We start from the raw sequence: 55513 nt of genomic DNA, 5'->3' as shown, positions 1-55513 counted from the left end.
GCGGTACTGCACGACATCGGCTATGCGCCGGACCTGGCCAAGACGGGCTTTCACCCGCTGGACGGGGCCCGCTATCTCCGAGACGTGGCCGACGCCGACGAACGGGTCACTAACCTGGTTGCTCACCACTCCTGCGCATGGTTGGAGGCAGAAGCCCGTGGCATGCGTGAGGAGTTGGAGGGTGAGTTCCCCCGCGAAAGTGCGCACCTGAACGATGCGCTCTGCTACTGCGACATGAACACCACGCCGGACGGCACCCCTACGAACCCGATCGATCGGATCAACGAGATCACCGGACGGTACGGGCCGGAGAGCTTGATCGGACAGTTCATTCGTCGGGCCGAACCCGAGATCCTGGCGTGCACATCGCGCGTGCTCGAACGGGTCGGCGCCGCCAAGCGTCAGCCGATGTAGGGAGTCGGGCGGGTCCGGTCCATGGCGTGCTCGATCCGGAGCCGCATCGTGGGGTGTACGTCCAACGTCGCCAGGTCCGCTGGATCGACCCAGCGGACCTGAGTCGTTTCGTGGCTTGTACGGAGTTCACCGCCGACCGGCCGCGCGCGAAAGCAGATGCTGAACTGCTGGCGCACCTCGCCGTCGTCGTACTGCATCACGTGACCAGGGTCGGTGTAGATCCCGGACATGTCGACGACTTCGGCCTTGAGGCCCGTCTCTTCCCAGATCTCACGCACAACGGTGTCGCTGATGGACTCGCCAACGTCGTGCCCGCCACCGGGCAGGGCCCAACGGCCGTTGTCTGACCTCTGGATCATCAGCACCTGCCCCGCATCGTTCTGCACGAATGCCACGACGGAAGGCACCACCGAGTTGGCCGGCGGGGCGTCGGGGTCGTGAAGGAAGTCGATGCGTCCCATGGCTCATGCTCCTGTGATGTCGTGGTCGGTCACTGGCCTTGCGCCTTCCCACGTCTGCTGCACGCTATTGGCGAAGGTGTCGAAGAGCCCGGCGCCGGGGAGTCGCCGTAGGTGCAGAACCGGGGCCAGGTAGGCGCCGACGCCGTACACATGTGTGTTGACGAGCATCTCGTCATCCACACGGTAGATCGAGTTGTAGAGCACGGTGTCGTGCAGACGGAACGTGATCTCAGGGTGGCTAGTGAACAGAGGGCGGTAGTTGACCAGCGCATTGCGGATCTTGCCGTCCATGATGCGGTGGCCTTCGTCGATACCGCGTCGGATGACGGCCTCGCACGCAGGGTCGCCCATCAGGACGCGAATCGGGACGCTCTTCGATTTCGCCTTGAGGACCGTGAGAAAGCGCGGGTCTTCCGCGAGGCCGATGCCTGCGTAGACAAGGATGTCGATGCGCTCCCTGGCGCGCTCGCACATCTCCCGCCACAAGTCCGTCGGTACGACGTGGCGATGCGGATAGACCGTGACGATCTCCGCTTTGCTCAGGTCGGCTGCGGACTCCTGAGTCCGGGAGTCGTCCCACAGCATCGTTACGTCGACCTGGAGCGCTGTCGCCGTCGCGTACTGGTGGCGCCGGTACGGCACCTTGCCTTGCGTGACCCAGCGCTCGATGGTCTTGGGGATCACCCCGATCTCGGCAGCCAGGTCCTGGATCGTCATGCCGCGCGCCAACAGGGCAGACCTCAGTCGTTCGTTGGACACCTTTACCCCCGCGTGGACTTCTAGGGACTTCTTGACCGTAGCCAGATGATTTCGAGCTGTCTACGTACGGGGTGACCAACTCCCCTGACCTGGGGCGATTCTGAGTGTGCGCCAAGAAGTTCCGGCGCAAAAGCCAAGCGGTTCCGTGCTCGTACTTGACGGACCACTATGCAGTACCTGTAAAACAGGTACTGCAACACGAACGGCTCCGAACGGAGCTGATCCGGCGTGCGCGGACCCGTCCGTGCACGCAGCAGAACCCCGCAGGCCCCGCTTACACGCGGTCCGAGCGGCAGGGGAGACGTAAAAGTCCGTCGTCTTCACGGAGTGATCGGTGTCATCGGCTAAGCCGTTGGTCTGACCCTCGGGCGTAGACCCAGGGACCGGATCGGCGGGGATCCCGGTGGTTGGGCTGCACCCGGTCCATGACAGGTAGCCATTCCAGGGAGATCGACTCAGCGAGTGACGTCTGAGTGACGCGGTGACCGCGCGCCGACCAAGAGGAGGCGGAGCAAGGCGCATACGGGAGCCGCGAGAAGACAGTGACGGGCTTTCCCGTCACTCGTCATGCGGGCAGGACGCCAACATCACGTCGGCGCCCTGCCCGTTCGATGAGTAAGCAGAACGGTCCCCCGGGTGGCACCCCGGAGGACCGCGAACAGGCACCTGTCGAGGAGGCACCTGTGATCACCAGTCTGACAGACCAGGAACGCGACGACCTGTCACAGAAGAACGCTGAGGCGAACAAGCGCAGCGAGGACAACGCCCGTTCCCGGGGCGGCCGTTGATGGCCGACTCCGAGCACGAGAAGACGAAGGAACCACTGCCGCCGCGTCCGCGCGGTCCGCACCCCTACTGACGTTCCAACCGCCCCGATGGTCGCAGGCCGGGTTCGACTCCCGGCCGGGGCACTCCGGCCCGCCGCCTTGCACGGCGTGGGCCGCACTTCCCGGACTGGCCGCCGCATTCTGTGCGCTCTCTCGCGGCCTCCGGCTCTACCTCTATCCCTTCAACATGGGAGCTCCCATGCGCAATTACGTCGGCGGCCACCGGGCCGACACCCCACAGGACTTCGCCGAACTCGCCCTCGGCACCCCCGCCGAACTCTGGCTCGGGGTCGACGGCGAGAGCGACGAAGAGCGCGCGGCCCGCCTGGACGCGGCCCGTGACATCCTCGCCGACCCCGAGTACCGCACCCTGCCGGACGACCTGATCCGCCTGGCCGCGCGAGTGGTCGAGGATCACCCTGACCTGTTCAACGTGGTCCCGCTGGCCCGCCCCGCCCACCGCCGTCCGGCCCACCGGGGGGCGGCGGCATGAGCGAGAGCCTGAAGCTGGACGACCTGTCCGTGCCGCTGCGGGCGTTGCGCCTGCTGGCCGTGGACTTCGGGCATCTGTCGGCACCGTGGGTGCACGTGGGCTGCGTCTACCCCGAACAGTTGGAGCTGACGTTCCACGACGACCTGGCCGGCTTCGAAGCTTGGCGCGAGGCGCTCGGCATCGCCCCGGACGCGGTGACGCACGGCACGCAGAGCAATGGCGGTACGCGCGTGCTCCAGGCCACCGCGGACTTCACGGGCGCGGTGCTGAAACTGACCGGCTTCGCCCAGATCACCGACCCGGCGCCATCCGGGGCGGCGGACTGATGTCCGCGGCGTGGGGCAAGTGCTACGACCCCAGCGGCGCCCGCTACGGAGTGCCCACCTACCCCTGGCGCCTGGCCCCCACCGGCCTGGCCACCCGACGCCAGCTCCGTGCCCGGGGCTTACGGCCCGGCGGCCAGGAGATCGCCGCACAGGTGATGCGGGTCAACCGCAGGGCCGGGGGCGTGCGGGTCAGCTACCTCTACCAGATCGACCGCGCCAAGCCGGTCCGGCCGATGACCTCGCGCAAGTGGGGCGCGCTCGCGCTGGCGATGCTCGCCCGCCGCACCTGCCCGCAGTGCCGGATCGCCTACAGCTACTGCATGCCGACCTCGCTCGGCATGTGCCTGCTGTGCGCCTACCCCGACGAGCAGAACAAGGAGTGATCACATGGACTGGAAGAAGGCCGCCCACCGGGCGGTGCACTGGAGTCTGCCGGCCGGGCTGACCGGCCTGTCCCTGGGCTGGACCGTGTACGCGGTCGGGGAGATCCTCTCCCACCAGGCCCCGGCACTCCTCGCCTACACCGTGGCCGGGATCTACGACGCGGTATGGCTGTACGCGCTGGCCATGGAGACCGCCCACCGCCGCCAGGGCTCCAAGGCCACCCTGCCCACCACGCTGGGGTGGCTGTTCCTCGTGACCTCGGTCGGGGTCCTCTTCACCCACGGCCTGCTGTACGCCACTGCGGTTGTCGCGGTGATCGGTGCGGTGGTTCCGGCCGCTGCCAAGGCCACGCTCATCATGGCCGTGGAACGGGAGGCCACCCGGATCTCCCGCGCAGCGCAGGCGCAGATCGACGCCGTGCGCAGCGCGACGCGGGACCAGGTGGCGATCGGCCGCGCGGTCACCCGTGCCAAGACCGACCGGCAGACCACCGCGGCGGTCTTGGAGCGTGAGGAGCGCAAGGCCCGCGGCCAGGCGCAGAAGGTGCGCCACGAGGCAGCCGAGGAGCTGACGAAGCTCACCGCGGAACACCCGGTGGCCGACGTCCCGCAGGAGGTGCCGGCGCTGTTCTCCGATGAGGATCTCGCCCGGGTGTTGGGGCAGTGGTCGGACGGGGGTGTGTCCCTGGGTGTGTCCCCTGTGTCCCCGCAGGTCAGCCCCGTGTCCCCGGTGCCCGAACTGACCGCTTCCCAGGGCGAGGGACACACCCCGCTCGACTGGTCGGCGCTCGTGCAGGTGGCGGCCGTGGCCGGGGTCGACACTCCCGAGCCGGGCGAGCTGCTGAGCGAGGAACAGCTCACCGTCGTGCTGCGGTGGCTGCGCCACTCCGAGAACCCCCCGCTGTCCTACCGCAAGGCCCTGGCCGCGTACCGCGCGGCGGGCTTCTCGGCGAAGGAAGAGCGGGTGCGCAAGGCGTACGCAGCGCTGATCGACGCGGAAGACGCACAGCCGTAACCGACCTCCGGCACACACCAATGACGGCCAGCCCAGGACTAGTGGGCTGGCCGTCGTTGCGACTGCCGGAAGCAGTCGAAACCCAGTGAAGCAGACCCGGTGAGCCCCGGCGAGCGGCACGTTCGCAGACCCGGCGCAGACCCAGCGAGCTTCACGGAAACCCACCAGAGCGGATGCGCGGCAGACCCGCGCCCGCTCGCGGCGAGACCGCACAGAACGGAGGGGTGTGGGAAAGAAGCCACAGCAAAGCAAGGGTGAGGACACCTACGGGCAGATGACGGGCGCGATCGGCGTCCTGGTGATCGCGTTCGGTGTCCTGGCCGCCATCAAGGACAAGTTGGGCCTGTCCTGGCCGGCCACTGTCCTGCTGACCGCTGGGACCCTGCTCGCGGCGGGCTATATGGCCTGGCGCCTCCGGACGGGCTTTGCCCAGCTCCGGAACGGGCTGAAGCAATTGCCGACGCCCGCGCAACAGCCGGTGGCGCAGCCCGCGGTGGCCTTGCGGCAGGAGGCGCCCGAATCACCCGTAGGGGCAGAGCAGGGAGCTGAGACGGCCGTTCAGGCTGACCCGGCGCATCCGGAGCTCACCGCGGCGCTGCGTACCGCCGGCGTCATCGGCCAGAACGAGGTGATCCGGGCTGATGAGGTCACCATCGGCACGGTGCAGAACGGCTCGGTCTACAACTTCCTGGTGCCCAAAGGCCGTACCTACGAGGACGTCGAAAAGCGCCTCGGGACCGTGGCGGGGATGTTCGGGGTCACGCGTCTGCACATGAAGCTGGAGCGCAGTCGTGACAACGAACGCCATGTGCAGCTGCTGAAGCTGCACGAACCTCCCTTCACCCACGCATTCCCGGCCCCCACCCGGCAGGAGATCGCCACCTTCGCGGGGGTGCCGCTCGGGCATGACGTCACCGGCCAGCTCGCCGGGGTGCCCACGTTCGACAAGGCATCCCTGCTGGTCGCGGGCATGACGCAGCGGGGCAAGACCACGCTGATCAACGGCCTGATCACGTGTCTGTTGATCGCGTACGGCGACTTCGAGCTGTATCTGCTCGACGGGAAATTCTGCGGGCTCACCAAGTTCGAGAAGATCGCTGCCCGCTACGAGTCGTCCGACGACCCGGCCGTTTTCGAGGAACTCCTCGATGAGCTGAACGCCCGCTCGGACAGCCGGTACAAAAAAATCAAGGAAGCCATTCGGAACCGGCAGCCTGCACCGGTATTCACACCGGTGATTTTCATCGTCGACGAGACTGCCGACTTCTTCTCTCATGACGAGTCGAAGGAAGGAAAGGAGCGGGCTCGAAGGATCGCAGACAAGGCACGATCGCTCGTCTCAAAGGCCCTGGAATCCGGGATATCCACGGTACTGATGACGCAGCGCCCTTCCACGAACGCGATTCCCGTCATCGTGCGGGATCAGTTCCTCTACCGGCTGTGCCTGTACGTGGCATCGTCGGGTACGGCCAAGGTTGCTCTCGGGGATACATACTTCGAAACGATCGCCCCGATCAACCCGGCTCTTCTCGACCCGGACATCAAGGGCCAGGCCGTTCTCTTCGTCAACGGACGCTCCATATTGATCCGAGGGTTCAACTTCGAGGATCAGTTCATCTGGCGCGTGGTGGACGCGATCCACACCCGGCAGCAGAAGACGCTTGACGAAGGACCCACATCCCCGCTCAAGCAGGCTATCGACCTGATGCGGAATGACCGTGTCGAGTTCATGCCTACGGCCGACCTCGCCCCGTCGCTCGGTATCACGGAAGCCGATCCGGTAGAGCGCGGAAAGCAGCTGAACCGTCTTCTCGGGGTTCCCGCCGACAAGGGCCCGAAGGGTGTGCGGGGCTACCGGCTGGCCGATCTCAAGGCCGCCGCTCTGTCCGCTGCGTGACCGCCACCCGGCACCGCCCGACGGACCGCCAGACCACCGCCACCCGGCCTGCCCGGGTGGCGGTCGTCTTGGCCCCGGTGGCGGTGGCTTGGCGGTCCCGGGTGGCGGTGCTGACCAGTGAAAACGATCAAACACCAGGAAGGAGGGAGGAACCTCGTTGCGTGCCTCTACAGCCGTCACGATCGGCGTGGGCGCGACCGCGGCCGTCGCCGTGGCCGCTTGCCTGCAGGCGGCCGGCGACGATCCCGCGGGAACGCTGCTCAGCCTGTCCGTGCCGAGCCAGTACAAATCCCTGATCCAGGCCGCGGGCAGCACCTGTCCGGCGGTCACGCCGAACCTGCTCGCCGCGCTTCTCACCCAGGAATCCAACTTCAACCCGAAAGCGCGCTCGCAGGTCGGAGCGGAAGGCATCGCACAGTTCATGCCGTCCACGTGGGAATCCCACGGCATCGACGCAAACGGCGACGGCAAACGGGACGTGATGGATCCCGAAGACGCGATCCCCTCGGCAGGCGAATACCTCTGCTCAATCGCCAAGGACGTCAAGGACGTGCCCGGCGACCAGCAGTCCAACATGCTCGCCGCCTATAACGCCGGAAGCGGTGCAGTACGCAAGTACGAGGGCATTCCCCCGTACAAGGAGACACAGAATTACGTCCAGTCCATCGAGGCACTCGCCAAACAGCCCTCCGGTGGAAAGACCGCATCGACGGATCAGGGCACGACCGCCATCAATGCGGCATCCGAGATGCTCGGCATGCCGTATTCGTGGGGCGGCGGAAACGCGAACGGTCCCAGCACCGGAATCTGTTGCTCGCCGATGGGCCGCTCCGGGGCGAACATCACCGGTTTCGACTGCTCCGGGCTCACGCTGTACGCCTACGCAAAATCCGGAATCTCCCTGCCCCGCACGGCAGCCCAGCAGTACGCGGCATCCGAGCCGGTAAAGCCCGGCGAACAGCGCCCCGGCGATCTCGTCTTCTACGGAAAGACCGCAGCAGGAATTCATCACGTCGGCATCTACATCGGCGGCGGCTACATGCTCAACGCCCCCCGCCCCGGCACCAAGGTCCGTATCGACCCCCTGGACACCATGACCGACCTGTACGCCCTCGCCCGCCCCGTCCCCCAGCAGAACCAGGAGATCTGACCCATGAGCAAGCTCTTCATCCTCGCCAAGCCCGTCGACATGTCCGGCGGCTTCAAGGACTTCTTCGCCACCATCGGCCTGACCGGCGGCGGCCTGGTCGTCAAAGGCATCGCCGCCGTCATCGCGATCATCGCGCTGCGCATGCTCCTTCAGACGTCCAGCGATCCCAAGGGCGCTCTGCGCAAGGGGTCGATGGCGATCGGCACACTGTTCGTCGCGGTCGTCCTCGCCCTGTACGGCGACACCCTGTTCTCCACCGTCACCCAGGCCAAGGGCTGACGCCCATGGCGGACAACGACTGCGACCTGATCGCCCAGCCGGCACGGGAGTACTGCGAACGAGGCAACTCGGACAGCCTCCCCGGCGGTGTCACCGGCGGCGCCTCCGACAACGTCCGGGACTTCGCAGAGAGCATCATCAAGAAGATCAATGCGCTGGTCGCGCCGAAGGACGCGTGGGCGCCGAAGAGCGCGGACAGCGCCCTGTACGAGCCGTTCCTGTGGCTCGGTCAGCACCTGGCCGTCGCCATCTTCGTGTGCGTGGTCGTCGTGTGCGGCCTGACCGCCTGGCAGGGCGCACCACGTCTGCGCCAGATGGGTGCATCCACCGGTTGGACCCTGGCGGCCGTCGCCGGCATGGCGACGGTCCCGGGGGCAGTGATGATGCTGAACAAGGCCGTCAGTGCAGCGTTCACGACCGCGTTCGACAGCAACGAGAGCACGCTGTTCAAGGTCATCCTGAACGACCTTCAGCAGGGCGCGGACAAGGACGTGCCGCTCGCGAAACTGTTGACCATCTCCGCTCTTGTGGTCGCCCTCGTTCCTGCCGCGCTGGTGTTCATCACCCGCAACCTCGGCATCCTCGCGTTCGTGTGCATGGCTCCCCTCGTGCTGGCCTCGCTGGCACGAGGGGGCGATGCGACGGCCGTGAAGACGTGGGCGATGCGCCTGATCGGGCTGATGTTCTGCCCGTTCGCCCTGCTGTTGGTCTCGCCGTTCGTCGAACTCGCTCACGGCTCGCTGGTGGTCGACACCGTCCTCCTGCTCGCCGCGGACGCCCTGATGCTGCGCATGATCTTCCACGGAATCCCGTACTTCGGACCCAAGGTCGCGCGTGGCGCCCGGACCTTCGTGGAACGCCGCACTGACAACCGGCTGGCCCATGCGGTCGTGCGGGCCGGCGCCCCGGATGTCTACGAGCAGGAGAACGCCCCGCAGCGCAGGCGCACGGTCAACACGCCCGGCCGGGCCGTGCATCAGGACCGCGGGGTCCTGCTTGCCGCGTACGGCGTCCGGCAGCAGAAGCGGTCGGGACGTCCGACCGCACAGTCCGCCGCCGCGCACGCGTCCGAACGCTCCGACCGCAGTACGCAGATCAAGGCGGCACGCAGCCAGGTGCGGGCGTCCGGCTCACCGTCAGGCCCTTCCCCGGCCGCCGCCCCGAGCAGTCCGGCCCCGGCTCCCGCGCCGGGATCCGGTCGTCCTTCCACCCCGTAGCGGGCCCGCCCCGGGCCCGGCGTTCTTCTCTCCCCCTCGATCGCGGGATGAGCGAAGTGCCGGGCCCGGGGCGGTTCGCCCCTCAGACTTCCGGAGGTTGACCCGATGTACTCCCTGACACCCGGCTACCGCATCCCTGCACTCCAGCGCGGACTGAGCCCCTGCGAGACCCTGCTGACCCGGGTGAACGCCGGTGTCGGGAGCGCCGTGCTGGCATCCGCGATGATCTCCCCGCCCCCGCTGTGGACCTTCGGCGCGGTCGGCGCCGCCGGAGCCCTGCTCAACCTCGCCCCCGGCCCGCGCTCGATGGCCCGGTGGGCCACCGTCGGATACCGGCACCTGCGCGAACGCACCGTTCCCGCCGCCATGACCAACCAGCCCGGCGCGACCGCGACATGGGCCCTGTACCCAGGCCACGGCACCATGCAGGACGACCAACGCCGCACCGTCTTTCACGAGGCGTTCTCCAAGGCGCTGACGTTCGCGGGCGGGCAGGCCCGCCAAGCAGGCGTTCAGGTGCACGTCACCCACCACGCCGCCGTCGGCGAGTTCACCCACCACACCCAGACCATCTCCGTGCATGTGCCCAAGGGCCTGGTCGGACAGCCCGATCGCATGCTCGCCACGCTGGAGGGCGAGTTCACCCGCCTCGGAGCCCTCGCACCCGTCGCCCCCGAGCAGCTGCCCGCCGTCGTCGACCGCGGCCCCGGCTGGGTGGGCCTGGAGGACGGCCGCTACGCGGCCACCGCCCGGATCACCGGCTGGCCGGATGAGACCGGTGGGGACCTTATGGGCAAGTTCCTGCTCGATGACCAGACAGAGCGCTCGTTCGCAGTGCTGTACCGGCCGCTGCCCGCGGCGCAGTCCCGCAGGTCGGCGAAGTGGCAGGAGGCGGCGAGCGAGGCGTTCACCGCCGACAAGGTCAAGCAGGACGCCCACCAGATCGCCAGCGGCACCACCCACGGCGCCCTAGTACAGGGCGCCACCCTCGTGGACATCGACGCCTATCTGACGGTGTGGGGCGACAGCCCGGAGGCCGTCACCGACGCCCGCTGGCAGGCCTCGCTCGCTGCCGACCGGCACCGGATCGTCCTCGACTGGCTGCCCGGCCAGCAGCACCGCGCACACGTGATGACCACCCCGCACGGCGCTTCCACCCGGAAAGGGGCGATCCTGTGATCCGCCTGCCCTCCAACCACGCCGCGATCACCGCACCACTCATCGCCTCCAACACGGCCTTCCCCGGCATCCCGATCGGCCGCTCCCTGCTGGACGGCCGCGCCTTCCACCTCTCGCCCGTCCTGACCGACGCCGCGATCCTGCCGGCCACGAACTCGCTCGCCCTGGGGGGACTCGGCTCCGGCAAGTCCACGACGGCCAAGACCCGGATACGGCGCGAGATCCTCGACAACGCCCACCAGGCCGTCGTCATCGACTCCTTCGGCGAGGACACCGCGAGCGGCGAGTGGGCGCCCCTGGTCCGCTCGCTGGGGGGCCGGGTCATCGAGGCCGGCTCCTTCACCCTCAACCCGTGCAGCGACCTGTTCCCGCGCGCGGTTCGCGAGCAGTTGGTGCGCTCCCTGATCACCGCTGTCGAGCCGGGCGCCCTGACCCATCAGGCCGCCCACGCCCTCCAGCACGCCCTCGCGCATCCGAAAGCGACCTCGCTGAACGGGCTCGTGGACGCTCTGGTGGCGCCGGAGGACGGGCGGTGGCCGGCCGCGAAGCTGACCGAGTGGGGCGAGGGCCCGGCGATCGCCCTGTCCCGCTACACCGAGGGATCGCTCACCGGCCTGTTCGACGGCCAGGACGCGAGCCTGCCGGAGACGGACCTGCCGATCCTGTCGTTCGACTTCAGCCGGCTGGACCGCAACAGCCCGGCGATCCCCTCGCTGATGGCCGCGATCTCCTGCTGGGCAGAGCACGTATGGCTGCGCCAGTCCACGGCAGTGCACCGCCACCTGGTCCTCGAAGAGGCCTGGCAGATCCTGCTATCCCCGGCCACCAGCGAACTCATCCAGCGTCTGCTGAAGAACAGCCGCAAGGCCGCTCTGTCGCTGGACGTGGTGATGCATACGCTGTCCGACCTCGGACAGGGCAAGGCGCAAGATCTGGCCCGGCTGTGCGAGATCGCCCACGTCGGACGCTTGGGACCGGAAGAGGCCGCGATCGTCGGCGCCCTGCTCGGACTTCCCCAGACGCTCATCGACCTCATCCCCACCCTCGAACCCGGCCAGGCGGTGTGGAAGGTCGGCCCCGACTACGTCGACGTCGTCCAGACCATCCTCGGGCAGGACGAGATAGCGCTGACGGACACCTCGTCACGGCGCCGTATGGCACAGCAGGGGACGTCCGTCGATCAGAACAGCCCGGCCACCGAAATCGTCACGGAGCCAAGTGAGGACCCGAGCGTCGTCGTCGACTCGGATGATCTGCATGCACCGTTCACCGCGGCCGACGACAGTTGGGACTGGGAGAGCCTGCCGCCGAACGTCATCGGCACGCTCACCCGGCACGAAAGCGTCCTCCAGGCCGCGTTGGACGGCCGATTCGACCAGGCCTCTCAGGTGGCCGCCCTCTACGAGCGCGAGGACATCACCGCCCACGGCCTCAACTCCCCCCAGGCGCTTGCCTGGTGGGAGACCCGGGCACAGGTGGCCGATCTGCGTGGAGAGCACGGACAGGCCGTGCAACTGCGCGCTACCGTCGCCCACATGGGCCACGACGACGCTGCATGGTTCGAGAAGACCGGCGACAGCACGTCCCCGCAATGGCACCGCGGCCCCCAGCCGCACGCGGCCGAACCCCGGACGGACTCACCGCAGCCCCGGACGCGTCGTCGGAGCTGGCCCTACGTCGCCGCGATCGCAGCCCTGGGCATCACGATCGCGGGCGTCTACCAATACGCGGCCGACGACCAGGAACAGCAGGCTCGTCAGGAAAAGGCCGCCGCCTACAAGGGCCGCTCCGGGGCAGCCCTCCAGGTCGACGGCGTCAAAGCCGATCTGGTCGCCCACTGGAACAGCGACCGGGACCGCGTCTACCTGGAACTGCGCTCATACTTCGACCGCAACGCGAAGTACCTGCGCATCGACGCCTCCGGCAAGACTGCGCACACCACGCGCGGCAATGACCGCTGGTTCCCCAAGGCGCCCGAGATCGCGCTGCCGGTCACCGACCCGCTCGCAGACATCACCGTCCGCGTCTCGGTCGGCGGAAAGACATGGAAGGACGGCGACCGGGCACAGTCCCGGACCATCCGCCTGTCCCCGACCGGCACCGCGTACGACGCAGAGACCGGAACCAAGCTCCCCTCCGATCTCTGACACGCATTCCTCCAGCACACAGGGCCCGCACCCCACCAGGTGACGGGCCCTTTCTCATTTGCCCACCCGGATGCTCCGCCTGGTCCTCGCCCTCCCGTGCTCCGACGGGGGCGAGGACCGGGCAGGCCACCCGGCCGCCCACACCGCCCCGAGAGACAAGGAGATCCCGTTTTGGCGCACATCCACGGCACCAGCGGCAGCGATTTTCCGCTGCGGCGCTTCCTGTACCCGTTCGCGATCGCCGGCGCGTTCGTCGCCGGCGGATGGGGGCTGGCCGCCGCTCTGGCCTGGCTACTCGACTACGCCGCCCACACGGCCGTCTTCATGGCCCATGCCGCCGGGCCCATAGGTGTCGGCGGCATCGCCCTCAAGATCTTCAGCACCAAGCGCTGACAGGAGACCAACACCCGTGCAGCGACTGCGCATTCACTACACAGTCTGGCCCCAGTCCGGCCTGGTCCTCACGGACACGCCCCGGCCCGACTGCCCGCAGTGCGAGGGCAACGGCGGCATCGAGCACGACTACGGCGACTACGAGACCGGCGAGTACGCGGGCACCGACTGGGAGCCGTGCACCTGTTGGAACGAGCACCGCCGCTGGCTCCTGCTCCCGCTGCCCCGGCTGCGCCGCCCTCGCCGGCTCTCGCGCCACCGCGACCCGTGGGCCGCCAACGGCCATGGCTGCAGCAACGAACCGCCCTTCTAAGCCCACCAGTTCAGGAGACAGCATGTCGTTCGGAGAGACCCCGATCACCCTCGTCGGCAACCTGACCGACGACCCCGAGCTGAAGTTCACCGACGGCGGCGCCGCGCTCGCCAAGTTCACCATCGCCGTCACCCCGCGCACCTTCGACCGCACCTCCAACGCGTGGAAGGACGGCACCACCGCCTTCTACCGCTGCGCCGCCTGGCGCACCCTCGCCGAACACGTCGCCGACAGCCTCAAGAAGGGCTCCCGCGTCGTCGCCAACGGCCGGATGCGTCAGCACGACTGGACCACGGACCAGAACGAGAAGCGCTCCATGCTCGCCGTCGAGATCGACGACATCGGCGCCTCCGTCCGCTTCACCACCGTGACCATCAACGCCAAGCCCGCCTCCCAGAACGGCCCGGCTGGCAACGACCCGTGGACCGCGGCCAACGGCTCCGCCGGAGCTTCGGCAGACACCGAACCCCCGTTCTAGCCGCCCTTCGGTGCTAGGGAGTAGCGGTGCCAGGCGGGGCTATCGGGGAGTTAGGCACTCCCAGGTCAGTACGCATGGCGGCGCGGGTCTCTTTCCAGCGCTCCCAGATCCACCCCAGGTAGTCCTGGATCACTTCGAGGGTGTCGCCGTCATCCGGGTTGCCTTCTTCAAGGCACTTGGTCCTGCGGTATCCCTCCGACAGCGCCCTGGACATGTCATCGAGCTGGGCAAGCACGGCTGGTGAGGCGACCATCTGGGCTTCGGCGAAGGCAACATGGTGCCCGTGACGGGAGGCTTCCAGCCGCTCACTGCCTGCTTCGGTGACCTCGTGGCGGTGCACGTTCCACAGGTGGTTCATCAGCTGCATGCGGTAGTGGCGAAAGGCCGCGTTCGTCTCGATGTAGCAGGACCGGCGCATAGCAACTTCCGCCTGCCGCTGCTCGCGCTCCCACTGCGCGTGGGCTGCCTGCTGCTGGCGCTCGAACTCCGCCTGCTGCGCTCTCGCCCCGGACCTCTGCGCGAGGACCGGCGCGAGCAGCGTCCCGGTAACACCTACGGCTGCTGCAACCAGCGCAAAAGCGGTACTTCCCACAGCATCCCCCCGATGTGTGACGGTTAGGAACCGGCCCGGTGCGCGTTCCAGTGCGCCGTCAGCCACACCCGGTGCTCGGGACGCAGGGCCAACACGAGCGGCTTGCCGTGCAGTTCGGCGTACATCGGATAGGCGTCGAGCCCGGGATCGACGTCCAGCAGGTCCGTTTCCGGGTCGACGGCGATGCGGCCGTTGTCGAACAGCCGGTGCACATCCCGGCGCAGCAGCAGCCCCCCGAAGTCGTGGTGCTCGCCGCTTTCGGCATAGCTGTACAGGTGGGCCGCCTCCAGTACATCGGCAGGGGCCGGGCCGGTGACGGCGCACTGCTGGCCCTGCTCTTCCAGCAGTGCGGCCCGGAACTCCGCCTGCCCCACCCGGGCCCGGACCCTGGCGAAGCGGTGCCCACCCGCGATGGGAGCCCGCCGGTGCCGCGGGCCGGCCAGAGCGGACACCGCCGCGGCATCCGCCCGCCCGGTGGCCAGCAGCGCATCGCGCAGCTTCTCCCAGCGGGCGGGGCGCATGCTCAGCTGCGAGTTCGGCGAGTCGCACAGGGCCCGTAGCTGGGGCCCGGTCAGCAGGCCGCGCCCGTCAAGCCAGCGCCGGCCGTAGCGGGACAGGTAGGTGGTGACCGGCTCCACCTTCTGTCCCGGCGTGTCGAAGGTGGCCTCGCACTGATTGCAGCGGCAGGCCGGCGTCAGCCGCGAACGCCGCTTGAAGTCAGCCTTCTTGCACTGGGGGCAGAAGTACCGTGCCTTGTCCTCGGTGTCGGTCTCGATGCTGTCGATGACCGAGACGCCGATCAGTTCCCGCTTGTCCCACAGCGCAACAACGTCCCCCTCGGCCAGACGGGCGTGGTTGGGAACCGTGCTGTCCCAGCGGTAGTACTCGCGCGGGTTGTCCTCGTAGCCGTCGTTCCCGCCGTGCTGGCGGGCGTCGCCCACGCTCAGCAGCAGCCACGCGTTCGTCATTGCGCCCCCTCCTCAACCCACAGACCGGGGCAGCCGCTCTCTCGGCAAAAGACCGCGGCTGCCCCTCACCCCAGCTCAACCACAGAACTGGAGAGGTCAAGCATGACCCAACCCACTGACATCCGGCACCGGACCGGCCAACACCCGCGCCTGCTCGATCTGTTCTGCTGCCAGGGCGGCGCAGCCAAGGGCTACTCCGACGCCGGGTTCGACGTGACCGGCGTCGACATCAACCCGCAGCCCCGCTACCCGTTCCGGTTCGTGCAGGCCGACGCGATCGCGTTCGTCCTCGAACACGGCGCCGCGTTCGACTTCATCCACGCCTCGCCGCCGTGCCAGCACGACAGCGACTGCCAGCGCATCCAGGACAACGCACACCCGGACCTGATCGCCCCCGCCCGCGCCGCCCTGGAAGCGTCCGGGCGGCCGTGGGTGATGGAGAACGTGCGGGGCGCGGTGCCCAAGCTGCACCGTCCGGTGATGCTGTGCGGGCCGATGTTCGCCGTCGACACGTACCGGCACCGGTTCTTTGAGACTGGCGGCGGCTTCACCCTCGACCAGCCCTGCCATCCCACGCACTTGATGCCGCAGGCCAAGATGGGCCGCCCCGTGCCGCCCGGTCACTACGGCCAGTTCGTCGGCAACTTCTCCGGCGTCGACCTCGCGCGTCGGGTACTGGGGGTGCCGTGGATGAACCGCGACGGCATCCGCGAGTGCATCCCGCCCGCCTACGCGGAGTTCATCGGCCGCGCCGCCCTGGCCGTGCTCACCCCGGCCCTGGGGGTGGCCGCGTGAACGCGAGCGTGCTGCCGCTGCGCCGGCCGAACGGGCTGCGCCTGCTGGACCTGTGCTGCGGTGCCGGGGGCCTGTCCATGGGCTACTACCTCGCCGGGTTCGACGTGACCGGCGTCGACAACCGCCCGCAGCCCAACTACCCCTTCACCTTCCACCAGGCCGACGCCCTCACCTTCCCCCTGGACGGCTTCGACCTGGTCCACGCCTCCTGGCCCTGCGAGTACTTCGCCAAGGTCACCGCATGGCGCGGCCGTCACGACGACCACCCCGACCTCCTCACCCCCGGCCGCAAGCGGCTGGAGTCCTCCGGGCTGCCGTGGGTGATGGAGAACGTCCCCGAGGCCCCGCTGAGGCCGGACTACCTGCTGTGCGGCACCCAGTTCGCCCTCAACATCCGCCGCCACCGTGCGTTCGAGACCTCCTGGGGAGGGGGCGGGGACCTGGTCGCGCCGTGCTGGCACCGCAAGGGTCTGCTCGCGTTCGCGCACAAGGGCGAGCGGGCCTACGCGGACGCCATGGGCTGCACCTGGATGACCAACCTCGAAGCCCGCAAAGCCGTACCCCCCGCCTACACCCAGTTCATCGCCGCACAGTTCCTGGCAGTGGAAGGGAGAAGCGCGGCATGAGCGAGCCCCTCACCGTGTCCCTGGAGAATCTGCACCTGCTGTCCGCGGCCCTGCTGTGCGGCGAGCGGGACTGGCCGGTCCTCCCGGTGATTCCGGGCGCCAAACGGCCCGCCGGGCACCCCGAACGCGCCTGCCCCCGCACCGGACGCTGCGCCGGCGGGCACCGCACCCCGGAACAGCGGGCCACCACCGAACCGGAGTTGATCCAGGCGGCATGGGCCCACCGGCCCTACAACGTCGGGATCGCCACCGGCCCGGCCGGGCTAGTCGTCGTCGATCTGGACGTGTGCAAGCCAGAAGAGCCAGAAGGAGCGCCTGACGGCACCACTTCCTTCAAGGCGCTCTGCGAGCGCGCCGGACAGTCCATCCCGCTCACGTACCAGGTGCGGACTCCCAGCGGAGGCGCGCATCTCTACTTCGCCGCCCCGTCCGGCGCGCGGTTGAAGTGCAGTGTGAACCGCCTCGGGGCTCACATCGACACCCGCGCGTGGGGCGGCTACGTCCTCGCCGCCGGCAGCACCACCGAACAGGGCGTCTACGAGGTCACTGAGGCCGCCCCCGTGATGCGGCTGCCCGCCTGGCTCGCCGACCTGCTCGATAAGCCCACCGAGCCAACCGCCCCGTCCGCGCTCGTTCCGGTGCGCGACGGCACCAAGGCCGCCCGCACCGCGCTGGAGAGGGAATGCGCGGTCATCCGGGCCGCGCGCGAGGGCGGGCCGAACGGGCGCAACGCCACGCTGCACCGCAGTGCATGCAAGGTGGCCCGGTTCGTGGCCTGGGGGCACATCCCTCGCCACACCGTCGAAGAGGCAATCCAGGCGGCGGGGGAGTCCACGGGACTGTCGGCTGCCGAGTGCCGCACGACGATCCGCAGCGCCATGGACTGGATTTCGGCGCACGCGACACCGCGGGAGGCCGTGTGACCGCCTCCCGCTCCCCCGCCCTGGATTGCCTTCCCCGTGCCGCGTACGGCCCGTACGACGCCCAACCCCGGCGCCCCGAGCAGGCGGTAGGCGCCCGAAAGACCGACGCCGAAGGCGTCCTTTCAGCTCTTCGCACCAATCACCGCGACCTGTACCCGTCGCGGAACTCCCAGAAAGGGAGGACCCCCGCATGACCACCACAGCGAACACACAGCCGTCCATCGACGGCGCCGCCCTGCTCGATGAGGTCGAAGCGTTCCACCGCCGCTTCAACGTCTTCCCCCGCGAGGCCGCCTACGTCGCCGTCACGCTATGGGACGCGCACGCCCACCTCATCGACGCCTTCGACGGAACCGCCCGCCTCGCGTTCCTCTCCCCCGAGCCCGGATCGGGCAAGTCCCGCGCACTGGAGATCGTGGAAACCCTCACCCCTCGCGCGGCCACCACCGTCAACGCATCCGCCAACGCCCTGTTCCGGCTGGTGGAGGCCGACGGAGGAACCCCTACGCTCCTCTTCGACGAGATCGACACCGTGTTCGGGCCCAAGGCCGGCGGCAACGAAGAGGTCCGCGGGTTCCTCAACTCCGGCTACCGGCGCGGCGCCAAGTCCCTGCGCTGTGTCGGGGACGGCTCCAACCAGAACACAGAGTGGTTCTCCTCGTTCTGCGCGGTCGCCATGGCCGGACTCGGCTCACTGCCGGACACGATCCTGACTCGCTCGGTCATCATCCGCATGCGCAAGAAGGCACCCAACGAGAAGGCCGAACCGTACCGCCGTCGGGTCCACGAGAAGCAGGGCCATGCCCTACGTGACCGCCTCGCCAAGTGGGCCGACACCATCAGCGACGACATCGCCGCGGCCTGGCCGGAGATGCCCGAAGGGGTCTCCGACCGGCCCGCAGACGTGTGGGAGCCGCTCCTTGCCGTAGCGGATGCCGCTGGCGGGCACTGGCCTGAGCGAGCCCGCGTGGCCTGCCTGGAACTGGTCCGTGCCGCAGGCGAGGGCAGCAGTTCCTCCGTCGGCATCCGGCTGTTGACCGACCTGCGCGACAAGGTGTTCTGCGGTGCCGAGCGCATGCCCACGGCTGTGATCCTCGAAGTCCTGCTTCGGATCGACGACGCACCGTGGACCGACATGGACGGCAACGGCAAGCCACTGAACCCGCGAATGCTGTCCAAGATGCTCGGGGAATACGTCACGGCAAGCAACGAGCCGATCCGGCCCCGATCCATCCGCACCGCCCAGGGCGTACCCAAGGGCTACTACGCGGAGGATCTCGCGGATGCGTGGTTGCGCTACTGCCCCCCGCCCCCTGAGAAATCCGCTACATCCGCTACATCCGCTACACCGCAGGTCAACGGGGGTGAATCCGTAGCGGAAGAGCTTCCCGGCATCCGCTACATCACCCCGCAAACCGCTACCGCCGACCGTTCGGCCTAGCGCCACCGATCCGCTACATCCCGCACATCCGCTACATGCGGCAGGTCTCTGACCTGCGCTGTAGCGGATGTAGCGGATGTAGCGGATCCCCAGAGGGGCCGCGCGTTGGTCGCGACGGCCCCTCTGCTTCGTCTGCCCCTCCTGCTGTTTCAAGGAGAACCCGACATGGCTACCCCTTCTCGTCGCCGTCGCGAGCCCAAAGACGAGCTGGTGCCGCTCACGGATGTGCTGGATGAAATCGGCATCACCCGCGCCACCTGGTACCGGTGGCGCGACCGCGGTTACACGCCGGAGGCGCGGCGCACCCCGTCCGGTCGGATATGCGTGCGCCGAAGTGTCCTGGACGCCTTCAAAGAAGAACTGGATGCCGCGTGACTGAGTGGACCTACGACGTCAAGATCTGGGCAATCCGCAAGCGCGATTCGACGCGGAAGCCCTACCAAGTCCGCTGGGGTACGGGCACTCGCCCACACTCGGAGTCCTTCAAGACGTTGGGCCTGGCAGAGAGCCGCCGGGCCCAATTCATCACGGCCACGCGCGCGGGGGAACCGTTCGACGTGGAGAGTGGCCTGCCGAAGTCCTTGCTCGCCCAAGAGCGCGATATCTCGTGGTACGAGCACGCCCGCAACTACATCGCCATGAAGTGGGATCACTCCCCCGCGTCGACCCGCCGCACGCTCGCCGAAGCCATGGCAACCGTCACTCCCGCTCTGGTAAAGGACACCAAGGGCATGCCGGAGCCACGAGTTGTACGCACCGCCCTCTACAGCTGGGCGTTCAACAAGAACCGCTGGCAGGAAGAGCCCCCGGACGATGTTGCCAAGGTGCTTGCCTGGTTCGAGCTGAAGTCCGTGCCCACATCCGCTCTGGCGGACCGTATGCGGGCCCGTGCCGCCCTGGACGCCCTGACCAAGAAGCTGGACGGCAAGACAGCCGCCGCGAGCGTGATCCGCAGGAAGCGAGCCATCTTCCACAACGCCCTCGGCTACGCCGTCGACGCCGAACTCCTGACAGAGAACCCACTTCCACGCATCCAGTGGAAGGCACCCGAACAGGTCGAAGAGGAGGTAGACCCAGCGTGCGTGCCGGACCCGGCACAAGCCGCAAGGCTCCTGACTGCCGTACGAGACCAGAGCCCGCGGGGTCGCCGCCTGATGGCGTTCTTCGGCTGTATGTACTACGCCGCGGCCCGGCCAGCCGAAGTCATCGGTCTGGGGCTCCAAGACTGTGACCTCCCTCGTCGTGGATGGGGGAAGTTGCGGCTCAGAGAGACGCGTCCGCGCTCCGGCTCAGCGTGGACGGACAGCGGTGAAGCCCACGACAAACGGGGGCTGAAGCACCGCCCGCGGAAGGCGGTCAGGGAGGTACCCATCCCGCCGGAACTGGTCGCCCTACTCCGATGGCACGTCACGGCGTACGGGGTGGCCCCGGACGGCCGGATGTTCCGCACGCAGCGCGGCGGGCTCATCCAGGACACCGGATACGGGGAGGTCTGGGCTGAGGCTCGTACGCGAGCCCTGACTCCCGCTCAGCGCGGATCGGCATTGGCCAAGCGTCCTTATGATCTTCGCCACGCGGCTGTGTCTACGTGGCTCAGTTCTGGAGTGGAACCTCAACTCGTGGCGAAGCGCGCCGGCCACAGCGTGGCCGTCCTGTTCCGCGTGTACGCGAAGTTCCTCAGCGACGGAGACGAGGCCGCGAACGCCAAGATCTCTGCCCGCCTGGAGGGCCGCTCCTAGCTGGGCAGAATTCCTGTCCACGTCTGGGCCACAGAGTTCGAGACGGGACGTTCGAATACGAGATAGCGCGAGACAGCACGTCCACTACCAGAGGACACGACAAGGGCCCTGTGACCAGCCAAAATAGCTGGTCACAGGGCCCTTGTTTCCCGTGTGGCGGCGCCAGGGTTCGAACCTGGGTAGGCTGAGCCGGCAGATTTACAGTCTGCTCCCTTTGGCCGCTCGGGCACACCGCCGGGGTTGCTGCCCTTCGAACCGTCTTTCGGCGGTGCTCCGTGGCAACGACGTAAACAATACCCGATGCCGAGGGGTGCTTGGCCACCTGATTGATCTGCGCCCGGAGGGCGGGGGATGGCTAGGCTTGGGCGGATGCGACCCCGGTCCACGCCGGGTTCGGCGCCCGCTCCCACGTACGCCGATACGCATCCTTACGCACGCCGATACGCACCCCGATACAAGGAGCCACAGGACATGGCCGACTCCAGTTTCGACATCGTCTCGAAGGTCGAGCGGCAGGAGGTCGACAACGCCCTCAATCAGGCCGCCAAGGAGATCTCGCAGCGCTACGACTTCAAGGGCGTGGGTGCGTCGATCTCGTGGTCCGGTGACAAGATCTTGATGGAGGCGAACTCCGAGGACCGGGTCAATGCCGTCCTCGACGTCTTCCAGTCCAAGCTGATCAAGCGCGGGATCTCGCTGAAGGCGCTCGACGCCGGCGAGCCGCAACTCTCCGGCAAGGAGTACAAGATCTTCGCGTCGATCGAGGAGGGCATCTCCCAGGACAACGCGAAGAAGGTCGCGAAGATCATCCGTGACGAGGGGCCGAAGGGCGTGAAGGCCCAGGTGCAGGGCGAAGAGCTGCGGGTCAGCTCGAAGAGCCGGGACGATCTCCAGTCCATCATCGCCCTGCTGAAGGGCAAGGACTTCGAATTCGCGATCCAGTTCGTGAACTACCGGTAGAGCAGCGGACTGTCCCTACGAGGAAGGGTGGGCACCTGGCCGGTGCCCACCCTTCTCGCCTGCTGGCTGCGGTTCGGGGATGTCAGTCGCGCGAGTTGCCGAACAGGAGTCGGTAGGCAATCAGGAGCACGAGTGAGCCGCCTATCGCGGCGCCCCAGGTGGCCCCGTCGTAGAAGCTCTTGGTGACCGGGTGGTCCAGCCAATGGGCCGCTATCCAGCCCCCGATGAAAGCGCCCGCGACGCCGATGAGGGTCGTCCCGATGAAGCCTCCGGGGTCACGGCCCGGCAGCAGGAACTTGGCGATGGCTCCGGCCAACAGCCCGAGGATGATCCAGCCGATGATGCTCATGCCCTGAACCTGCCCTTCCGCGCTGTGCCCGCACTGTCCGAGGACTGTGATCTGCATCCATCCCAGCAGACTGTGCGGATCTCAGGCGCATGAGTCGTACGGCGCTCTGGTACGGCTTGCGTGCCGTGGCCGTCGTGCGGGTGTTCGCATCGCGTTGCTGAGAAGGACGTCAGGCCCATGCCCCGCGGTTGCACCGGATCAGTAGGGTGCGGCTCATGACGAGTTCCGGTGCCGAACTGCGGCGCACGCTGGGAGTGAGTGACGCCGTCGTCATCGGGCTCGGTTCGATGATCGGTGCGGGGATCTTCGCCGCTCTCGGGCCCGCGGCGCACGCGGCCGGATCCGGGCTGCTGCTCGGGCTCGCGGTCGCCGCGGTGGTCGCCTACTGCAACGCCACCTCCTCGGCACGCTTGGCCGCCCTGTATCCGGCATCCGGCGGCACGTATGTGTATGGGCGAGAGCGGCTCGGTCCGTTCTGGGGTTATCTCGCGGGCTGGTCGTTCGTGGTCGGGAAGACGGCATCCTGTGCGGCGATGGCGCTGACGGTGGGGGTCTACATCTGGCCTGGCCAGGCACATGCCGTGGCAGTCGCGGCCGTGGTGGCACTGACCGCCGTGAACTACTGCGGGATCCAGAAGTCCGCCTGGCTGACCCGGGCGATCGTGGCGGTGGTTCTCGCTGTCCTCGCTTCCGTGGTGGTCGTGTGTCTCGGGTCCGGCGCGTCCGAGGCCGGGCGGCTGGACGTGGGGGTCTCGGGCGGTGTGGGCGGAGTACTGCAGGCGGCCGGTCTGCTGTTCTTCGCGTTCGCGGGATACGCGCGCATCGCGACTCTGGGTGAGGAGGTACGGGATCCCGCGCGCACCATTCCCCGCGCGATTCCCCTGGCTCTGGGCATCACGCTGGTCGTGTACGCAGGTGTGGCGGTGGCTGTCCTTTCCGTGCTGGGTGCCGATGCTCTGGGGCAGGCGGACGCGCCGCTGGCCGAGGCGGTGCGGCAGGCCGGGGTGCCGGGGCTGGTGCCGGTGGTGCGGGTGGGTGCCGCCGTGGCCGCGCTCGGCTCGCTGCTCGCCCTGGTTCTGGGTGTCTCTCGGACGACCCTGGCCATGGCCCGGAACCGGCATCTGCCCAACGCCCTGTCCGCCGTGCACCCCCGCTTCCAGGTACCGCACCGGGCCGAGCTGGCCGTGGGCGCGGTGGTCACGGTCCTCGCTGCCACGGTGGACGTGCGAGGCGCGATCGGGTTCTCCTCCTTCGGTGTGCTCGTGTACTACGCGGTGGCCAACGCCTCGGCCTGGACGTTGGGTTCGACTCCGGCGTCCAAGGTGGTGCCGGTGACGGGACTGCTCGGGTGCGTGGTGCTGGCGTTCGCGCTACCAGGGGTTTCGGTGGTCGTGGGTACGGGGGTGCTGGTGGTGGGGGCAGTGGCGTACGGCGTACGGAAGTGGTGGGCTTCGCGGTAGGTCAGTCGGCGGCGGTGCCCCCTGCAGAGGGCGTCAGAGTGTCTGGGCCGGCGGTGCCGTACGTATCCGGAACTCCGTCCAGGGGGTCATCTCCAGGTCCTCGTTCATCTCCTCGTACCAGCCCGTGCCGTCGACCCAGGTCTGCAGCCAGTCCGTGAGGGCGGGGGCGTCCACGAACCAGGAGTGGTCGCAGTCGCCGGCGTTCGGCTCGAAGAAGAGGACGGTGGCTTCCGGGCTGTGGCAGTCGACGCAGGCGTACATCGCGCAGCCCCAGTGGGATATGGGCAGGACGCCCTCGGGCCAGGGCCAGTCCGGGTCCTTGCGGCCGCTCTTGCGGTTGGCGAGGTACTGCAGGACGGCGGCGGGCTCACCGGCCGGAGGACTGTCGAGCAGGGGCAACAGGCCGTACTCCGGGCCGAATCCGCCGTCTCCGATCCGCAGGTACAGGTCGGCGAGCAGCGGGGGCAGGCGGAAGCCCAGCGTGGCCTCTGCGCGGGCCAGGGCGGCCGCGTCCACCCGCTCGGGGAGGGAAGGCCAGCCCCACGGACGGGTGGTGCGGGCCTTGTCCGCCACCCGTGCCAGCAACTGCTCGCTCTCGGTCATGCATTCATGATGCAGGGCGACACTGACAGTCGGGCAGGCCTGTGGACAACCGCCGGGTTGTAGAAAACCTCGGGTCAGCCGAGGCGGACGGCGACGCGATCGCCCTCGGCGAGGCAGGCGAGGAGTTCCTCGAAGGCCGGCGGGCGGTGAACGGCGTGCGGGGTGACGCCCAGGCATCCGCGGGCGACTTCGGAAGCGTGCCAGATCAGGCTGAAGGGCGGTGCCGCGCCCCAGCGGCCTCGCAGGCAGTCGTCCAGGGCGTCCAGACCCTGGCCGAAGTATCCACCGGGGCCGTTCACCGCCTCGCCCAGGGCGCAGAAGAAGCCGGGTACGTCGGTGATGTGGCGGCCGTCGAGGTGGTACGTCGTGCCGGGCGGCTGGTCCTGGCCACCGTGCACATGGTTGTCGAGCGCCGTGCGAAGCCAGAACTCTCGACCCTCGGCATCGCACACCGCCCACTTGTCGGGCTCGGTCGGCCGCCCTTCGGCCCACAGCTCCCACACCTCGCCGGCCACGTAGGGCGGCCGTTCCGACCACAGGTCGAGGGTGAGGTCGACCAGAGCGGGACCGCGAGCCGAAGGGATCCAGGCCCGTAGCTCGCCCTCGGCAGCGAACTGCACGGGCCGGCCGGAGGAGTCGATGCGCAGGACCTTCGCATGGCCGAGGTCCTCCTCCCCCGCGTCCAGCGCGGCCCTGAGGGATCCCCGGGGAGAGCAGCCCAGCAGGCGCAGTGGGGCCCCATGTGCTCGTCCGGGTCCTCGTGCACGCAGGCCATGTCGCGGCAGACACCGTGCGGTTCACCGTTGGCGCCCAGCAGGCGGAAGCCCGGGGACAGTCGTCGGTGCCGTGGGTGGTCGTAGAAGGCGAGTTGCGTGCCTTCGATCGTAATGTCCCGCAGCGTCAGATCGCGGGCGCAGGGGCGGTCGCCGAGGACGCGGACGTCTTCCAGTTGCCACTCACCGACCGACGTGCCGTTCCTGTCGAGGATTTCCAGAGTGAGGGACCCGAGGGGCGCCGATCCTTCGGCACGCGCGTGTGGGAGGGCGTCCCTCAACTCACCCTCGGGAGCACAGCCGACAAGTTCGTGAACTTCCCGAAGCGCAGGAGGCGGGTCGGCGAAGAGATCCTCGGCGTCCTCACACAGGGCCCATGCCTCCTCGTAGCCGTCCGCGCCCTCGAACTCGGCCTCCCGGTCGTAGGACAGCAGGACGTACTTCGGCGCGCCCACTCCCCGGCCCGTCCCTCAGCGGGTCGCGAACGGCTCGTCCGTGCGGACGATTTCGCGGCCCAGCGGGAACAGGGACACGGGGATCAGCTTGAAGTTGGCGATGCCGAACGGGATTCCGATGATCGTGACGCACAGGGCGATACCGGTGACGATGTGCCCGATGGCCAGCCACCAGCCGGCCAGCACCAGCCACAGGATGTTGCCCACGAAGGAGGGCGCACCCGCGTCACGGCGCTCAACCGTGGTGTACCCGAAGGGCCACAGGGCGTAGACGCCGATACGGAAGGCCGCGAGGCCGAACGGAATGCCGATGATCGTGATGCACAACAGTGCGCCCGCGGCCAGGTAGGCGAGGAACAGCCAGAAGCCGCTCAGGAAGAGCCAGATGACGTTCAGGATGGTTTTCACTGGGGGCGACCTGCCATCTTCTCAAGCCGGGCGATGCGCTCCGCCATCGGCGGGTGCGTCGAGAACATCTTGGACAGTCCCTGACCGGGGCGGAAGGGGTTCGCGATCATCATGTGGCTTGCGGTCTCGATGCGCGGTTCCGGGGGCAACGGCAGCTGTTTGGTGCCTGTTTCGAGCTTGCGCAGGGCGCTGGCGAGCGCGAGGGGGTCGCCGGTGAGCTGGGCGCCGGACGCGTCCGCCTCGTACTCCCGGGAGCGGCTGATGGCCATCTGGATGAGGGTGGCCGCCAGCGGTCCGAGAATCATGATCAACAGCATGCCGAGGAGTCCGGGGCCGTCATCGTCGTCGGAGCGGCCGATCGGGATCAGCCAGGCGAAGTTGACCAGGAACATGATCACGGAGGCGAGGGCTCCGGCGACCGACGAGATGAGGATGTCGCGGTTGTAAACATGGCTGAGTTCATGCCCGATGACGCCGCGCAGTTCGCGCTCGTCCAGGATGCGCAGGATGCCGTCGGTGCAGCACACTGCGGCGTTGCGCGGATTGCGGCCGGTCGCGAAGGCGTTGGGTGCCTCGGTCGGGGAGATGTACAGGCGAGGCATCGGCTGGCGGGCCTGTGTGGAGAGGTCGCGGACCATGCGGTACAGGGCCGGGGCCTCGAACTCGCTCACCGGGCGCGCACGCATCGCGCGTAGAGCCAGCTTGTCGCTGTTCCAGTACGCGTACGCGTTGGTGCCCAGCGCGATCAGGACGGCCACGACCAGCCCCATGCGGCCGAAGAAGCTGCCGATGATGATGATGAGTGCGGACAGTCCCCCGAGGAGGACTGCGGTCCTGAGCCCGTTGTGCCGGCGGTGCACGGTACGCCCTCCAAGTGGTGCAGCAGGGGAACCCTTTGCTTGCTGGTCTCCGAATGCCTTGCGATGCCACCGGTCCGTGGTGTCACGTCCAGTGGACCTTCCCGTCCTGCTCAACGCCAGGCGAGGGCCACTAGTTCCCTTGTGCGTACGCAGGCCCAGGTGGGCCGTCCGGGTGAGGGTCCAGGAGAGGCGGCTCAGAAGAGTCCGGTGTCGGTGAAGCGCAGCACCAGTTGGGGTGCCCCCGAGAGGGCGATGCCGAGGACTCCGGTCAGCGCGAGTGCGGCGGTGAGGGGGGCGGGGACGCGGTGGGCGACGGGCTCGCCTTCGGGGGCCCTGAACAGCAGGGTCGTCCACTGAAGGTAGTAGAACAGCGCGATCACGACGTTGACGGCCATGACCACGGCGAGCCAGCCGAGTCCCGCGTCCACGGCTGCCGAGAACACGGTGACCTTGGCGAAGAGCCCGATGATGCCGGGCGGCAGCCCCGCCAGGCAGAGCAGGAAGAACGCCAGGAGCAGGGCAGCAAGGGGGTTGCTCGCGTAGAGGCCGCGGTAGTCCGTGATGCGGTTCGCGGCCCTCGTACGGCCGACCAGTGCGGCCACCGCGAAAGCGCCGAGGTTCACAGCGGCGTACATGAGGGCGTAGGCCACGGTGGAGCCGACGGATCGCTCGGCGTCGTCGGAGTACGCGGCGGCGGCGATCGGCACGAGGAGGTACCCGGCCTGGCCGACGGAGGACCAGGCGAGCAGTCGTACGGCGCTGTACGCGCGTGTGGTCTGCTGGCGCAGGGCGCCGAGGTTGCCGACGGTCATGGTGAGGGCGGCGAGTACGGCGAGCGCCGGGCCCCAGACGTCGGCGTACGACGGCAGCGCGACGACGGTGACGAGGATCAGGCCGGAGAAGCCGACTGCCTTGCCGACGACCGACAGGTAGGCGGCGATCGGGAGGGGGGCTCCGACGTAGGTGTCGGGGACCCAGAAGTGGAAGGGGACGGCGGCCGTCTTGAAGGCGAAGCCGACGAGGGTGAGGACGACGCCGGTCTGGGCGAGGGTGTGGAGCTGGCCGTCGACGTGCTGGATCCGGTCGGCGACCTGGGTGAGGTAGAGGGTGCCGGTGGAGGCGTAGACGAAGCTGATGCCCATGAGGCCAACCGCGGTCGCGGTGACCGAGGACAGGAAGAACTTCAGGGCCGCTTCGGAGGACTTTCTGTCGCCGTGCCGGATGCCGACGAGGGCGAAGGCGGGCAGGGAGGCGACCTCCAGGGCGACGATCAGGGTCGCCAGGTCGCGGGAGGCGGGCAGGAGTGCGGCGCCCGCGGCGGAGGAGAGCAGCAGGAACCAGTACTCCCCTTCGGGGAGTCTCTTGTCGGCGTCCTTGAGGGTGGTGACCGACAGGAGGGCCGTGAGGAGGGCGCCGCCGAGGACGAGGAACTGGATGACGAGAGTGAAGCGGTCGGCCGTGTAGCTGCACACGTCGGCGTCGCCGGTCAGGCAGAAGGTGCTGCGGTCGCCGTCCAGGAGAGGCAGCAGCAGGAGGGACGCGGCGGCAAGTCCGGCTACCGACAGCCAGCCGAGCAGAGCCTTCCTGCGTTCGTCGACGAACAGGTCGGCGACGAGGACGACGAGTGCGACGACCGCAGTGATGGTGGGCGGCGCGATGGCCTGCCAGTCGACGGACTGGACGAGGTTCGCGGCCAGCGGCTGGGCCGGAGAAGCCAAGGGCTGGGCGGAGGAGACCAGGATGCTCATCGGTTGCCTCCGGCGAGGAGCTGCTGCACGGCCGGGTCGGTGAGGCCGAGGAGAATCTTCGGCCACAGGCCCGCGACGACGGTGAGGGCGACGAGAGGTGTCCAGGCCGCGAACTCGTAGGTGTGGATGTCGGCGAGGTGCGGGGCGTCCTGCGGTACGGCACCCATACAGACGCGGCGGACCACGACGAGCATATAGGCGGCCGTCAGGAGCGTTCCGAACGCGCCGATCGCCATGAAGGTGAGGAAGGCGGGGCGGCTGAGCTCGTCGGCGGGTTTGAAGGCGCCGAACAGGGCCAGCATCTCGCCCCAGAACCCGGCCAGTCCGGGCAGGCCGAGCGAGGCGACCGCGCCGAAGGCGAGCAGGCCGCCGAGGCGCGGGGCCTTGCCGTACAGGGCGGCGCCGGTCTCCTCGGCCAGGGTGTCGAGGTCGGTGGTGCCCGTGCGGTCCTTGAGCGCGCCGACGAGGAAGAACAGGAGGCCGGTGATGAGGCCGTGGGCGATGTTGGCGAACAGGGCGCCGTTCACGCCGGTCGGGGTCATCGTGGCGATGCCGAGCAGGACGAAACCCATGTGGCCGACGGAGGAGTAGGCGATGAGGCGCTTGAGGTCGCCCTTCGCGCCCCGCTTGGCAAGGGCGAGGCAGGCCAGGGATCCGTAGATGATTCCGACCACGGCGAAGGCGGCGAGGTAGGGCGCGAAGTCACGAAAGCCGTCGGGTGCGATCGGCAGCAGGATGCGTACGAACCCGTACGTGCCCATCTTCAGCAGGACGCCGGCCAGCAGGACCGAGCCGACGGTCGGGGCGGCGGTGTGGGCGTCGGGGAGCCAGCTGTGCAGCGGCCACATCGGGGTCTTGACCGCGAGCCCGACACCGATCGCCAGAACGGCGATGACCTGCACGGATGCGGTCAGTGACCGGCCGTTGTCAGTGGCGAGTGCCACCATGTCGAATGTGCCCGCCTTGATCCCGATCAGGAGCAGGCCGAGCAGCATGACGACCGAACCGAGCAGTGTGTAGAGGATGAAGCGCCAGGCGGCGGCCTGTCGCTGCTCACCGCCCCAGCGGGCGATGAGGAAGTACATCGGGATGAGCACCGTCTCGAACGCGAGGAAGAACAGCAGCAGATCGAGGACGGCGAAGGTCGCGAGGGTGCCGGACTCGAGGACGAGCACCAGGGCGACAAATGCCTTCGGGGTAGGGCCTGCAGGCATCTTGAAGTAGGAGTAGAGCGCGCAGAGGAAGGTCAGCAGCGCGGTCAGGACCAGAAGGGGGAGGGAAATGCCGTCGATGCCGAGGTGGATGCGCACGTCGAGTGCGGGAATCCAGCTGATGTCCGTCGTGGCCTGCATCTTCGACGGATGGTCGTGGTCGAAGCCGAGCGCGAGGACGATCGCGGCGATGAGGACGACACCGCTGACCGTCACACCGTGCCGCAGCACGGCCTGTTCGGGTGACTTCCCCTTCAGTCCGGGCGGGGCCGGCAGGAGAGCCGTGACGGCGCCGAGGAGCGGGCCGGCCACGACGAACGCCAGAAGGAACTGCATCACGGACTCGTTGATATCGATCACGCCTGCTCACGCTCCCGTGGCGACGAGGACGGCGGCGACCGCGAGGATGACGGTGCCGGCGAGCAGCGCGCTCACATAGGTCTGCAGATTGCCGGTCTGTGTCCGTCGTACGGCGGTGCCGAGCCAGCGCGGCAGAGTGCCCGCGCCGCGTACGTAGGCCTCGACGACCTCACGGTCCAGGAACCGGACGAGGGTGGCTCCGGCCTGGACCGGGCGGACGAAGACAGCTGTGTACAGGGCGTCCAGGTGGAAGCCGCCGGCCGCGTGCCGGTGCAGTGGGCCCAGCAGAAGGCGGCCCGGGTCCGCCGGATCGGGCGCGTAGGCGATGTCCCCGTACACGGGGGTGTGGCTGGCAATAGCCTCTGCCTCGACCTGCGCGGCCCCGCCCGGGTGCGCGGCGACCGCACCGAGCGGGGCACGGATGGCGAGCGCGCTGGTGTGGCGCCAGGCGGCGTAGGTGATGATGCCGCCGATCAGGGCCACGCCCGTGCCGACGACAGACGTGGTGAGGGTCGGGGTGAGGTCGCGGCCGTCGAACCAGTCGGGCAGCAGACGGTAGGCGAACGCGCCGAGGGCGAGTGACGGAGCGGCGAGGACCCACAGCACCACGGTCATCGGGAGCGGCTGACGGCCGTGGTCGGGGGCCTCGGCGCCTCTCCCGTAGAAGGCCAGCAGCCACAGGCGCGTCGCGTAGGCGGCGGTGAGCAGGGCGGTGAACAGGCCTGCGAACAAGGTGATCCAGCCCGCGGCGCCGGGGGCGTGCTCGGTGTGGCCGGTGGCGACATGCTCGGCGGCGCCGAGGACGGACTCCTTGGAGAAGAAACCGCTGAAGGGCGGGATCGCGGCAAGCGCGAGGAGCGCCACGGTCATCGTCCAGTAGGCGTCGGGGACGCGGGCGCGCAGGTCCTGCATGCGGGACATGGCGGCCAGCGAGTTGGTGCCGGCGGCGTGGATGATCACGCCGGCCGCGAGGAACAGCAGCGCCTTGAAGGCGCCGTGCGACAGGAGGTGGAAGACGGCGGCGCCGCGGTCGCCGACGGCGAGGGCACCGGTCATGTAGCCGAGCTGGCCGATCGTCGAGTAGGCGAGGACGCGCTTGATGTCGTCCTGAGCGAGCGCGGCCAGACCCGAGCCGAGCATCGTGACGGCGGCCATGACGGCGAGGACCACCATTGCGGCCTGGGAGGCCTCGAAGACCGGGAGGAGACGGGCGGTGAAGTAGACGCCGGCGGTGACCATCGTCGCGGCGTGGATCAGTGCGGAGACGGGTGTGGGGCCCGCCATCGCGTCCGGGAGCCAGGTGTGGAGCGGGAACTGCGCCGACTTGCCGGCCACACCCGCGAGGAGCAGCAGGGCGATCAGGGTCGGGTGGTCGAGTCCGCCGTGCGCGACGGTGTCGAGGACGGTGGCGATACGGAAGGAACCGGCGTCGGTGGCCAGCGCGAAGAGGCCGATCAGGAAGGGGACGTCACCGAGCTTGGTCACCAGGAAGGCCTTGAGGGAGGCGGCGCGGGCCTCCGGGGTCTCCCAGTAGTGACCGACCAGGAAGTACGAGCAGATGCCCATGATCTCCCAGCCGACCAGCAGCACGACCAGGTCGCCGGAGTAGACGACGAGCAGCATCGCGGAGGTGAAGAGGGAGACGAGAGCGGCGTACGAGGGGTAGCGCGGGTCGTCGCGCAGATAGCCCGTCGAGTAGATCTGCACACAGATGGCGACGAAGCCGACCAGCACGGCGACAAGGGCGGCGAAGCCGTCGATGTGCAGGGCGAGTTCGATCGGGACCGAACCGGTGGGGGTGAGTTCGGTGGCGGCGTTCATCACCTGGTCGCCGCCCTGGCGTACGGCGACCACCGCGGCGAGCGCGAGGGCGGCCAGCGTCGGCAGGACGGCGAGCGGGCGGACGAAGCCGGGGGCCGTGCGGCCCAGGAGCAGGCCGGCCGCGGCGCCCAGGAAGGGAAGGAGGGGGACGAGAACGGCGAGGGTGGTCGTGGTCACGCGGTGGCCTCAGCCTTTCCGGTCCGTCCGGTCTGCCCGGACCGTGCGTCCTGCTCGGCCGTAAGGGGGACGCCGTCGTCGGAGCCGTCGGATTCGTGGCCCTCGGCCGTGTCGCGGAGCTTGTCGATGTCGGCGGTGCCGCGGTTGCGGTGGACGGCGAGGACGATCGCCAGACCGATGCCGATCTCGGCGGCGGCGATGGCGATGGTGAACAGGGTCAGGGCCTGACCGGAGTGCAGGGTCTCCTCGGCGGCCTTGCTGAGCCAGACGTCGAAGGCGACGAGGTTCAGGTTGACGGCGTTGAGCATCAGCTCGACCGACATGAGGACGAGGATCGCGTTGCGGCGGGCGAGGACGCCGTAGAGGCCGGTACAGAAGAGGAGGGCGGCGAGCACGGCGGGATAGGCGAGGTGCATCAGCTGGCGCCTTCCTGTTCAGCCGACGCAGGGCCCTTGGCCGACTCGGGACCACCGGCCGACGCAGGGCTCTTGGCCGACTCGGTGGCCTTGACCGACTTGGTGACCCTGGCCGACTCGGTGGCCTTGACCGACTCGGTGACCCTGGCCGACTCGGTGGCCTTGACCGACTTGGTGACCCTGGCCGACTCGGTGGCCTTGGCCGGTGTGGAGGGATCGGCCGGCCCCGTTCCCTCAACCGGCCGAGTTCCCTTGACCGGCGCATTTCGCCTGATCGGGTGATTACGGGAATCCGGGACGGATGGGGAACTCCCGGTCGCGGCTCGGGAGTTCACAGGGGGAGAGCTCGACTCCGCCTTTGCCTTGCGGGACAGGACGATCGCGCCGACCAGGGCCGCGAGGAGCAGGACGGAGAGGGCCTCGAAGGGGAGGACCCAGTTCTGGAAGAGGCTGGCTCCGGTGACCTCGGTGGAGCCGGCGGCGGCGCCGTCGAGGTCGATCCAGGTGGCGCGGAAGGCATCGACGACCACCCAGACCAGAGCGGCGCCCGCGGCGACGGCCACGGCGAGGGCGGCCCAGCGGTTGTCGGAGTCGGCGTCCGGGGAGCGGCCGATGGGGGCCCTGGTGAGCATCAGACCGAACAGGAGGAGGACGACTACGGAGCCGACATAGATGAGGACCTGCACCCAGGCGATGAACTCGGCGGTGAGCAGGAGGTATTCGACTGCGAGACCACCGAGGGCCACCACCAGCCACAGGGCGGCATGCACCAGTTGCTTGGTGGTGACGGTGACGATCGCGGCGCCGAAGGTGACCAGGCCGACGAGCAGGAAGGCGATCTCGACGCCGGTCGGGGAGAGGAAGCCGTGGGTTTCGGCTGCGGCTGTGGTCATCAAGGCAGGGGCGAGGCTCACGCGTTCCCCTCCTGTGACTCGGCCTGCGTGGCCGCCAGCTTTTCGGCGGACTTGCGGGCGGCCGCGATCTCCTTCGGTTCCTCCGCGCCGGGATCGAGGGCCGGCGGGGCCGGGACGGTCCACATCCACTCGCGGAGCTTGTCCCGCTCGTGGGTGAGTTCGCGGATGTCGGTCTCGGCGTACTCGAACTCCGGGGACCAGAACAGGGCGTCGAAAGGACACACCTCGATGCAGATACCGCAGTACATGCAGAGGGAGAAGTCGATGGCGAAGCGGTCCAGGACGTTACGGCTGCGTTCGCGGCCACCGGGGGCCGCCGCCGGGACCGTCTCCTTGTGCGAGTCGATGTAGATGCACCAGTCGGGGCACTCACGGGCGCACAGCATGCAGACCGTGCAGTTCTCCTCGAACAGGCCGATCACGCCTCGGGCGCGGGGCGGGAGGTCGGGCTGAGCGTCGGGGTACTGCTCGGTGACGGTCTTCTTCGTCATCGTGCGCAGGGTGACGGCCAGGCCCTTGGCCAGGCCTGAGCCAGGAATGGGGGCCATGGTTACTGAATCACCACCTTGACGACGCCGGTGAGGGCGATCTGGGCGAGGGAGAGGGGGACGAGGAGGGTCCAGGAGAGCTTCTGGAGCTGGTCCTCCCGCAGCCGGGGGTAGGTCACGCGGAGCCAGATGACGACGAAGGCGAGCACGGCCGTCTTGAGGAGGGTCCAGACCCAGCCGAGACCGTCGGCCCCCCACGGGCCGTGCCAGCCGCCCAGGAAGAGGACGGTGGTGAGGCCGCACAGGACGACGATTCCGGCGTACTCGGCCAGGAGGAACAGGGCGAAGCGAAGGCCGGTGTACTCGGTGTAGGCACCGAAGATGATCTCCGAGTCGGCAACCGGCATGTCGAAGGGGGGCCGTTGGAGTTCGGCCAGGCCGGCGACGAAGAAGATGATCGCGCCGACGATCTGCCAGGGCAGCCACCACCACTCGAAGGCGTCGACGATGCCGGGGAGGGAGACGGTCCCGGCCGCCATCGCCACCGAGGCGGCGGTGAGCAGCATCGGGAGTTCGTAGGCGAGGAGCTGTGCGGCGGTGCGGAGACCGCCGAGGAGGGAGAACTTGTTGGCGGAGGCCCAGCCGGCCATGAGGGAGCCGAGAACACCCACGCCCATTACGGCGAGCACGAAGAACACACCCGCGTCGACCACCTCGCCGACTGCGCCCTCGCCGGGACCGATCGGGATGGCCAGGAGGACGAGGAGGTAGGGCAGGAGGGCTACAGCGGGGGCGAGTTGGAAGATACGGCGGTCCGCGCCCGCCGGCACGATGTCTTCCTTCTGGGCGAACTTCACGCCGTCCGCGACGAGTTGGGCCCAGCCGTGGAAACCGCCGGCGTACATCGGGCCGAGGCGGCCCTGCATGTGGGCCATCACCTTGTGCTCGGTCTGGCCGATGATCAGGGGGAAGGTGAGGAAGACGACGAAGACGATCAGGAGTCGCAGGGCGACGTCGACAGCGTCGTTCACTGCGGGCCTCCTGCGGGCTTGCCGGGGGTGTGACGGGTGTTGGGCGTGGCGGGGGCCTGGGGCTCGTCCGGGGTTGAGTCGTCGGGGGTCGGGGCGGCGCCGTGAGGGTTCGGGTGTGTGTCCTCGGAGGCGTCGTCGGCGTCTTCGATAGGTGCCGGAGCTTGAGGGCCCTCGGGGAGCTCGGAAGCGCCGGGTTCCTCGGAAGCGCCTGCCGCCTCGGAGTCACCGGGCTCCTCTGGGGCGGCAGGCCCCTCGGAGTCACCGGGCTCCTCTGAAGTACTGGGCTCCTCGGACGCCTTGGGCCGTTCGGAGTGCTCGGAGGGTTCCGCGTCCTCCGACGTGGGAGATCGTTCCATTCCGGGGTCGTCGAAGGCCGGGCGGGCGTGGTGCCACGGTGCGTCGGAACTACGGGGGCTGGTGGGGGCCTTTGGCGACGCAGGGTTGACGCCCGCGCTGTCGGCCGACGGATCGGAGGCGTTCTCGGTAGGGCGGCTCGCGGAACCGCCCGAAGCGCTGCGTGCCCGACGGGGCCCGGCCGGGACACCGCTCGCGGCTCCAGGGCGTTGCGATGCCGGGGCACCCGAGGCAGGGACGTCCAGCCCTGGGGCCTCCGACGCCGGAGCGTCCGACGATGAGGTGTCCTGCCCCGAGCTCCCCGGCCCCGGAGTGTCCGACGCCAAGGTCTCCGACCCCGGGGGTTCCGACCCCGGCATCGGCGAGTCCTTGACCGGAGCACCTGCCGTAGCCGCGGGCGGCCCGGCCGCCGGAGTATCCGACGAAGACGCAGGCAAGCCGGTTGCCCGGGCACCCGGCTGGGGCGCGCCGCTCGCCGTTGCTGCCGGGCCGTCATTCGTGCGGTCGACTCCCGGTGCCGTCTGTCCGACCGAGCCCTGCGCAGCGGTGCGCGGGCGTCGGGGCACGCCCGTCGGTGAAACCCCCGCAGCACCGCCGGTCAGTGAACCCTCCGCAACACCGCCCGTCGGTGAGGCCTCCGAAGCACCGCCCGCCGCCTCCGCCGCCGCCGTGTCCTCCGTGTCCGTCGCCTCCGCCGCCTCCGCCGCTCCAACTGCGCTCTGGCTCGCCGAGCCATCGGCTGCCGTGCGCGCACGACCTGAACCACCAGCCGTCACACCCGGTGCCCCGGGATCCGCCGCCTGGCTCGCCGAGCCCTGTGTCACCGAACGGGCCCGTCGGGGCGGACGGTCGGCTGTGGCTCGGGCAGGGCGTTCGGCCGGGGTGCGGGCCGCGCCACGGGCCGGAGCCGGGGGCAACTGGCCTTTCAGGGGGCCCCATTCGTTCGGGTCGGGGACTCCCGGCGGGAGCATCTGGCGGCGCTTGGGGCCGCCGTGTTCGGACTCGCCCGGTTCCTTGGCGCCGGGCCAGGCCTTGGCGACTCGGGCGGCCAGGACGAAGTCCTTGCGGAGGGGGTGGCCCTCGAAGGTTTCCGGCAACAGGAGAGGAGTGAGGGAGGGATGGCCGTCGAAGGTGACGCCGAACATCTCGTGGGTCTCGCGTTCGTGCCAGGCGGCGCCCGCGTAGATGTCGACGGCGGTGGGCAGCGCCGGGGTCTCGTGGGAGATCGTCGTGCGGAGCAGCAGGCGTCGTACCGGAGCGAGGGCCGCCACGTGGGCCGCCACACGGAAGCCGGTGCCGGGTTCGTCGACCGCGCTGAGCCAGTCGAAGTAGGTGCAGCCCAGTTCGTCGCGGGCCACGCGGAGCGCCGTGAGCCAGGTCGTGGGCGGGACGTCGACGGTCAGGACCTCGTAGGACTCCTCGGCGGTGGCGTCGGGGCCGAAGAGTTCCTCGACGGGGGCGGGGAGCCAGCCGACGGCGGTCACCGCACGTCCCCCTCGCCAGAAGCCGCCACGTCACCTGAAGCCTCGATATCACCCGAAGTCACCGGCTCACCCGAAACCTCGGCCCCGGCATCGGCCCCGGCATCGGCCCCGCCCGGAGCCCCCGGCCCCTTCACCAACCCGCTCTGAAGGGCCGCCGGCGACGGGCGTGCCGCGGGGGATCCGTAGCGTTCCGCCAGGGACTCCCTCGCGATCTTCTCCTGGAGTTTCAGGATTCCCTGGAGGAGTGCCTCGGGGCGGGGCGGGCAGCCCGGCACGTACACGTCCACCGGGATGATCTGGTCGACGCCCTTGGTGACCGAGTACGAGTCCCAGTACGGGCCGCCGCAGTTGGAGCAGGCGCCGAAGGAGATGACGTACTTGGGCTCGGGCATCTGCTCGTAGAGGCGCTTCACGGCCGGGGCCATCTTGTCCGTGACCGTGCCGGATACGACCATCAGGTCGGCCTGGCGCGGACCCGGTGCGAAGGGGATGACGCCGAGGCGGATGAAGTCGTGGCGGGCCATCGACGCGGCGATGAACTCGATGGCGCAGCAGGCGAGGCCGAAGTTGAAGACCCAGAGGGAGTACCGGCGGCCCCAGTTGAGGATGACCTTCATCGGCTCGGGGGCGAGGCGGGCGAGGGCGCCCAGCCGTTTCGGCTCCGGAAGCAGAACAGGCTCCGAGGGGGTCACGTCCATTCCAGGACACCCTTCTTGTACGCGTAGAGGAGGCCCACTGCGAGGAAGCCGAGGAAGATGAACATCTCGACGAGGGTGGTCGCGCCGTAGCCGGGAGCGGCGAAGACCGTCGCCCACGGGAACAGGAAGATCGAGTCGACGGCGAAGATGACGTACAGGAAGGCGTAGACGTAGTAGCGGACCTGGGTGTGGGCCCAGCCCTCGCCGACGGGGTCGACTCCGCACTCGTACGTCAGGAGCTTCTCGGGGGTGGGGACCACGGGCCGCAGCAGGCGGCCGGCGCCGAAGGCGACGGCGACGAAGAGCACGCCGATGACGGCGAGCAGTCCGACGACCGAGTACGACTGGAAGTAGTCCGCCGCGACGACGGTCGTATCGACGGTCGGTTCCGGCACGTCCGCCCCTCGCTCCCTGTGGACATCGATGAACACCGCTGTTCGACGATCTGTACGCACGGGAGTCTAGGCCCTGATAAAGGACCCGTAAGCAGCCCGTCACCCGTTCGAAGACAGGGGTGGGGTTTTCCCCAGGGCACGGCGGCGGCCCGCCTCATGGCGCCCGGCGGTCCCGCGCGGCAGGCTAGCTCATATGACCGAACGCCACTCGTCCCCGAGCCGTGCCGTGACCACCGGCGGAACCACCGGCGGAGCCACCGGAGGAATCGCCGGAGGATCCGCCGGAACCAGCGGCCGAACCGACGGCGGGCGACTGCCACCGGCCCGTTTCGCCTATGACGCACACACCTGGAAGGAGATCGCGCATCTCCTGGCGAACCTTCCGATGTCGGTCCTCGGCTTCACCTACGTCATGACCGTGCTGTTCACCGGTCTCTGGCTGACCGTCACGGTGATCGGGTTCCCGCTGCTCGCGGCCGGTCTGCTGGGCGCGCGGCAGTTGGGCAAGCTGGAGCGGGCGCGGGCCCGGGCGCTGCTCGGACTGCAGGTGGACGAACCGAGTCCGCTGCCGTGGCGCACCAAGAAGGGCGGCAGCGGCTTCTTCCCCCAGCTGTGGATGGGTCTGAAGGACCCGGTGGGCTGGCGGACGGTGCTGTACGACTTCGTCCGGCTGCCCTGGGGCATCGTCACCTTCGCCCTTACGCTGACCTCGTTGTTCGTGCTGTGGCCGGTGCTGCCGTTCATCGCGCGGGGCCTCACCAACGTGGACCGGGCGATGGTGCGCGGTCTGCTGTCGCCCTCGACCGAGCTGGAACGCCGTATCGCGGAACTGGAGTCGGACCGGGGGGTCGTGGTGGACGTGGCCGCGTCCGACCTGCGGCGCATCGAGCGGGATCTGCACGACGGGGCGCAGGCCCGGCTGGTCAATCTGGCCATGGGCCTCGGCCTCGCGAAGGAGAAGCTCCTGGAGGACCCGGAGTACGCGCAGGCGATGGTCGCGGAGGCGCACGGCGAGGTGAAGTTGGCGCTTCAGGAGCTGCGGGACCTGGCTCGGGGGATCCATCCGGCCGTGCTGACCGACCGCGGGCTCGATGCGGCCCTGTCGTCGGTCGCCTCGCGTTGCACGGTGCCGGTGAAGGTGACCGCCGACCTCGACGCGCGGCCGGTGCAGGCGATCGAGGGCATCGCCTACTTCACCGTCTCCGAGCTGCTGCAGAACATCAGCAAGCACAGCGGGGCAAGGTCGGCGTCGGTCGACGTGTGGCGGTCGGAGGAACGGCTGCTCATCCAGGTGTGGGACGACGGCCGCGGCGGCGCCCGGCTCGACGGCGGCACCGGTATGCGCGGGCTCGCGGAGCGGCTGGACGCGGTCGACGGCCTGTTCGTCATCGACTCGCCGCCGGGCGGCCCGACGGTGGTGACGGCCGAGCTGCCGTGGCGGGACCGGGCGCCGCACAGGCAGTGACGGCCGTTGCGGCCGGAAGGGGTGGGGAAAACCCCCCTTCCAAGACGCCGACGGCCTCCATGGTCCGTTGAGCTGCGGCCCAGCAGGGTGGAGGTACGACACCACAGGCGCGGGACGAGAGAAGAAGGACGACGTCGATGGCCACGGACTACGGGTACGACAGTGGGCTCGGGTTCCCCGAGGAGGCGCGGCGGCACCGGGTGCCGGCGGGGCTGCGGGCGCCGTTCGAGGGGCGGACCTGGCGTGAGTTCGGCTATGTGCTGCTGAGCCTTCCGATCAGCATCGTGCTGTTCACGTACGCCGTCACGATGGTCTCGCTGGGTGCGGGTCTGCTCGTGACCTTCCTCGGGATCCCGGTGTTCGCGGCGGGGCTCGCCGGGTGCCGGGGGCTCGGGGCGCTGGAGCGGGCGCGGGCGCGGGCGCTGCTGGATCTGGAACTGGCGGACCCGGAACCGCTGCGAATGCGCAAGCCCGGGTTCATGGCGTGGATGGGGGCGGTCCTCAAGAGCGGGACGTCCTGGCGGACCCTGCTGTACTCCGTGCTGCACCTGCCGTGGGCGGTGTTCTCGTTCGCCGTCGCGGTGAACTTCTGGGTGTACGGCTGGGCGCTGCTGACGTATCCGCTGTGGTTCTGGGTCTTCCCGGCGTACGCCGGCCAGGACGGACTCCAGTTGTACGGCGACCAGACCCACCACATCTATCTGGACAACCCGTTCGAGATCACCGTGACCGCGCTGGTGGGGCTGTTGTTCACGCTGGCCACGCCGTGGATCGTGCGGGCGCTGACGACGGTGGACCGGGCGATGGTGACGGGTCTGCTCGGGCCGACCCGGCTGTCGGCGCGGGTGGTGGAGCTGGAGTCGGACCGGGGCGTCGTGGTGGACACGGCGGCGGCGGATCTGCGGCGTATCGAACGCGACCTGCACGACGGGGCGCAGGCCCGGCTGGTGGCGCTGGCCATGGATCTGGGGCTGGCGAAGGAGAAGCTCACGGAGGACCCCGCCGCGGCGGCGCGGATGGTGGACGAGGCGCACGGTGAGGTGAAGACGGCGCTGCAGGAGCTGCGGGATCTGGCTCGGGGGATCCATCCGGCCGTGCTGACCGACCGGGGCCTTGACGCCGCGCTGTCCTCGGTGGCGTCCCGGTGCACGGTGCCGGTGCAGGTGGAGGTGGATCTGCCGGCCCGGCCGGCGCCCGCGATCGAGGGGATCGCGTACTTCACGGTGTCGGAGCTGTTGCAGAACATCAGCAAGCACTCCCGGGCCACGTCGGCCGCGGTGGACGTGTGGCGGGTGGAGGACCGGCTGATGCTTCAGGTGGTGGACAACGGGGTGGGCGGAGCCGACGTGTCCTCCGGGTCCGGGCTCGCGGGGTTGGCGGAGCGGTTGGATGCCGTTGACGGGATCCTGGTGGTGGACTCGCCGGTGGGAGGGCCTACTCGGGTGACCGCGGAGTTGCCTTGGCGGGGGAATCGGGTGTGACGGGTCCTGAGTGAGCGGGCGGTGGGGGTTTTCGCCCCCACCGCCCTTTCCCGTCCCATACCCAGGGGCGCTGCCCCTTCGACCCCGTTCCCAGGGGCTCCGCCCCCGGACCCCCGCTCCTCAAACGCCGGAGGGGCTGAAAGGCGTGGCCGGATTCCGCACCTGACCCCCCGTTCTCGGCCCTTTGTTCGTATCTACGGCCCCCTAATCCCGTTGCCCACGCCCGTCCGCATCCGAATGCTGGAATGCTGGACCTGTCCGGCGGATGGGCAGGATGTGGGCTGGGGGGCCGAGAGTCGTGGAGGACAGGGTGCGGGTGGTCATCGCCGAGGATTCAGTGCTGCTGAGGGAGGGCCTGACCCGGTTGCTGACGGACCGCGGGCACGACGTCGTGGCCGGTGTGGGCGACGGGGAGGCACTGATCAAGACCATCGGCGAGCTGGACGCGCAGGGCGAGCTGCCCGACGTCGTCGTCGCCGACGTACGGATGCCGCCGACGCACACCGACGAAGGAGTGCGGGCCGCCGTACAACTGCGCAAGGCACATCCCGGACTCGGGGTACTCGTACTGTCGCAGTACGTGGAGGAGCGGTACGCCACCGAACTGCTCGCCGGGTCCAGTCACGGGGTGGGCTACCTGCTCAAGGACCGGGTCGCGGAGGTGCGTGAGTTCGTGGACGCGGTGGTACGGGTGGCCCAGGGCGGTACGGCCCTCGACCCCGAGGTGGTCGCACAGTTGCTGGGGCGCAGCCGTAAGCAGCATGTGCTCGCCAATCTCACGCCCCGTGAGCGGGAGGTGCTCGGGCTCATGGCCGAGGGGCGGACCAACTCGGCCGTCGCGCGCCAGCTCGTGGTCAGCGACGGGGCCGTCGAGAAGCATGTCAGCAACATCTTCCTGAAGCTCGGGCTGTCGCAGAGCGACGGGGACCATCGCAGGGTGCTGGCCGTCCTCACCTATCTGAACTCCTGAGCCACCGTCCGGGCGCCAGGACCCGAAGAACCGACCGACCCGAAGAACCGACCCGAAGAACCGATCCGAAGAACCGCAGGACGAGTGGGAGCGTCTTCAAGCAAAGCGTCGGGGGGCGTGTAATTCATGACAAGTCAGGGCGTCGTACCGTCTCAAAACCAGGTCCATCATGCGAATGTCCGAGGGAAGGCAACCCCTGCGGTCGTAGGGTTGATCCTGGGAAGGCCTGCCGGAAGGCCGCTCCCGAACAGCCGCCTCGAGGGAGGTCCAGTTCAGTGACCAGTCAGGTCAGCAGCGCAGCGGAGCAGGCCGACGAAGCCGTCGTGGGAGAGCAGCGCAAAGAGACCGGCGTGAAGGATGTCCGCCGTCTCAACCGGGTGATCATTCGTTTCGCGGGGGACTCCGGTGACGGGATGCAGCTCACCGGTGACCGTTTCACCTCGGAGACGGCGACCTTCGGCAACGACCTGTCCACGCTTCCCAACTTCCCCGCCGAGATCCGGGCCCCTGCCGGAACCCTGCCGGGGGTCTCCTCCTTCCAGCTCCACTTCGCCGACCACGACATCCTCACGCCGGGGGACGCGCCGAACGTGCTGGTCGCGATGAACCCGGCGGCCCTGAAGGCGAACACCGCCGACCTGCCACGCGGTGCGGAGATCATCGTCAACACGGACGAGTTCACCAAACGGGCGATGCAGAAGGTGGGGTACGCGGCCTCGCCGCTGGAGGACGGCTCCCTCGACGGGTACAGCCTCCATCCGGTGCCGCTGACCACGCTGACCGTCGAGGCCCTCAAGGATTTCGACCTCAGCCGCAAAGAGGCCGAGCGCAGCAAGAACATGTTCGCGCTCGGCCTCTTGTCATGGATGTACCACCGGCCCACCGAGGGCACGGAGAAGTTCCTGCGGACGAAGTTCGCGAAGAAACCTCAGATCGCCGAGGCGAACCTCGCCGCGTTCCGGGCGGGCTGGAACTTCGGTGAGACCACCGAGGACTTCGCCGTCTCCTACGAGATCGCCCCGGCGACGAAGGCGTTCCCGGTCGGCACCTACCGCAACATCTCCGGGAACCTCGCCCTGTCCTACGGGCTGGTCGCCGCGTCTCGCCAGGCGGACCTGCCACTCTTCCTGGGCTCCTACCCGATCACCCCGGCCTCGGACATCCTGCACGAGCTGAGCAGACACAAGAACTTCGGCGTACGGACCTTCCAGGCCGAGGACGAGATCGCGGGCATCGGCGCGGCACTGGGCGCGGCCTTCGGCGGCTCGCTCGCGGTGACGACGACCTCCGGGCCGGGGGTGGCCCTGAAGTCGGAGACCATCGGCCTCGCGGTCTCCCTGGAGCTGCCGCTGCTGGTCATCGACATCCAGCGCGGCGGCCCCTCCACCGGTCTGCCGACCAAGACCGAGCAGGCGGACCTGCTGCAGGCGATGTTCGGGCGCAACGGCGAGGCGCCGGTGCCGATCGTCGCTCCCCGCACCCCGGCCGACTGCTTCGACGCGGCGCTGGAGGCGGCCCGGATCGCGCTGGCGTACCGCACGCCGGTGATGCTGCTGTCGGACGGCTACCTGGCCAACGGTTCCGAGCCGTGGCGCATCCCCGAGCTGGACGAACTCCCGGACCTGACCGTGCAGTTCGCGCAGGGCCCGAACCACACCCTGGACGACGGCACCGAGGTCTTCTGGCCCTACAAGCGCGACCCTCAGACCCTCGCCCGCCCCTGGGCCGTGCCTGGCACACCGGGTCTCGAACACCGCATCGGCGGCATCGAGAAGGAGGACGGGACCGGGAACATCTCCTACTCCCCGGCCAACCACGACTTCATGGTCCGTACCCGCCAGGCCAAGATCGACGGGATCGACGTACCCGATCTGGAGGTCGACGACCCGCACGAGGCGCGCACGCTGGTGCTGGGCTGGGGATCGACGTACGGGCCGATCACGGCGGCGGTACGACGGCTGCGGACGGCCGGCGAGTCGATCGCGCAGGCTCATCTGCGCCACCTCAACCCCTTCCCGCACAACCTGGGCGCGGTGCTGAAGGCGTACGACAAGGTCGTCATCCCGGAGATGAACCTCGGGCAGCTCGCCACGCTCATCCGGGCGAAGTACCTGGTCGACGCGCACAGCTACAACCAGGTCAACGGCATGCCGTTCAAGGCCGAACAGCTCGCCACGGCTCTCAAGGAGGCCATCGATGGCTGAGACGTCCACGGAAGGCTCGGGCACGATCGAGGCACTCACGCTGGTCCCCAAGGCCGAGGCCCGCCAGAGCATGAAGGACTTCAAGTCCGACCAGGAAGTCCGCTGGTGCCCCGGCTGCGGTGACTACGCGATCCTCGCGGCGGTCCAGGGCTTCATGCCGGAGCTGGGGCTGGCCAAGGAGAACATCGTCTTCGTCTCGGGCATCGGCTGCTCGTCGCGGTTCCCGTACTACATGAACACCTACGGCATGCACTCCATCCACGGCCGCGCCCCCGCGATCGCGACGGGCCTCGCGACCTCGCGCCGGGACCTGTCGGTGTGGGTGGTGACGGGGGACGGTGACGCGCTGTCCATCGGCGGCAACCACCTGATCCACGCCCTGCGCCGCAACGTCAACCTCAAGATCCTGCTCTTCAACAACCGGATCTACGGCCTCACGAAGGGCCAGTACTCCCCGACCTCCGAGGTCGGCAAGATCACGAAGTCGACGCCGATGGGCTCGCTGGACGCCCCGTTCAACCCGGTGTCCCTCGCCATCGGCGCGGAGGCGTCCTTCGTGGCCCGCACGGTCGACTCGGACCGCAAACACCTCACGCAGGTGCTGCGCGAGGCGGCCGCACATCCCGGCACGGCGCTGGTCGAGATCTACCAGAACTGCAACATCTTCAACGACGGCGCCTTCGAAGCACTGAAGGACCGCCAGCAGGCCGAGGAAGCGGTGATCCGCCTGGAACACGGCCGGCCGATCCGCTTCGGCGCCGACCTGTCCAAGGGAGTCGTCCGGGATGCGGCGACGGGCGACCTGAAGGTGGTGCCGGTGACTGCGTCGAACGAGTCGCAGATCCTGGTCCACGACGCCCACGCGTCCTCCCCCACGACGGCCTTCGCCCTCTCCCGCCTGGCCGACCCGGACACGCTCCACCACACCCCGATCGGCGTCCTGCGATCGGTGGACCGCCCGGTGTACGACACGCAGATGTCGGACCAGCTGGACTCGGCGATCGAGCAGAACGGCAAGGGGGATCTGGGGGCGTTGCTGGCCGGCGGGGACACCTGGACGGTCGTCGGCTGACGGCCTCGTAGGACGCCCGCCGGGGCCTGGACGTCGTACGGTGTCCAGGCCCCGGCGGGCGTCAGGCGTCGGGGATGTCGCGCTTGGCGCGCAGGAGGGTGTCGCGGGTGATGACGACGATGCGCTCGTAGTCGGCACGGGCGGCGTCATCCGGGAGGAGGGCGTCCAGCTCCTCGGTCCGATCCGTGCCGATGACCGCGAAATTGCCGTCACTCAGCTCGAAGACGTCGGGACATGTGTCGTACGTGGCACTCCCGCGCTGACGTGGTGAGTCACCGATGCGTCGGAGGATACGGACGGCGGGGGGTTCGTTGTGCACGCGGAGAGCCTCTTCGACGAGATGGAGCCATGATCGTCTGGCACAACCGGGCCCGGCTTCCCAAGACACGTCATTTTAAACGGAGTTAGCCCGTAGGGGTGACGAGTTCCGCCACTTGGAGTGAGTGCAATCCCTTCAGGGCGACAGCTCCTCAGGGTGCGCCACCACCCACCACTCCTCAGGCTCATCACGCAGCCCTTGCACGACCACGTCCACCGCTCGCCCCACCCGCGCCTCCAGCGACTCACGGGGCAGGCTCCTGCGATGGTCCCGGTGCAGCTGCCAGTAACGGTCGAAGACCGGATTCCGGCACAACACCCTGAGGTGGCCCATCAGTTCGTTCCAGGTCATGGCCTCTACGCGATGCTGAAGCACGATGCCGTGGTACTGGGCGTTGACATGGATCATCTGACGGCGTTCGCGCTCCGAGAGGCCCGACAGCGTACTGACGGCGTCCGCCAGAGCGGGGTCCGCCATTCCGCGCTGCATCTGCTCCACCGAAATGCGATGCAGCTGTATCAGGTTGGCGTGCCTGATCTCCTTGGCTAGAAGGGTCAGTTGCTGAACGAGTTGCTCCGCCAGCTCTTCGGCCCTACCACCCGCCGCTGAATCGTTCCCTCGCGCATCCGGATTCTCTGTGGCCAATGCGAACCCCCGATTCAGGCGTCCGGACGCCGGTCGGCGGCTCACCTGGACCGACGGACGGGTGGGCACAACGCCCCGCCCCCAGCATCGGGCCGCTCAAGCATGCGTGGAAGGCGGAAAGGGGGCGCATGGAAGGACGTACCGCTCAGGTCAACCAACGCCCTGCCAGAAATGTGCCCGGTAAGCGCCGCCGTCATTCGTTCAGGGAGCCGTGCGGACCTCTGTCATTCCTGCCCAGAGCCCCTCTTCCGCGCGTCGTACCCCTCCCGCGCCTCCTGCACCGCCCCCATCCGCTTCGCCGTCCACTCCGCCAGCCCCCGCACCTGTTCCGCCGCCTCGCGGCCCAGGTCGGTCAGGGAGTAGTCGACGCGGGGCGGGATCACCGGCCTGGCATCCCGGTGCACCAGGCCGTCCCGCTCCAGCGTCTGCAACGTCTGCGTCAGCATCTTCTCGCTGACCCGGCCGATCGCGCGGCGGAGTTCGCTGAAGCGGTACGGGCGGTCCAGGAGCTGGATCAGCACCAGGACGCCCCAGCGGCTCGTCACGTGCTCCAGGACCAGGCGGTGGGGGCACATCGCCTCACCCGTCGGCGCTTCCGGGAGGATCCGTTCCGTACTTACTGTCATGCCAGTACCTTACTTCAAAGTGGGTACTTTCTTTAAGTTAGCGCATCCCCTATGGTTAGTACCACCGCACCCCACAAGGAGATCGCCACCATGAGCATCGTCGTCACCGGAGCCACCGGACACCTCGGCCGCCACGTCGTCGAGCAGCTGCTCGAGAAGGTTCCGGCCGAGCAGATCACCGCCGTCGTCCGCACTCCGGAGAAGGCCGCCGACTTCGCCGCCAAGGGCGTGAAGATAGCGGTCGCCGACTACAACAGCCCCGAGACTTTCGACAGCGTCTTCGCGGCCGGCGACAAGGTGCTGCTGATCTCCGGCAACGAGTTCGACAAGGGCCGCCCCGCCCAGCACCAGGTCGTCATCGACGCCGCCAAGGCCGCGGGCGTGGCGCTCCTCGCGTACACCAGCGCGCCCGGCACTCTCACGGCCGCGCTCGCCGACGACCACCGGGTCACCGAGAAGGCGCTGCTCGCCTCCGGTCTGCCCTACTCGCTGCTGCGCAACGGCTGGTACAACGAGAACTTCACCGAGAACCTCGCCCCCGTCCTGGAGTACAACGCGGTCGTCCAGGCCGCCGGTGACGGCCGTGTCTCCTCCGCCTCGCGCGCCGACTACGCGGCTGCCGCCGTGGCCGTGCTGACCGGCGAGGGTCACGAGAACTCGACGTACGAGCTGGGCGGCGACGACGCCTGGAGCTTCGCCGAGTACGCGGCCGAGGTCGGCAAGCAGGCCGGCAAGGAGATCGCCTACAACGCCGTCTCCGTCGAGGCCTACACCGGGATCCTGACCGGCGCCGGGCTGCCCGGGCCGTTCGCCGGGATCCTCGCCGGCGTCGACGCCTCCATCGCGAAGGGCGAGCTGGTCGTCTCCTCCGGTGACCTGTCCCGGCTGGCCGGCCGCCCCGCCACCCCGATCGCCGAGTCCATCTCGGTCGCACTCAAGGGCTGATCACTCCCCCGGCAGACCCCTGGGTGCCGCGCCTCCGACTGTCATGACCGTATGCCGATACGGACATGACAGCCGGGGGCGCTCGGCGTTACCTTCGTGCGGCGAGGACGGTGCGAGGAGGAGGGTCCGTGAAGTCGAGAGGCGAGGGGCACATAGGTCTGCTGAACGGCTTCGCCGCCTACGGGATGTGGGGACTCGTTCCGCTGTACTGGCCCCTGCTCAAGCCCGCCGGGTCCGCGGAGATCCTCGCCCACCGCATGGTGTGGTCGCTCGCCTTCGTCGCCGTCGCGCTCCTCTTCGTCCGGCGCTGGGCCTGGGCCGGTGAGCTGCTGCGGCAGCCGCGCAGGCTCGCGCTCGTCACCGTCGCCGCGACCGTCATCACCGTGAACTGGGGCGTCTACATCTGGTCCGTGAACAGCGGACACGTCGTCGAGGCCTCGCTCGGGTACTTCATCAATCCCCTGGTCACCATCGCCATGGGCGTGCTGCTGCTCAAGGAGCGGCTGCGGCGCGCGCAGTGGGCGGCGGTCGGGGTCGGTGCCGCGGCGGTGGTCGTCCTCACCCTCGGGTACGGGCGGCCGCCGTGGATCTCCCTCACGCTCGCCTTCTCCTTCGCCACCTACGGCCTGGTCAAGAAGAAGGTGAACCTCGGGGGCGTCGAGTCGCTGGCCGCCGAGACCGCGATCCAGTTCCTGCCCGCGCTCGGCTACCTGCTGTGGCTGAGCTCGCACGGCGACCTCAGTTTCGCCACCGAGGGGCCGGGACACGCGGTGCTGCTCGCCTCGACCGGCATCGTCACCGCGCTCCCCCTGGTCTGCTTCGGCGCCGCCGCGATCCGTGTGCCGCTGTCCACGCTCGGGCTGCTGCAGTACCTGGCCCCGGTCTTCCAGTTCATGCTCGGCATCTTCTACTTCGGCGAGGCCATGCCGCCCGAGCGCTGGGCCGGGTTCGCGCTGGTCTGGCTGGCGTTGACGCTGCTCACCTGGGACGCCCTGCGCACCGCGCGGACACTCAGGAGGGAGATCACGAGGCCCAGCACCACCATGACGACGGGCACCGTCAGCGCCGTACGGAAGGCGGAGAGCCTGGCCTCGGGTCCGGAGTCGCCGGCCTCGCCCAGCGCCAGGCCGTAGACCGCCGTCACCGCGGAGATCCCGATCGCCGAGCCGAACTGTGTCGCCGTGTGCAGCAGTCCGCTCGCCAGGCCCTGCTCGGACTCGGCGACCCCGTCCGTCGCCGCGATCGTCAGCGGCCCGTACGCCAGCGCGAAGGCGGTCCCCGCGATGATCAGCGTCGGGAACATCGCCAGGTAGGGCCAGTCCATGCCGACCGGCAGGAAGAGGCCGTAGGCGAGCACCGCCAGCAGGAAGCCGCCGACTATCACGCGCGCGTTGCCGAAGCGGGCGACGAGCCGCGGGGTGAGGGTGGGCGCGAGCACCGCGTCGCAGCCCATGATCACCAGGGCGATCGCGGTCTGGAACGAGGACCAGCCGCGCAGTTCCTGGAGATAGAGCGTCACCACGAACTGGAAGCCGAAGAAGGCCCCGACGAACAGCAACGCCCCGAGGTCGGCCCGTACGACCGGTCCCGTGCGCAGGATCCCGAGCCGGACCAGGGGATGCGCGGCCCGGCGTTCCACGGCGACGAAGGCGGCCCCGAGCAGCAGCGCACCGAGGGCGGACGCCGTCGTCGACCGCCATGCGTCCAGGCCGTGTTCGAGGCGTACGACGGTGTAGGCGGCCAGCAGCATCGCGCCGGCGGCGGTGAGCACGCCGGGGAGGTCGAAGCCGTGTCCGGTCCGGGGCGGGGTCGCCGGCCGCGGGATCAGCCGGAACGCCGCGAGGAGCAGGGCGCCGGCCATCAGTACCGGCGCGAAGAACACCCAGCGCCAGCCGAGTTCGGTGAGCAGGCCGCCGATCACCAGACCCAGCGAGAAGCCGCCGGCTCCGGTGCCCGCGTAGACCAGCAGGGCCTTGTTGCGCTGCGGGCCCTCCTCGTAGGACGTGGTGATCAGGGACAGCGCGGCCGGTGTCATGAAGGCGGAGGAGACCCCGGTGACGAAGCGGGCGACGACCAGCATCCAGCCTTCGGTCGCGAAGCCGCCGAGGCCCGAGAAGAGGAGGAAGACCGTCAGCCAGAGCAGGAACATCCTGCGGCGGCCGAGCAGGTCGGCCGCGCGTCCGCCGAGGAGGGTGAAACCGGCGTAACCGAGCACGTAGGCGCTCATCACCCAGGCCGCGGTGTCGGTCGCGAGCCCCAGGTCGGACCGGATGGAGGGGATCGCCACGGCCATCATCGCGATGTCGGCACCCTCCAGGAAGATCGTTCCGCACAGGACGAGCAACAGCGCCCAGGCGCGTGCGCCCATGACCACACTCCATCGGTAGGGGGTTACTCGACCGAGGGTCAGTTCCCTCTTGTAACCACCTCCAGCCTCAGGCAGCATCGACAGACATGGAAGAAGGCACTTCGAAGTCACCGAGTAACTGCGCGGGTACCGACCACGGCGACGCCGACCCCTTCCAATGGGACACCCGCGAGGACTGCCAGGTACGGCAGATCCTCGACCGGGTCGCCGACAAGTGGTCCCTTCTCGTCATCGCCCTGCTGGAGAACCGGCGGCTGCGCTTCACCGAGCTGCGCCGGGAGATCGACGGGGTCAGTCAGCGGATGCTGACGGTGACGCTGCGTTCGCTGGAGCGGGACGGGCTGGTGAAGCGGACGGTCCATCCGGTCGTACCGCCCCGGGTGGAGTACGAACTGACTCCGCTCGGCGGCACCCTGCACGCGACGATCCGCTCGCTGGTGACCTGGACCGAGGCGCACCAGGAGGAGATCGCGGTGGCCCGGGAGGCCTACGACCGGCGAGCGGCGGAAGTCGTTTAGGACACTCCAGGACCTGATTCGCCGCTATAAGTGGCTCCATGACGCAGACCACACCCGCACCCCTGCACTGGAAACTGGTCGTCGACGCCGGCGACCCGCACGCCCAGGCCGACTTCTGGGCTGCCGCTCTGCACTACTTGGCCGAGGACAACGACGCGCTCGTCCAGCGGCTGCTGGAGCTCGGCGCGCTGCCGCGCGAGGCCACCGTCGAACACCACGCGCGCCTCGCCTTCCGGGACCTGATCGCCGTACGGCATCCCGACGACCCGTACGACATGGACAGCGGCACCGGGCTGGGACGGCGGCTGCTGTTCCAGCGGGTGCCGGAGGCGAAGACGGTCAAGAACCGGCTCCACCTGGACCTGCACGCCCCGGACGGACAGCGGGCGGCCGAGGTCGAGAGGCTGACGGGGCTCGGGGCGAGCGTGCTGCGGGAGGTGAAGGAGCGGGGCGGTGAGTGGGTGGTGATGGCGGATCCGGAGGGGAACGAATTCTGCGTGCAATGAGCACTTGAGAGCGGCGATATCCGATATGCGAACTGGTGTGACCGGATTGCGCTCTTGACGGTGAGTCAACCTCAGCCCCACCATCCAGGCACCCATTCGCTGTGGAATCCCTGTGACTGCAGGGATCCCCATGGAATTCGGAGCCCCCCACATGAAGCTCTCGGTTCCCGGACGCGTCGCGGCCACCGCCGTCGTCGCCGCCGTCTCCCTCCTGGCCGGCGGATCCATAGCCGGCGCGGCCCCCGCGGGACAGCCCGCGGTGGCCGCGGCCCCGGACATCCCGGTGGCCAACGTGAAGGCGCATCTGACCCAGCTCCAGTCCATCGCCACCGCCAACGGCGGCAACCGCGCGCACGGCCGCACCGGCTACAAGGCCTCGCTCGACTACGTCAAGGCCAAGCTGGACGCCGCCGGATTCACCACGACGGTCCAGCAGTTCACGTCCTCCGGCCGCACCGGGTACAACCTGATCGCGGACTGGCCGGGCGGTGACACCAACCAGGTGATCATGTCCGGCTCGCACCTCGACAGCGTGACGGCGGGCGCGGGCATCAACGACAACGGGTCCGGTTCGGCGGCCGTCCTGGAGACCGCGCTCGCGGTGTCCCGGGCCGGCTACCACCCCACCAAGCACCTGAGATTCGCCTGGTGGGGCGCGGAGGAGCTGGGCATGGTCGGCTCCCGCACCTACGTCAACGGCCTTTCCACCGCGAACCGTTCACGGATCAGCGGCTACCTCAACTTCGACATGATCGGCTCGCCGAACCCCGGCTACTTCGTCTACGACGACGACCCGGCCATCGAGAAGACCTTCAAGGAGTACTACGCCGGCGTCGGCGTCCCGACCGAGATCGAGACCGAGGGCGACGGCCGGTCCGACCACGCGCCGTTCAAGAACGCGGGCGTGCCGGTGGGCGGGCTGTTCAGCGGTGCCGACTACGTCAAGACGGCGGCGCAGGCGGCCAAGTGGGGTGGCACGTCAGGGCTGGCCTTCGACCGCTGCTACCACTCGTCGTGCGACACGGCGGCCAACATCAACGACACGGCCCTGGACCGCAACAGTGACGCGGTGGCGTACGCGGTGTGGGGGCTGTCGCAGTAACAGCGGCTGTCGGGCTACTGGTCGGCGGTCCGTGCCCGTTCCGCGAGGCGGAGCATGCGGGCGCGGGCCGACTCCAGCTTGCCCCTGTCGTCGGCCGCCGGGCCCTCCCCGGCGGCCATGTCCGTCCACAGGGTGAGCAGTTCACGGCCCAACGCCAGACCCTGCAGGGGGTCCCGTACGGCCTTCCACGCGGTGGCCGCGCTCTGCACGTTGCCGTAGGCCGCCTCGGCGTCCCCGGTGCGGTGCTGGATCGCCGCGAGGTCGAGGGAGATCTCCGCGGCACGGATCGGCTCGCCGCCCAAGTAGGCGATGTAGGCGGCGAGTTCACGCACGCGGAGCACGTCGGGATGCTCGCCGCCCAAGCTGTCGGACGCCTGGGTGACGGTCCGCTCCGCCAACTCCGCCGCGGCCTCGGTCCGCCCTTCCTGAACGGCCTCGCTGATGCGCGCGACGGGTTCCACGAGAACGGCCTCGTCCACCACCAGTCCCTCCCCCAGCACGGCCTCGGCCACGGCGTCGAACCCCCGCACGGGCGTCGGCTTGGGATCGGGGTCGTCCAGAAGGGGGCCGGGGTCCAGGAAGAGGCCGGGGCGAGGCGTGGGCTGTGCCGACGGCAGTGGCTGCGGCACATCGGCGAAGCCGGCCGGCGGCAGGGGCCTGAGGGCGGGAGCGGGACCCGGCTCGGTCGGCAGGGGCAACGGTGTCGGGTCGGCGACGGACCAGGCCGGGGCGGCTTTCGGGGCGGGACCGGCCGACGGCAGCGGGCCGGGCGCGGGGACAGCGTCGGCCGGCGGGAGTGGCTCGGGGGTGGAGGACGGCCTCACATCCATCACGGGCGGCGGGCCGAACTCGCCCGTCGGGGCCACGGCCGTCCCGGGAGCCTGAGGCTCCGGCAACTGTCGCAGGACGTGCGTCGGGCTCGCTCCGGCGTCCGCCGGCTGTGCCGCGGGCAGCGTCCGCATCCGGAACGTGGGCGCCGGGTCCTGCGCGGACTCCTCCGGCGGCAAGAGCGGGACGTGCTGGTCGGACTCGGCCGGTCCGCCCGCGGGCAGCTTCCGCATCCGGAACGTAGGGGCCGGGTCCTGCCCGGACTCCTCCGGCGGCAGGAGCGGGACATGCCGGTCAGGCTCGGCCGGTCCGCCCGCGGGTGGCCACGACGTCCGCGGCACAAGTCCCGTGGGCTCGGGGGCACCGGATCCGACGGTCGGACTCGGCTCGTTCCGCTCGTGGGCGGCCTCACCCGGTCCTTGCCGCTCGTCGGCGGACGGTCCGGTCGCCCTCGGCCCTTGCCGCTCGTCGACGGAGGGCCCCATGGTCCTCGGCTCGCTCCCGGTGCCCTCCGTCGGAGCCATCCGCACCGGCTCCGCGGTGAAGCGGCTGGAGCCGTCCGTGGTGACCTCCAGGGGGACCACCCAGCCGATACGGGCGTCGTGGATCAAGGCGTTGACGGGGCGTCCCGCGGTGACGGCGAGGCGGTGGAGGTGGGTCAGGACGGTCTGGTGGAGGTCCTCGCCCGGGGGCGCGGCAACCGGGGTTCCGGCCACCGTCGCGGCCTCACCGGTCACGGGGACGCGGACGTCGATAGGGGTCGCCCCCCGCTGGTCGTCCAGCTTCTTGTCGCGGCTGAGTCGAGACATCTCATCCCTCACGGTCGTGCACGTACTGTCGAGTCTCTCCGCTCGCCCCCGGTCCTCACGTCACCGTGATGTCACAGGCCTGTTCCAGGAGGTGCGGGGCGGGTGGGATGGCAGAGTCGGAGCGCGGACATGCGCACCGACGTGCGGCGAGAGGTGGAGAGCGTGCAGCAGGGGCCGGAGATCTGGATCCGCGGGCCGGTGGCCCCCGCCGGGAGACGACGGTACGCGTGGGTCGGCACCCATGGCGGCGCCGGCGTCTCCACCCTGGCCGCCGTCTACGGCGGTCACGACAGCGGACGCGACTGGCCCGGCCCCGGCGCCCCGACCTCCGTCCTCCTCGTCGCCCGCACCCACTCCGCGGGGCTGCTGGCCGCCCGCCGCGCCCTGGAGCTCTTCCGACGCGGTGAGCACCCGCCGGGCCTCGACCTCGACGCCGTCGTCCTCGTCGCGGACGCCCCCGGGCGCCTTCCCCGGCCGTTGTCCCGTCAGGCCAAGGAGATCGAGTCGACCGTCGACGTGTACCGCGTGCCCTGGGTGTCCGCGTGGCGCCTCGGCGACCTGAACGGGTCGCCCCCGCGCGCAACCGCGGCACTGACCCGCCTCACCCGCAGCAGCGGCTGATCGGTCCTTGACAGGCGAAGCCGGAGGCGGGGTATCCGGCCCCGCCTCCGGCTTCGCCTCCCGTCCGTGCCCGGTCCTCTTACGCCTCCCCTTGGTCCTCCCCCATGGACATATAAATGTGCGTGCATATAATGCAGGTGCGAGTATTCGTTGTGCGCCGACCATCTGGGGGATTTCATGACGCGCCGTTTCCTGTTCGTGCTCGGCAGCAGCCGCAGCGAGGGCAACACCGAGCTGCTGGCCCGACGGGCCGCCGAGCAGTTGCCCGCCGATGTCGAGCAGCAGTGGATCAGCCTCGCCGAGCATCCGCTGCCCGACTTCCTGGACCTGCGGCACGACAGCGAGTACCTGGACTCCCCCACCGGGGACACCCCGCAGTGGCTGCTCGACGCCACGCTCGCGGCGACGGACATCGTGATCGCCTCGCCGGTCTACTGGTACTCGGTCTCCGCGCTCACCAAGCGCTACCTGGACTACTGGTCGGGCTGGCTGCGCACCCCCGGCCTCGACTTCAAGGCTCAGCTGGCCGGACGCACCCTGTGGGGCGTGTCCGTGCTCGCGGACGAGCGGCCCCTGGTCGCCGACCCGTTCGTCGGCACGCTCAACAACTCGGCCGCGTACATGAAGATGCGGTTCGGCGGGGTGCTGTTCGGCAACGGCAGCAAGCGCGGTGACGTGCTGGCGGACGAGGCCGCGCTGACCCGCGCGAAGACGTTCTTCGAGCAGGAGGCGCCGCTCGCGCGCTACCCCGACGCTCAGGTCACACCGTGACGTCCTTCGCCATGAACCGCGCCCACGCCGCCGAGCCGAACACCGCCGCGTACAGGGCCTGGAGGCCCAGGTTGCGCACCAGGTCGTCCCAGTAGACCGGTTCGCGCATGAGGTCGGCGAAGGACAGCCAGTAGTGGGAGAAGAAGTACGGCTGGAGAGCGTGCAGTTGGGGTATCTGGTCGAGGATCTGGACGGTGATCAGCAGCCCCACCGTCGTGGCCATCGCCGCGATGCCGCTGTTCGTGAGCGTCGAGACGAACAGGCCGAGGGCCGCCACGCCGGTCAGTGACGCGGCCACCACCAGAGCGATCAGCAGAGCTCTTCCCAGGCCCTCCGCGAAGGTGATCTGGGTGCCGGAGATCGTCGTCAGGTCGCCGAGCGGGAAGAGGACGGCTCCGACCGTCAGCGCCGAGAGCGCGACCACGAGGGTGGCGACCAGACAGAAGGCCATCACCGTCGCGTACTTGGTGAGCAGGAGGCGGG

57 protein-coding genes, 1 tRNA gene and 2 pseudogenes (2 of these 60 only partly in view) are annotated in these 55513 nt (G+C 69.2%); 34 read left to right on the top strand and 26 right to left on the bottom strand.

The window, feature by feature from the left end:
• Window positions 1–414 carry the 3' portion of an HD domain-containing protein gene (locus OHT57_RS29910; protein ID WP_328749655.1) on the top strand. The gene continues 153 nt to the left of window position 1, outside the view, so the window shows 414 of its 567 coding nt (coding positions 154–567); its start codon lies beyond the left edge, outside the window; its stop codon occupies window positions 412–414.
• Here OHT57_RS29910 and OHT57_RS29905 read toward each other — a convergent pair.
• Together OHT57_RS29905 and OHT57_RS29900 are read right to left on the bottom strand one after the other, a co-directional pair.
• Window positions 402–875 carry an NUDIX domain-containing protein gene (locus tag OHT57_RS29905; RefSeq protein WP_328749654.1) on the bottom strand — a complete coding sequence of 158 codons (474 nt, stop codon included), beginning with the start codon at window positions 873–875 and terminating at the stop codon, window positions 402–404. The genes OHT57_RS29910 and OHT57_RS29905 overlap by 13 nt on opposite strands.
• Before the next feature lie 3 nt (window positions 876–878).
• Window positions 879–1592: an XRE family transcriptional regulator gene (locus tag OHT57_RS29900; protein WP_328749653.1), complete on the bottom strand. Its 714-nt coding sequence runs from the start codon at window positions 1590–1592 to the stop codon at window positions 879–881.
• Between the two features lie 1068 nt (window positions 1593–2660).
• Here OHT57_RS29900 and OHT57_RS29895 point away from each other — a divergent pair.
• The 13 genes from OHT57_RS29895 to ssb all read left to right on the top strand — a co-directional run bounded on the left by OHT57_RS29895 (window position 2661) and on the right by ssb (window position 13731).
• Window positions 2661–2954, top strand: a complete 294-nt coding sequence (locus OHT57_RS29895; RefSeq protein WP_328749652.1) for a hypothetical protein — start codon at window positions 2661–2663, stop codon at window positions 2952–2954.
• Window positions 2951–3280, top strand: a complete 330-nt coding sequence (locus OHT57_RS29890; protein WP_328749651.1) for a hypothetical protein — start codon at window positions 2951–2953, stop codon at window positions 3278–3280. The genes OHT57_RS29895 and OHT57_RS29890 overlap by 4 nt, the downstream gene beginning before the upstream one ends.
• Window positions 3280–3663, top strand: a complete 384-nt coding sequence (locus tag OHT57_RS29885; RefSeq protein ID WP_328749650.1) for an RRQRL motif-containing zinc-binding protein — start codon at window positions 3280–3282, stop codon at window positions 3661–3663. Before OHT57_RS29890 ends, OHT57_RS29885 begins: the two co-directional genes overlap by 1 nt.
• A 4-nt stretch (window positions 3664–3667) precedes the next feature.
• Entirely contained in the window at window positions 3668–4678 is a 1011-nt protein-coding gene (locus OHT57_RS29880) for a hypothetical protein (protein ID WP_328749649.1), read from the top strand.
• Window positions 4679–4904: 226 nt separating this feature from the next.
• Complete coding sequence (locus OHT57_RS29875) at window positions 4905–6575, top strand: FtsK/SpoIIIE domain-containing protein (RefSeq protein WP_328749648.1); 1671 nt, start codon at window positions 4905–4907, stop codon at window positions 6573–6575.
• 157 nt (window positions 6576–6732) lie between these two features.
• Window positions 6733–7725, top strand: a complete 993-nt coding sequence (locus tag OHT57_RS29870; RefSeq protein ID WP_328749647.1) for a C40 family peptidase — start codon at window positions 6733–6735, stop codon at window positions 7723–7725.
• 3 nt (window positions 7726–7728) lie between these two features.
• Entirely contained in the window at window positions 7729–8004 is a 276-nt protein-coding gene (locus tag OHT57_RS29865) for a hypothetical protein (protein ID WP_328749645.1), read from the top strand.
• 5 nt (window positions 8005–8009) lie between these two features.
• Complete coding sequence (locus tag OHT57_RS29860; protein ID WP_328749644.1) at window positions 8010–9221, top strand: hypothetical protein; 1212 nt, start codon at window positions 8010–8012, stop codon at window positions 9219–9221.
• A gap of 105 nt (window positions 9222–9326) precedes the next feature.
• Window positions 9327–10400, top strand: a complete 1074-nt coding sequence (locus OHT57_RS29855) for a hypothetical protein (protein WP_328749643.1) — start codon at window positions 9327–9329, stop codon at window positions 10398–10400.
• On the top strand, window positions 10397–12547 hold the full coding sequence (locus tag OHT57_RS29850; RefSeq protein WP_328749642.1) for a hypothetical protein: 2151 nt from the start codon (window positions 10397–10399) through the stop codon (window positions 12545–12547). Before OHT57_RS29855 ends, OHT57_RS29850 begins: the two co-directional genes overlap by 4 nt.
• Before the next feature lie 171 nt (window positions 12548–12718).
• Window positions 12719–12940, top strand: a complete 222-nt coding sequence (locus tag OHT57_RS29845) for a hypothetical protein (protein WP_328749641.1) — start codon at window positions 12719–12721, stop codon at window positions 12938–12940.
• Window positions 12941–12956: 16 nt separating this feature from the next.
• On the top strand, window positions 12957–13253 hold the full coding sequence (locus OHT57_RS29840) for a hypothetical protein (protein WP_328749640.1): 297 nt from the start codon (window positions 12957–12959) through the stop codon (window positions 13251–13253).
• Window positions 13254–13275: 22 nt separating this feature from the next.
• Window positions 13276–13731: a single-stranded DNA-binding protein gene (gene ssb / locus OHT57_RS29835; protein WP_328749639.1), complete on the top strand. Its 456-nt coding sequence runs from the start codon at window positions 13276–13278 to the stop codon at window positions 13729–13731.
• Between the two features lie 13 nt (window positions 13732–13744).
• On the opposite strand, the gene OHT57_RS29830 is transcribed toward ssb, so the two are convergent.
• Window positions 13745–14323 carry a hypothetical protein gene (locus tag OHT57_RS29830; protein ID WP_328749638.1) on the bottom strand — a complete coding sequence of 193 codons (579 nt, stop codon included), beginning with the start codon at window positions 14321–14323 and terminating at the stop codon, window positions 13745–13747.
• Between the two features lie 23 nt (window positions 14324–14346).
• Window positions 14347–15291 carry an HNH endonuclease gene (locus tag OHT57_RS29825; RefSeq protein ID WP_328749637.1) on the bottom strand — a complete coding sequence of 315 codons (945 nt, stop codon included), beginning with the start codon at window positions 15289–15291 and terminating at the stop codon, window positions 14347–14349.
• A gap of 102 nt (window positions 15292–15393) precedes the next feature.
• Here OHT57_RS29825 and OHT57_RS29820 point away from each other — a divergent pair, with 102 nt between their 5' ends.
• From OHT57_RS29820 to OHT57_RS29795, 6 genes are all read left to right on the top strand, one after another.
• Complete coding sequence (locus tag OHT57_RS29820; RefSeq protein ID WP_328749636.1) at window positions 15394–16086, top strand: SAM-dependent methyltransferase; 693 nt, start codon at window positions 15394–15396, stop codon at window positions 16084–16086.
• Window positions 16083–16712 (top strand): class I SAM-dependent methyltransferase, encoded by a 630-nt coding sequence (locus OHT57_RS29815; RefSeq protein ID WP_328749635.1) that lies wholly within the window; start codon window positions 16083–16085, stop codon window positions 16710–16712. Before OHT57_RS29820 ends, OHT57_RS29815 begins: the two co-directional genes overlap by 4 nt.
• Window positions 16709–17635 (top strand): bifunctional DNA primase/polymerase, encoded by a 927-nt coding sequence (locus tag OHT57_RS29810; protein WP_328749634.1) that lies wholly within the window; start codon window positions 16709–16711, stop codon window positions 17633–17635. The genes OHT57_RS29815 and OHT57_RS29810 overlap by 4 nt, the downstream gene beginning before the upstream one ends.
• 190 nt (window positions 17636–17825) lie before the next feature.
• Window positions 17826–19076 (top strand): DUF3631 domain-containing protein, encoded by a 1251-nt coding sequence (locus OHT57_RS29805; protein ID WP_328749633.1) that lies wholly within the window; start codon window positions 17826–17828, stop codon window positions 19074–19076.
• A gap of 165 nt (window positions 19077–19241) precedes the next feature.
• Window positions 19242–19451 (top strand): helix-turn-helix transcriptional regulator, encoded by a 210-nt coding sequence (locus tag OHT57_RS29800; RefSeq protein WP_328749632.1) that lies wholly within the window; start codon window positions 19242–19244, stop codon window positions 19449–19451.
• Window positions 19448–20815 (top strand): tyrosine-type recombinase/integrase, encoded by a 1368-nt coding sequence (locus OHT57_RS29795; protein ID WP_328749630.1) that lies wholly within the window; start codon window positions 19448–19450, stop codon window positions 20813–20815. Before OHT57_RS29800 ends, OHT57_RS29795 begins: the two co-directional genes overlap by 4 nt.
• Window positions 20816–20969: 154 nt before the next feature.
• Here OHT57_RS29795 and OHT57_RS29790 read toward each other — a convergent pair.
• Window positions 20970–21051, bottom strand: a tRNA-Tyr gene (locus OHT57_RS29790).
• Between the two features lie 235 nt (window positions 21052–21286).
• On the opposite strand from OHT57_RS29790, the gene OHT57_RS29785 reads away from it, so the two are divergent.
• Window positions 21287–21775, top strand: a complete 489-nt coding sequence (locus OHT57_RS29785; protein WP_328749629.1) for a YajQ family cyclic di-GMP-binding protein — start codon at window positions 21287–21289, stop codon at window positions 21773–21775.
• Between the two features lie 82 nt (window positions 21776–21857).
• On the opposite strand, the gene OHT57_RS29780 is transcribed toward OHT57_RS29785, so the two are convergent.
• Entirely contained in the window at window positions 21858–22124 is a 267-nt protein-coding gene (locus OHT57_RS29780) for a GlsB/YeaQ/YmgE family stress response membrane protein (protein WP_328753365.1), read from the bottom strand.
• 215 nt (window positions 22125–22339) lie between these two features.
• Between OHT57_RS29780 and OHT57_RS29775 the strand changes: the two genes are divergently transcribed.
• Entirely contained in the window at window positions 22340–23584 is a 1245-nt protein-coding gene (locus OHT57_RS29775; protein ID WP_328749628.1) for an APC family permease, read from the top strand.
• Between the two features lie 33 nt (window positions 23585–23617).
• Here OHT57_RS29775 and OHT57_RS29770 read toward each other — a convergent pair whose 3' ends face one another.
• The 14 genes and pseudogenes from OHT57_RS29770 to OHT57_RS29705 form a co-directional block, all read right to left on the bottom strand.
• Complete coding sequence (locus OHT57_RS29770) at window positions 23618–24187, bottom strand: SMI1/KNR4 family protein (protein ID WP_328749627.1); 570 nt, start codon at window positions 24185–24187, stop codon at window positions 23618–23620.
• A gap of 74 nt (window positions 24188–24261) precedes the next feature.
• The gene (locus tag OHT57_RS29765) at window positions 24262–24807 is read right to left on the bottom strand and encodes a barstar family protein (protein WP_328749626.1); all 546 of its coding nucleotides are present in this window, start codon (window positions 24805–24807) and stop codon (window positions 24262–24264) included.
• Between the two features lie 623 nt (window positions 24808–25430).
• Entirely contained in the window at window positions 25431–25823 is a 393-nt protein-coding gene (locus OHT57_RS29760) for a YccF domain-containing protein (protein ID WP_328749625.1), read from the bottom strand.
• Window positions 25820–26683 (bottom strand): zinc metalloprotease HtpX, encoded by an 864-nt coding sequence (htpX, locus tag OHT57_RS29755; protein WP_328749624.1) that lies wholly within the window; start codon window positions 26681–26683, stop codon window positions 25820–25822. Before htpX ends, OHT57_RS29760 begins: the two co-directional genes overlap by 4 nt.
• A gap of 194 nt (window positions 26684–26877) precedes the next feature.
• Window positions 26878–28431: an NADH-quinone oxidoreductase subunit N gene (locus OHT57_RS29750; RefSeq protein WP_328749623.1), complete on the bottom strand. Its 1554-nt coding sequence runs from the start codon at window positions 28429–28431 to the stop codon at window positions 26878–26880.
• Window positions 28428–30002, bottom strand: coding sequence for an NADH-quinone oxidoreductase subunit M (locus OHT57_RS29745; RefSeq protein WP_328749622.1), 1575 nt, complete (start codon window positions 30000–30002; stop codon window positions 28428–28430). Before OHT57_RS29745 ends, OHT57_RS29750 begins: the two co-directional genes overlap by 4 nt.
• A gap of 6 nt (window positions 30003–30008) precedes the next feature.
• Window positions 30009–32000 carry an NADH-quinone oxidoreductase subunit 5 family protein gene (locus OHT57_RS29740; RefSeq protein ID WP_328749621.1) on the bottom strand — a complete coding sequence of 664 codons (1992 nt, stop codon included), beginning with the start codon at window positions 31998–32000 and terminating at the stop codon, window positions 30009–30011.
• On the bottom strand, window positions 31997–32416 hold the full coding sequence (gene nuoK, locus OHT57_RS29735; protein WP_328749620.1) for an NADH-quinone oxidoreductase subunit NuoK: 420 nt from the start codon (window positions 32414–32416) through the stop codon (window positions 31997–31999). Before nuoK ends, OHT57_RS29740 begins: the two co-directional genes overlap by 4 nt.
• A 197-nt stretch (window positions 32417–32613) precedes the next feature.
• Window positions 32614–33309, bottom strand: a pseudogene (locus OHT57_RS29730) (NADH-quinone oxidoreductase subunit J family protein); the annotation flags it as partial.
• A gap of 17 nt (window positions 33310–33326) precedes the next feature.
• Window positions 33327–33878, bottom strand: coding sequence for a NuoI/complex I 23 kDa subunit family protein (locus OHT57_RS29725; protein ID WP_328749619.1), 552 nt, complete (start codon window positions 33876–33878; stop codon window positions 33327–33329).
• A gap of 2 nt (window positions 33879–33880) precedes the next feature.
• Window positions 33881–34849, bottom strand: coding sequence for a complex I subunit 1/NuoH family protein (locus OHT57_RS29720; protein WP_328749618.1), 969 nt, complete (start codon window positions 34847–34849; stop codon window positions 33881–33883).
• Window positions 34846–36687 carry an NADH-quinone oxidoreductase subunit C gene (locus tag OHT57_RS29715; protein ID WP_328749617.1) on the bottom strand — a complete coding sequence of 614 codons (1842 nt, stop codon included), beginning with the start codon at window positions 36685–36687 and terminating at the stop codon, window positions 34846–34848. The genes OHT57_RS29720 and OHT57_RS29715 overlap by 4 nt, the downstream gene beginning before the upstream one ends.
• Window positions 36684–37385: an NADH-quinone oxidoreductase subunit B gene (locus tag OHT57_RS29710; RefSeq protein ID WP_328749616.1), complete on the bottom strand. Its 702-nt coding sequence runs from the start codon at window positions 37383–37385 to the stop codon at window positions 36684–36686. The genes OHT57_RS29715 and OHT57_RS29710 overlap by 4 nt, the downstream gene beginning before the upstream one ends.
• Entirely contained in the window at window positions 37376–37780 is a 405-nt protein-coding gene (locus OHT57_RS29705; RefSeq protein WP_328749615.1) for an NADH-quinone oxidoreductase subunit A, read from the bottom strand. The genes OHT57_RS29710 and OHT57_RS29705 overlap by 10 nt, the downstream gene beginning before the upstream one ends.
• A gap of 193 nt (window positions 37781–37973) precedes the next feature.
• Here OHT57_RS29705 and OHT57_RS29700 point away from each other — a divergent pair, with 193 nt between their 5' ends.
• From OHT57_RS29700 to OHT57_RS29680, 5 genes are all read left to right on the top strand, one after another.
• A complete protein-coding gene (locus tag OHT57_RS29700; RefSeq protein WP_328749614.1) occupies window positions 37974–39245 on the top strand; it encodes a sensor histidine kinase in 1272 nt (423 codons plus the stop codon).
• A gap of 137 nt (window positions 39246–39382) precedes the next feature.
• On the top strand, window positions 39383–40726 hold the full coding sequence (locus OHT57_RS29695; RefSeq protein WP_328749613.1) for a sensor histidine kinase: 1344 nt from the start codon (window positions 39383–39385) through the stop codon (window positions 40724–40726).
• Window positions 40727–41000: 274 nt separating this feature from the next.
• Complete coding sequence (locus OHT57_RS29690; protein WP_328749612.1) at window positions 41001–41696, top strand: response regulator transcription factor; 696 nt, start codon at window positions 41001–41003, stop codon at window positions 41694–41696.
• A gap of 275 nt (window positions 41697–41971) precedes the next feature.
• Window positions 41972–43900: a 2-oxoacid:acceptor oxidoreductase subunit alpha gene (locus tag OHT57_RS29685; protein WP_328749611.1), complete on the top strand. Its 1929-nt coding sequence runs from the start codon at window positions 41972–41974 to the stop codon at window positions 43898–43900.
• Window positions 43893–44972, top strand: coding sequence for a 2-oxoacid:ferredoxin oxidoreductase subunit beta (locus OHT57_RS29680; RefSeq protein WP_328749610.1), 1080 nt, complete (start codon window positions 43893–43895; stop codon window positions 44970–44972). Before OHT57_RS29685 ends, OHT57_RS29680 begins: the two co-directional genes overlap by 8 nt.
• A gap of 61 nt (window positions 44973–45033) precedes the next feature.
• On the opposite strand, the gene OHT57_RS29675 is transcribed toward OHT57_RS29680, so the two are convergent.
• The 3 genes from OHT57_RS29675 to OHT57_RS29665 all read right to left on the bottom strand — a co-directional run bounded on the left by OHT57_RS29675 (window position 45034) and on the right by OHT57_RS29665 (window position 46562).
• Window positions 45034–45291 (bottom strand): hypothetical protein, encoded by a 258-nt coding sequence (locus tag OHT57_RS29675; protein ID WP_328749609.1) that lies wholly within the window; start codon window positions 45289–45291, stop codon window positions 45034–45036.
• Between the two features lie 135 nt (window positions 45292–45426).
• Window positions 45427–45936, bottom strand: a complete 510-nt coding sequence (locus tag OHT57_RS29670) for a DUF6082 family protein (protein WP_328749608.1) — start codon at window positions 45934–45936, stop codon at window positions 45427–45429.
• 224 nt (window positions 45937–46160) lie between these two features.
• Window positions 46161–46562: a winged helix-turn-helix transcriptional regulator gene (locus OHT57_RS29665; protein ID WP_328749607.1), complete on the bottom strand. Its 402-nt coding sequence runs from the start codon at window positions 46560–46562 to the stop codon at window positions 46161–46163.
• 90 nt (window positions 46563–46652) lie between these two features.
• On the opposite strand from OHT57_RS29665, the gene OHT57_RS29660 reads away from it, so the two are divergent.
• Window positions 46653–47507, top strand: coding sequence for an SDR family oxidoreductase (locus tag OHT57_RS29660; protein WP_328749606.1), 855 nt, complete (start codon window positions 46653–46655; stop codon window positions 47505–47507).
• Between the two features lie 128 nt (window positions 47508–47635).
• Window positions 47636–48640 carry an EamA family transporter RarD gene (gene rarD, locus OHT57_RS29655; RefSeq protein WP_443053501.1) on the top strand — a complete coding sequence of 335 codons (1005 nt, stop codon included), beginning with the start codon at window positions 47636–47638 and terminating at the stop codon, window positions 48638–48640.
• 80 nt (window positions 48641–48720) lie between these two features.
• Here rarD and OHT57_RS29650 read toward each other — a convergent pair.
• Window positions 48721–49800, bottom strand: a pseudogene (locus OHT57_RS29650) (MFS transporter); the annotation flags it as partial.
• Window positions 49801–49961: 161 nt separating this feature from the next.
• Here OHT57_RS29650 and OHT57_RS29645 point away from each other — a divergent pair.
• From OHT57_RS29645 to OHT57_RS29635, 3 genes are all read left to right on the top strand, one after another.
• Window positions 49962–50393 (top strand): winged helix-turn-helix transcriptional regulator, encoded by a 432-nt coding sequence (locus OHT57_RS29645; protein WP_328749604.1) that lies wholly within the window; start codon window positions 49962–49964, stop codon window positions 50391–50393.
• A 38-nt stretch (window positions 50394–50431) separates the two neighbouring features.
• Window positions 50432–50899, top strand: a complete 468-nt coding sequence (locus OHT57_RS29640; RefSeq protein WP_328749603.1) for a VOC family protein — start codon at window positions 50432–50434, stop codon at window positions 50897–50899.
• A gap of 151 nt (window positions 50900–51050) precedes the next feature.
• Window positions 51051–52001: a M28 family metallopeptidase gene (locus OHT57_RS29635; protein ID WP_328749602.1), complete on the top strand. Its 951-nt coding sequence runs from the start codon at window positions 51051–51053 to the stop codon at window positions 51999–52001.
• 14 nt (window positions 52002–52015) lie between these two features.
• Here OHT57_RS29635 and OHT57_RS29630 read toward each other — a convergent pair whose 3' ends face one another.
• A complete protein-coding gene (locus tag OHT57_RS29630) occupies window positions 52016–53638 on the bottom strand; it encodes a hypothetical protein (RefSeq protein WP_328749601.1) in 1623 nt (540 codons plus the stop codon).
• A 129-nt stretch (window positions 53639–53767) separates the two neighbouring features.
• On the opposite strand from OHT57_RS29630, the gene OHT57_RS29625 reads away from it, so the two are divergent.
• The gene (locus OHT57_RS29625) at window positions 53768–54259 is read left to right on the top strand and encodes a DUF6668 family protein (RefSeq protein ID WP_328749600.1); all 492 of its coding nucleotides are present in this window, start codon (window positions 53768–53770) and stop codon (window positions 54257–54259) included.
• A gap of 177 nt (window positions 54260–54436) precedes the next feature.
• Window positions 54437–55030 (top strand): flavodoxin family protein, encoded by a 594-nt coding sequence (locus OHT57_RS29620; protein WP_328749599.1) that lies wholly within the window; start codon window positions 54437–54439, stop codon window positions 55028–55030.
• On the opposite strand, the gene OHT57_RS29615 is transcribed toward OHT57_RS29620, so the two are convergent.
• Window positions 55020–55513, bottom strand: partial view of an ABC transporter permease gene (locus OHT57_RS29615; protein WP_328749598.1) — the 3' portion only. Its footprint extends 415 nt past the window's final position; the window shows 494 of its 909 coding nt (coding positions 416–909); its start codon lies beyond the right edge, outside the window; its stop codon occupies window positions 55020–55022. The genes OHT57_RS29620 and OHT57_RS29615 overlap by 11 nt on opposite strands.

The organism is Streptomyces sp. NBC_00285, assembly GCF_036174265.1.
Classification (GTDB): Bacteria; Actinomycetota; Actinomycetes; order Streptomycetales; family Streptomycetaceae; genus Streptomyces.
Note: the sequence above shows the minus strand (reverse complement) of the source record. Positions and strands in the feature narration are given on the sequence as shown.

Excerpts from the sequence above, each read along its gene's own strand:
- OHT57_RS29905 (WP_328749654.1), bottom strand. The coding sequence starts at position 875 with ATGGGACGCATCGACTTCCTTCACGACCCCGACGCCCCGCCGGCCAAC.
- OHT57_RS29900 (WP_328749653.1), bottom strand. The coding sequence starts at position 1,592 with ATGACGATCCAGGACCTGGCTGCCGAGATCGGGGTGATCCCCAAGACC.
- OHT57_RS29895 (WP_328749652.1), top strand. The coding sequence starts at position 2,661 with ATGCGCAATTACGTCGGCGGCCACCGGGCCGACACCCCACAGGACTTC.
- OHT57_RS29890 (WP_328749651.1), top strand. The coding sequence starts at position 2,951 with ATGAGCGAGAGCCTGAAGCTGGACGACCTGTCCGTGCCGCTGCGGGCG.
- OHT57_RS29885 (WP_328749650.1), top strand. The coding sequence starts at position 3,280 with ATGTCCGCGGCGTGGGGCAAGTGCTACGACCCCAGCGGCGCCCGCTAC.
- OHT57_RS29880 (WP_328749649.1), top strand. The coding sequence starts at position 3,668 with ATGGACTGGAAGAAGGCCGCCCACCGGGCGGTGCACTGGAGTCTGCCG.
- OHT57_RS29865 (WP_328749645.1), top strand. The coding sequence starts at position 7,729 with ATGAGCAAGCTCTTCATCCTCGCCAAGCCCGTCGACATGTCCGGCGGC.
- OHT57_RS29860 (WP_328749644.1), top strand. The coding sequence starts at position 8,010 with ATGGCGGACAACGACTGCGACCTGATCGCCCAGCCGGCACGGGAGTAC.
- OHT57_RS29855 (WP_328749643.1), top strand. The coding sequence starts at position 9,327 with ATGTACTCCCTGACACCCGGCTACCGCATCCCTGCACTCCAGCGCGGA.
- ssb (WP_328749639.1), top strand. The coding sequence starts at position 13,276 with ATGTCGTTCGGAGAGACCCCGATCACCCTCGTCGGCAACCTGACCGAC.
- OHT57_RS29825 (WP_328749637.1), bottom strand. The coding sequence starts at position 15,291 with ATGACGAACGCGTGGCTGCTGCTGAGCGTGGGCGACGCCCGCCAGCAC.
- OHT57_RS29820 (WP_328749636.1), top strand. The coding sequence starts at position 15,394 with ATGACCCAACCCACTGACATCCGGCACCGGACCGGCCAACACCCGCGC.
- OHT57_RS29810 (WP_328749634.1), top strand. The coding sequence starts at position 16,709 with ATGAGCGAGCCCCTCACCGTGTCCCTGGAGAATCTGCACCTGCTGTCC.
- OHT57_RS29805 (WP_328749633.1), top strand. The coding sequence starts at position 17,826 with ATGACCACCACAGCGAACACACAGCCGTCCATCGACGGCGCCGCCCTG.
- OHT57_RS29800 (WP_328749632.1), top strand. The coding sequence starts at position 19,242 with ATGGCTACCCCTTCTCGTCGCCGTCGCGAGCCCAAAGACGAGCTGGTG.
- OHT57_RS29785 (WP_328749629.1), top strand. The coding sequence starts at position 21,287 with ATGGCCGACTCCAGTTTCGACATCGTCTCGAAGGTCGAGCGGCAGGAG.
- OHT57_RS29780 (WP_328753365.1), bottom strand. The coding sequence starts at position 22,124 with ATGAGCATCATCGGCTGGATCATCCTCGGGCTGTTGGCCGGAGCCATC.
- OHT57_RS29775 (WP_328749628.1), top strand. The coding sequence starts at position 22,340 with ATGACGAGTTCCGGTGCCGAACTGCGGCGCACGCTGGGAGTGAGTGAC.
- OHT57_RS29770 (WP_328749627.1), bottom strand. The coding sequence starts at position 24,187 with ATGACCGAGAGCGAGCAGTTGCTGGCACGGGTGGCGGACAAGGCCCGC.
- OHT57_RS29750 (WP_328749623.1), bottom strand. The coding sequence starts at position 28,431 with ATGAGCATCCTGGTCTCCTCCGCCCAGCCCTTGGCTTCTCCGGCCCAG.
- nuoK (WP_328749620.1), bottom strand. The coding sequence starts at position 32,416 with ATGCACCTCGCCTATCCCGCCGTGCTCGCCGCCCTCCTCTTCTGTACC.
- OHT57_RS29725 (WP_328749619.1), bottom strand. The coding sequence starts at position 33,878 with ATGGCCCCCATTCCTGGCTCAGGCCTGGCCAAGGGCCTGGCCGTCACC.
- OHT57_RS29710 (WP_328749616.1), bottom strand. The coding sequence starts at position 37,385 with ATGGACGTGACCCCCTCGGAGCCTGTTCTGCTTCCGGAGCCGAAACGG.
- OHT57_RS29700 (WP_328749614.1), top strand. The coding sequence starts at position 37,974 with ATGACCGAACGCCACTCGTCCCCGAGCCGTGCCGTGACCACCGGCGGA.
- OHT57_RS29695 (WP_328749613.1), top strand. The coding sequence starts at position 39,383 with ATGGCCACGGACTACGGGTACGACAGTGGGCTCGGGTTCCCCGAGGAG.
- OHT57_RS29690 (WP_328749612.1), top strand. The coding sequence starts at position 41,001 with ATGTGGGCTGGGGGGCCGAGAGTCGTGGAGGACAGGGTGCGGGTGGTC.
- OHT57_RS29680 (WP_328749610.1), top strand. The coding sequence starts at position 43,893 with ATGGCTGAGACGTCCACGGAAGGCTCGGGCACGATCGAGGCACTCACG.
- OHT57_RS29665 (WP_328749607.1), bottom strand. The coding sequence starts at position 46,562 with ATGACAGTAAGTACGGAACGGATCCTCCCGGAAGCGCCGACGGGTGAG.
- OHT57_RS29660 (WP_328749606.1), top strand. The coding sequence starts at position 46,653 with ATGAGCATCGTCGTCACCGGAGCCACCGGACACCTCGGCCGCCACGTC.
- OHT57_RS29645 (WP_328749604.1), top strand. The coding sequence starts at position 49,962 with ATGGAAGAAGGCACTTCGAAGTCACCGAGTAACTGCGCGGGTACCGAC.
- OHT57_RS29640 (WP_328749603.1), top strand. The coding sequence starts at position 50,432 with ATGACGCAGACCACACCCGCACCCCTGCACTGGAAACTGGTCGTCGAC.
- OHT57_RS29635 (WP_328749602.1), top strand. The coding sequence starts at position 51,051 with ATGAAGCTCTCGGTTCCCGGACGCGTCGCGGCCACCGCCGTCGTCGCC.
- OHT57_RS29630 (WP_328749601.1), bottom strand. The coding sequence starts at position 53,638 with ATGTCTCGACTCAGCCGCGACAAGAAGCTGGACGACCAGCGGGGGGCG.
- OHT57_RS29625 (WP_328749600.1), top strand. The coding sequence starts at position 53,768 with ATGCGCACCGACGTGCGGCGAGAGGTGGAGAGCGTGCAGCAGGGGCCG.
- OHT57_RS29620 (WP_328749599.1), top strand. The coding sequence starts at position 54,437 with ATGACGCGCCGTTTCCTGTTCGTGCTCGGCAGCAGCCGCAGCGAGGGC.